This window comes from Acrocarpospora corrugata, assembly GCF_009687845.1.
GTDB lineage: Bacteria > Actinomycetota > Actinomycetes > Streptosporangiales > Streptosporangiaceae > Acrocarpospora > Acrocarpospora corrugata.
Genome location: NZ_BLAD01000091.1, coordinates 1 through 55,788, shown reverse-complemented (window position 1 = coordinate 55,788; position 55,788 = coordinate 1). Strand labels below are relative to the sequence as shown.

Genomic DNA, 55,788 nt, shown 5'->3' with positions numbered 1-55,788 from the left:
GCACCCGACACCACCATCTACGTGATCGCCGGCGGCAAGAAGAAGCCGCTCAGCCTCGACGAGTGGACCCAGCTGGGCCGGCCGGCCACGGTCAACGTGCCGGCGGGCTTCCTCGTCCTGATCCCCAACGTGTGATCCCGATCAGCATCCAGGCGTGACGAAACGCTCGGCCGGTGTTTCCCGGGCGAGCGTTTCGCCGTCAACCGGGTCGTGACAGCACCGGCAGCGGCTCCGGGAGGTCGGCGGTCCGGAAAACCGGGGCAGGACCAAGGTGTCCGTCAAAGCGGAGCAAGCTCGCACCAGCCGGGGCAGGCCTCCATCGCGACACGAAGATCACGACACTAGGGCACCAACCCAAAGTTGCTCATACTGCTCGATGTACTCTGCGTCGCTCAGCCACGCGTCACCATGACCCTCATCCCACAACCTCGCCCACGGCTGAACACCGTCAATAGCTTGCGTCCTCAGGAAGTCATGCGTTGCACGAGTGCGTCGGCTCAGCAGCGGCACCAACTGATGACGCTGAGCCTCATCCAGGCCGTACGCGTCAGCGAAGATCCGCAGCCGAATCGCAGCGTCGGTGCGTCGCCACGTCGGATGCGCCGACAGCGGGACGAATCCGTGAAGGGCGTAGGCGACATCCCACAGGCGAGTCCCGGGCCCCGCTCCGTCCCAATCGATGAACACCCAGCCGTGATCACCATCCGCAACCAGATTCCATGGGGCCAGATCGTGATGAGCGATGATGTCGGCTCCGTTCGCTGGGATGAACACCCGCCAGCAAGCTTCTGCCGGAGGAACGAAGCCCTGCACCGCGTCATGGAAATCTCGGATCAGACGCGCGACGCGCTCAAGCTGATGAACAGGATCCAGTAGGGCGAAATGATCCGGCCATACGACCGTGCCAGGCGCGAAGGTCAGCACCTCACGCCCTTGATCGTCGATACCGAGAGGGCGAGGAGCACCTGCAAATCCCACTCCATGCAAATGGGTAAGCAAGGCGTGCACGGCCGGCGTCCAAGGCCCGGCGGGGCGACGCACCGTATCTCCCACTCGGACAACGCCGGTACTGATATTTCATCCTCCGAAGAGAGGCTCTTCGTCAGGCTGCATGTCGTTTATTGTCCAGCAGTAGACGCCCTCGCTCCCGCCACACTCGGGTTGTCGGCCGTCAAACAAGACACTGTCTGGGCGAGTGACTACCGGCGGCCGAACGACCCCGGATCGCCGTAGAGTCGATTATCTGCTGCGCAGGCATCGGGCAGGGTTAGCCGCGAACGGTCTCGCTCCCTGGGCACCAGGGACACCACGATTGCCTCTCCCGCGTTTGGCGCCTGTTCCCAGGTCCTTCATCGCGAGAACCTGCTGGGTGTAGGAGGGTCGAGTGCGGCATGTAAATTCTCGCCACCTCGCCGCCGGGCTCCAGGTACATGACCCCGAAAGCGCTGGCAAGCCGATGACAAACGACGGAGGAGTTATCGCAGTCGCTCGCTCCCGTCCCCGAACTGCGCAGAAGTGGTTCAAGGTGAGTGACCAACTGAGTGACAACGGGAGCGAACACCCGGGAACATCGCCGAACCGTGAGGCACCTAAGTGCCCAGCTCAACCGCCCCGCAGTGCGTACGTCGTGCTCCTCGCAAGTGGCTTCGCATCGAAGGGGTCTGTGGTTCAAATCCCCATAGCTCCACCTACGTCAGAAGCCGTCCTCATGCGAGGGCGGCTTCTTTCGTATCCCGCTATGCCCGAATTTTGGGTGAGGATTGGGGGTGTTGCTGTAGCCGGCCAGGCGCGAGATGTTCTCGATCGGGACGCCCTTGTCCGACAGGAGCGATCCGGGCGGTTTTCCCCTAAGGCTTCAGGAGTCTGCGGGCCTTCGGTCGTCATCCGGGCTCAGCGCACGGAGTCTCTTGGCGATCTCGGTCACATCGTCGAGTTCGCCGGTGGTGACGGCGATGACCAGTTCCTCGGCGGCGTCCGTGTCGGTACCGGTAAGGACCTCGCCGTTCAACTCAAGGAAGACGACGGCGCAAGTCCAGCCAAGTCGTTTGCTGCCGTCGACCAGGGGGTGGCCGATGATCAGACTCTGCATCAGGGCTGCGGCTTTGGTCCACAGGTCGGGGTAGGCGTCCTCGCCGTACACACTGGTCTGCGGACGCAGGACAGCCGCGTGCAGCAGACCGCCATCGCGCAGGCCGATCGTGGGCAGGATCTCCTCGGCGATCGCCAGGACATCGGTCGTGGTCAGATGGACGGTCATTGGGAGAGGCGGTGCAGCAGTTCCGCGTCGCGCTGGGCGACCTTGCGGGCGATGGCGCGCACCGCACTGGTCTGGCGGCGGGCCAGGTGCTCCTCGATCGCGATCACGATCTCGGTGTTCAGGCTGTTGCCGTCCTCGTCAGCCACGGTTCGCAGCCGGGTGTGGACCTCGTCGGGCAGGCGGAGTCGAAGTTCCATACAGCGATGGTACCTCTAGGCGGTACCATGATGCGGTGCCAATAGCCGACCGGCGAGCCACCAGCTTCAGCGGGACTCTGGTCGGCGGTTCCGGGTTTCGTTAAGCGCCCATCAGCTCCACGGACAGATGCGAGCGTGGATCATGGTGGACGGCAGCAACCCGCAGCAGAAGACGCCATGGCCCGGAGCCCAACCCGTTCGGCGAAGCCGTCGCCCAAAGTGAGTGACCACCTGAGTGACGACAGAGGCGTACGCGCGGGGATGCCGCCGAACTATGTGGGACCAAAAGGCCAGCTCAGCTACCTACTGAGCGCTTGAGCAAGTGGCTTCGCATCGAAGGGGTCTGGGGGTTCAAATCCCCATAGCTCCACCCAGGGCCGTTCTTGAGATGGCTCGACTGAAGTTGATGGGATCCCGTCTGATCTTGTTGATCGGGCGGGATCTTGTCGTTTCAGGGGATTCCGAGCCCGGTTCTGTGGGGTTTGGGCCTGCTGGGTGTGGGTCGCGGAAGGCTCAGGCGGTGTCAGCCCACTTGGAGCCCAGGGAAAACGGACCGCTGGGCATGGCGAAGCCGGCGGCTGGCGGGATGCTGCGACACGGTGGCGTGGTTTGGCGGTGTCGGTCTGGTCTGGCTGGGCGGCTGCTCAGCAGTGACAGGGATGGCTGGATCGCCGACGAGTTTGCGGTCCGGTTGTGCTGGCCCCGCCGTTGCCCCAGGCAGTGGTCGTTGGCGACGGTGACAATGAGGGCGACCGCCGTCGTCCTCAGCCACCTGGACAAATTCCATCAGGATCTCGTGAACGTTCCACTCATTCGGCGCGCGGAATTGTCGGTCGGCGTGGCTAGTCTCTGCTCGTCCTTGTCGTCATGACAGATGGGAAGACTGTGGGATTACCTAGTAGGGCTGGGCGTCGGATCGGAGGGCTGGCGGCCATTGCGGTTCTGGCGTCCGGTGTTTCCGTTCCCGCCGCGCAAGCCGCACCCCAGCGATCCTTTTTCGGTACGGCTTCCGCCCCACTCACATCGGTTGGCAATCCGGTGCAGAAACTCACCCTCTCATTCGAGCGAACCACTGCGACGAAGTGCCCGTTGACCTTCAAGGTCTACGGGACCTTCGGAGGACTCCCTCCGGGCCTGCAACTCATCCAATACCGCATCGTCGGCACCGAGCAATGGAAGAACCTCAAATCTCCGACCAAGCACAACGGCAGCTTCACCGCCCTGCTCGCGACGCTCGACTGGGAATGGGACTTCGAGACACCGACATCAGGTCAGACGTCGGTCCAAATCGAGCTCAGACAGCCCGACGGTCTCACGTCCAATACGCTCTACTACTTCGAGTGCGGCATGGCCGACGCAGCCGACACCTTCGGCGAGACCTCCGAGCCCATCGTCCGGACGCTCAGCGGCGGTCCGCTGGCCGAACTGGTCGCCGACGCCAACCTCGACGCGGTTCAGGCCCGGTCGGGTGCGGAGGCCGCCCTGGTCAGCAGGTACGGATTCCACCTGGACTTCGACGCGGGCCCGGTCACCTACGAGGAGGTGTTCGCGACGCTTCCGGCCGGGTTCGCGGTGGACGTGTGGGCGATCACCGGCGCCGCGCTGAAGTCCGTCCTCGCCCACCCGAATGCGCAGGGCTGGGTGCTCACGCCGTCGTCCTCGCTCCGCTACACATTGGAAGGCGGCGCTGTCACCGAGATGGTGTTGAACGGCGTTCCGGTGACCGACGACCAGGTCATCAGAATCGCGGCCAACTACATTCTGGTGGGCGGCTATGAAGGTTTCCCCCGATGGCCCGGAGCCACCAGCGTCTATCGCGGTGGCCCAGACGACAGAGGGGCCCTGGCCACCTATCTGGTGAAGAACTCGCCGGTCAGCGCACCAGCCGGCGACCGGGTCACCGTCCGATGAGTATTACGTAAACGAGCTGATTACCGGGTGGAATCCGCTCCGCCCGGCAATCAGTGAACCTGAGCCCGGTTGGATAATCGGGTGCAGATCACAGGCGCAGCCCGGGACGAGCGTTTCGGCGGCGCGCACGATTGCCGCTACCTCTGTCACGTTTGGTCTCTGTCATAAGCATTTGACCGCGGAAGGATTACTCATAAACGGATTAAGGGGCCGCGTAGTTCCCGGATCGCGCGCAGGATGAGAGGACCCATCGCGGCGGGTACGGTGGCACACAATGGCAATGGCTGAAAGTGTTTCGGCAGGTCCCGGCTATTGCTGGGGATATCATTGCAAATGGTGCATGTCCTCGATGGGATGGGTGCAGATCGGCGGGGCACAGGTTGACCGCCGTAATGTTTGCCGGTGACACCAAGGAAGGCGAGGCCATCTGTGCTCCACACCTGGGTGGAGACCGCTGGAGGACCGTTAATCGCCTCCCAAAATCTGAGCTGGATCGATGGGCGGGGTGGCCCCGCAGAGACGTGGGGTGACTCGAAGGGGTCTGGGGTTCAATCACCATAGCTCCACCCCAAGTCAGAAGCCCTCATGTGAGAGCGGCTTCTTTCGTGTCCGTTAGTGCCCGAATTTGGGTGCGGGTTGGGTGCGATATTGGTCAGCGCCGCATCCGAACGGCCGGTTTGGAGATCGTCAGAGAGGTCGGGTCAGCACAGCTACCCGGCCTTTTTGATCTTCTGAGTGTCTACGGCTTGGAGATGTCGGCCCGCCTTCTTGAGGACCTCCCGGAAGGCGCGGCGGACGGTGTGGGAGTGCCTGGTGGGAGCCGTTGCGCACGACCAGAGGCTGTACGGGTGATTCAGCCTTGAGCGACGACGACACGGACGAGCAGTTCGGGATCGTCGGTGTTGATGTCCTTCTCGAACCCTGTTGGATTCTGGATGACGCGATCTCGGTCGTACACCACTACCACTAGGGCGGCCACGTTCGCCTGGCCCCGATAGCCGAACATGTCGTCGACGATCTGGCTTCGGATCTGCTTGGCGCCCAGCGTCGGCCGAGTCATCTTCGCCTCGACTGCTATCTGTTCCCGGCGCAGGACGAAGTCGATGCGATACGAGCCGCCCGCTCTGCGCGGAGTCGTCTCTTCCGGTTCGACGTCGTCGAAGTGCAGTCGCAGGACGGCGTGCAGTATTCGTTGAAGATCATATTCGTCTGTGACGACGAATCCCGGCCGGTGTCGTTGCTCGAGGGCGAGCAGGGCGAGGGACTCGGGGAGCCGGCGGAAGAGGCCGGTCAACTGGGTGACATTCTGTTGGAGCCCGGGGCTCAATCCGAATCGTCCGCTGGCCTCTTGTAGCAGGCGGCGCTGCTCGAACAGGGGCTCCTCGTAGCTCTGCTTCAGTGAGTGCTGCCAGCGGCCGTGGCTCTTGAAGAACTTGGGAACGGAGTGGTACAACACCCACGGTTGCCTGGGATGAGCTATGAACTGCTTGATCCTTGGGCTCACGGTTGGGTGTTTGGCGTCGTACTGCTCGACGAACCGGGCGCGGAGATCGTCTGGCAGAACGGCGAGCGCGGTGCCGTACCAAGCTGGATAGCGGCTTTGCAATTGACGCACCGCCGGTTCGGCACGTGACTCGTCGTCGTCCTGAGCGATTCGACCGAGTTCGGCCAGATCTTCTACTTCTCGGAGCAATGCCGCGATCTGCGTGGCTTCTCCCGCGCGATGCATGGCCAAATCCTAGGACGCACAGTCATCCGGGATTTGTGCTCGGATGAGTTCGCGGTCGTCGGGATCAGGTTGTGGCCTCGCTACCGTCGTCCGGCATCGTGAGGTAGCTGTTGAATATCGTGTTCGAGTAAGCAACCGCTAGCTCCACCAGGGTCGTTCTTGAGATGGCTCGACCGACTTTGTCGTTTCAGGGGATTCCGAGGCTGGTTCTGTCGAGTTCGGGCCTGGTGCCGTCGAGGCCCTGCTTGTTGCGCTGATCAGGGCGGGCACGTACCACGTGCTCACTGCCTCCGCAGATAGCGCCAGCCCAGTACTCCGTACCAGATCATGATCGGCAGGTAGAGGGCGTACCCGAGCTGCTCCGATGCCTCCGGCGGTTCGGTGGCCCCGGTCGTCCACGGCAGCGCGACCGCGGCCAGGCCGCAGAGCGCCGCGATGGCGCCGGCTCCGCGAAGCCCGCTGGGCATGGGGACGCCCACTGCGGTGGTCGTTGTGGCGGCGACCCAGAGCAACCCTGCCAGGTTGACCGTCCACTTGGCGGTGAGTAACACCGCCGTGGCCACTGTGGCGGTGGCCGGTGTGGCCGGTTCGGTGCTCAGACGGGTCAGTGCCAGGTTCCCGGCGTCGTGAAGCAGTCCCGCCAGCCCGGCGGCGGCCAGCAGCCCACCGGCGAGCACTACCAGGTGCGGCCTGGGCGCGACGTTCGGGCGCGCGGCCATGACCAGCCCGGCCGCGGTCAATGCCAGCCAGCCCGGCACGTCGAAGGCCAGTTCGGTCAGGTGCAGCCCAGCCTGCTCGCCCACCGCGGCGAGCGCGGCGTCGGGGTCGGCCGGATTCAGGGTCAGCCCCGATGGCACCACGATGGCCGTACCGGCAATCATGGCCACCAGCGAGATCAGCAGCAGGACACCGGTAAGCCGGGCGCCGGGGTTCGGATCAGTCATGGATGGTGACGGTAGAACCCTGACACAGGGAGAAGGTCAACACGCAGGGAGTCGTCATGTGGCGGATTGGTCAGCTGGCGCGTATGGCCGGGGTCTCCCAACGCACCCTGCGCCACTACGACAAGATCGGGCTGCTCGTGCCCGCCGCGGTGGATCGGGTTACCGGTTATCGCTGGTACGGCGTGGCCGAGTTGTCCCGGCTGGAGCGCGTCCGGGGACTGCGACGCCTCGGCCTGCCGCTGCGCCGGATCACCGATCTGCTTGACGCACCCGAGGCGCAGCTGCGGCAGGCCTTGGCCGAGAACGTGACGAGTCTCCACCGCGACATATCCGCATTGGCCGCGACCGCGGCTCAGGCGGAGGACCACCTCATGACGCCCATGTCGATACTGCCTCAGCAGACCACGGTGGAGCCGCGCCGCCTGCGTGTCGACCACGCGTCCGAGCTGGCCGCCATCTGCGCGGCGGTATCGCCGTCGACCTTGCTGACCTGGCTCGGCGGAATTCCGATAGGCGGCTTCGCCGCAGCGGTGACCACCGATCGGGGCGGGGAGCAGCTCATTCTGCCTGCCCGCGCCGTTGTGCGCGCCGTCATCCCTTCCTCGATCGGTGTCGTACGCGCCGGTGAGGAGCTGTTCGGCTGGCTGCACCGCCATGGGCTGACCGTCGCCGGCCCCACTCTGGAAGATCACCTCATGGACGTCGGCGGTGCCCACGCGACCGTTCTGGAGGTGCCGGTGGACCGAAGCCACCCTGTCGACCTGGTTTGAAATGACTGGGCGGGTGACGGTTGCCAGCGTGCCCGACTAGATCGTACGCCGTTGTCGGTGGGGAGATCGTGCAGCCGGTCTCGGCGGCGTGCACGATGCTCCCCGCGAGTACCGGCTTATCCGACTCGCTGGCCGCTATCTCGATGATGATCACGGTAACCTCGGCGCCCCGCTCCACCAAAGGTCAGGTCGAGCGTGGCGAAACAGTCCGGTCAGGTGAGGGTGTGGAAGAAGGCTCGGAGGTCGGTGGTCAGGAGGTTTGGGGTTTCCAGGGCCGCGAAATGGCCCCCGCGGTCGAACTCCGTCCAGTGCGTGATGTTGTGGGTTTGGTCGGCCAGGGGGCGGATTGAGAAGTCGGTGGGGAAGACGGCGACGGCGGTGGGGACTTGGCCGCGGCTCTTGGGGGCCCACATGGCGGCGTCGTTGAAGCGCTCATAGTAAGTGTGGGCTGAGGAGCCTGCGGTGGCCGTGAACCAGTAGATGCTCACGTCGGTGAGCATGCGGTCGCGGTCTACGGCGCTTCGGGGAGCTCGGTGGCCGGGTCGGTCCACTCCTTGAACTTCTCGGTGATCCAGGCGAGCTGGCCGGCGGGGCTGTCGTGCAGGGCGGCGGCGATGGTCTGGGGACGGGTGCCCTGCAGTTGGAGGTAGGCGCCCTGCTGGTCCTGCCACTTCTTCATGCCGGCCAGGCGGACGTGATCGGTCTCGGTGAGGGTGCTCATCACGGCGGGGTCGCCGGTGGGGAAGGTGAGCAGGGCGTTGACGTGAACGCCGATGACGTTCTCGGGGGCGAGCCTGCCCATCAAGGGGGCTATGAAGGCGCCGACGTCGCCGCCTTGCACGCCGTAGCGCTGGTAGCCGAGGCGGGACATCAGTTCGGTGAGGGCTGCGGCCGTGCGGCCGTCGGTCCAGCCGGTGGTGGGGAGCGGGCCGGAGAAGCCGTAGCCGGGTAGAGACGGGATCACCAGGTGGAAGGCGTCGCCGGCCTGGCCGCCGTGTGCCGCTGGGTCGGTGAGCGGGCCGATCACGTCCAGGAACTCGACGATCGATCCGGGCCAGCCGTGGATGAGCATCAGGGGTGTGGCGCCGGGTTCGGGTGAGCGTACGTGCATGAAGTGCACGCGGGCGCCGTCGATGGTGGTGAACTGGGGGTACGCGTTGAGGGCGGCTTCCTGGGCGCGCCAGTCGAAGCTTTCGGCCCAGTAGTCGGTGAGTTCGCGCAGGTAGCCGGTCGGTACGCCGCGTTCCCAGCCGGTTCCGGGGAGTTCGGGGGCGAAGCGGGTGTTGCGGAGCCGGTGGCGCAGGTCGTCGAGCGCCTCCTGGGCGATCTCAATGCGGTATGGGGTGATCTGGTTGGACATGTCGCTGGTGGTCATGTCCTGGACGTTAGGCACAATTGGTGTCAGGTTCTGGCACCAATTGTCACCATAATGTGGCTCATGTTGAATACCTCGGCTCGGCTGCTCCGGTTGCTTTCGCTTCTTCAGTCGCGTACCGACTGGACGGGGGCTGAGCTCGCGGAACGTCTGGAGGTGGGGTTGCGGACGCTGCGGCGGGATATCGACCGCCTTCGTGAGCTGGGGTACCCGGTCGATGCCACGTCGGGGGTGGCGGGTGGCTATCGGCTGGGGGTCGGTGCCGCGTTGCCGCCGTTGCTGCTCGACGATGAGGAAGCCGTGGCGGTGACGATCAGTCTGCGTACCGCCGCTACCGGGAACGTGGCCGGGCTGGGGGAGGCGGCGATGCGGGCGCTGGCCAAGCTTCAGCAGGTGCTGCCCGCGCGGCTCCGCCATCGCGTGACCGCCTTCCAGGCGGCGGCCGTGCCGCTCGCGAACGCGGCTCGGGAGGCGGTGGACGCGGATCTGCTGGCCGCGCTCGCCGCCGCCTGCCGGGACCAGCGCCGGATCGAACTGCGCTACCGGCGAGGGGAGGTGGTGTCGGCGCGGGAGGTGGAGCCGTACCGGCTGGTGCACACGCCGCGCCGGTGGTATCTGCTGGCCTGGGATCTTGGCAGGCAGGGTTGGCGGACGTTCCGGATCGACCGGATCGTGCCACCGCTCGGGCGGATCGGGGCCCGGTTCACCCCGCGTCCGCTGCCCAGGGAGGACTCCGCCGCGTACGTCTCCGAGTCCATCAGTTCCGCGCCCTACACCTATCAGGCCCGCGTTCTGTTCCATGCTCCGGTGGAGGAGGTCGCGCCGCGTACTTCGCCGGCGGCCGGACGGCTGGAAGCGGTGGACGCGCACAGTTGCGTATTCCACGCGGGCTCGAATTCGCTGCGGGAGTTCGCCGTCCACGTCGCGGCGAAGGGCTTCGATTTCGACGTACTCGACCCGCCGGAACTGGTTCCTGTGCTGCGTGAACTTTCCGATCGCCTGCGGCGCGCCGTCGAGCGTGGCCAGGGCGACTCCACGGGGGGCTGAAGGTCGACGGGCCTCCCCACGTCGCATTTCCGCCGCTGACCTGTGTCTCCGCGCCATTGAACCGCGTACGACCGGGAATGGAACCACCACCGGACCTGCGCCGGGAACAAGCTTGGGGGGAAACGATGAAGGGGTACGACGTCCAGGGACCGGCACTGGAACTCGGGGCGCTGGTGGGAGAGGACGGCGCCGCCGATCCCGCGGAGCAGATCAGGATCGCCCTGGGCATGCTGAACCGGCACGGACTGGTGGCCGGGGCCACCGGAACGGGGAAGACCAAGACCCTCCAGCTCATGGCGGAGCAGCTCGCGGCCCAGGGCGTTCCGGTCTTCCTCGCCGACATCAAGGGCGACCTGTCGGGGCTCGCCTCTCCGGGCACGCCATCCGAGCGCGCCGTCGGGCGTGCCGCCGAGGTGGGGCAGGCATGGCATCCCTTGGCCTGTCCCGCGGAGTTCCTGTCCCTGGGCGGTCTGGGGTCCGGTGTGCCGATACGCACCACCATGACCGCCTTCGGGCCGACCCTGCTCGCCAAGGTCCTCGGGCTCAATGAGACGCAGGAGTCCTCGCTTGGGCTGATCTTCTACTTCGCCGACAAGAACGGGCTGCCCCTGCTGGACTTCAAGGACCTCATCGCGGTCATCCGTTACCTGACCACCACTCCGGATGCGCTGCGCGGGATCGGCGGGCTTTCGGCGGCGACGGCGGGAGTCATCCTCCGCGCCCTGACCAACTTCGAGGCGCAGGGGGCGGAGGCGTTCTTCGGCGAGCCGGAGTTCGACGTGTGCGACCTGCTCCGGGTGACGCCGGACGGCCGGGGGATGGTCTCCGTCCTTGAGCTGCCCGCCGTGCAGGACCGGCCGCAGCTCTTCTCCACCTTCCTGATGTGGCTGCTCGCCGAGCTCTTCGAGGTGCTGCCCGAGGTGGGCGATGTCGACAAGCCGAAGCTGGTGTTCGTCTTCGACGAGGCGCATCTGCTGTTCGACGGCGCGTCCAAGGCGTTCCTGAAGTCGATCACCCAAACCGTGCGGCTGATCCGGTCGAAGGGTGTGGGCGTGTTCTTCGTCACCCAGACGCCGAACGACGTGCCCGCCGACGTGCTGGCCCAACTCGGTGCGCGCGTGCAGCACGCCCAGCGCGCCTTCACCCCCCAGGACGCCAAGGCGCTCAAGGCCACCGTGTCGACCTTCCCCGAGTCCTCCTATGACCTGGAGCGACTGCTCACCGAACTCGGCATCGGCGAGGCCGTGGTCACGGTCCTGTCGGAGACGGGCGCGCCGACCCCGGTGGCCTGGACGCGCCTGCGCGCCCCGCAGACGCTCATGGCGCCGTCGAGCCCGGAGGTGATCCAGGGCATCATCGCCGCCTCCCCGCTGCAGCGGAAGTACGGCACGGCGGTCGACCGCCAGTCGGCCTATGAAATCCTGGCGGCCAGGCTGGCCGCGCAGCCCGAAGCCCCGCGCGAGGCGGATCGGCCCAGGGAACAACCGGAGCAGTCCGTGCTGGAGGGCGTGCTGGAGTCCAAGGAGTTCCGCTCCATGGTGCGGTCGGCGGCCTCCACCCTCGGCCGGGAGATCACCAGATCCATCTTCGGCACCGCCCGCCGCGGGCGCCGCTGAGCAGAGCTGGCGGCGTGTACGACAGGCGGCCGACTTCCGTCGTAGTCTGAATCTCGCACGTGATGGACAGGAGACTGAGGTGGCCGAGGCGACGCCGGCCGAGACGATGGTGGCCGAGCTGATGGCCGAACTGGCCGAGCTCGAGGATCCGAAGACACGCGAGGTGAACGAGAAACACGGTGACGATCACGGTGTGAACCTCAGCAAGCTGCGCGCGGTCGCGAAGCGGCTGAAGACGCAGCAGGAACTCGCGTGCCGGCTCTGGGAGACGGATGACACCGCGGCGAGACTGCTGGCGCTCCTGATCTGCCGCCCGAAGGCGTTCGAGCGTGACGAGTTGGACGTCATGTTGCGCGAGGCGCGCACCCCCAAGGTGCACGACTGGCTCGTGAACTATGTGGTGAAGAAGAACCCGCGCTCCGAAGAGCTGCGCCTGGCCTGGTCCGCCGATCCGGATCCAGTGGTCGCGAGTGCCGGCTGGGCGTTGACCACCGAACGCGTGGCGAAGAAGCCCGGGGGCCTCGACCTTGCAGGACTGCTCGACGTCATCGAGGCGGAGATGAAAGACGCCCCGGATCGCCTGCAGTGGGCGATGAACCACTGCCTGGCGCAGATCGGGATTGAGCACGCCGAGCACCGCGCCCGTGCGATCGACATCGGTGAGCGCCTGGAGGTGCTCAAGGACTATCCAACTTCCCCGGGCTGTACGTCTCCGTTCGCGCCCATCTGGATCACCGCGATGGTGCGCTGACAGGTCGGCGCACCAAATCGCCCATCAGCTCCACGGACAGGATGCGAGCGCAGATCATGGCGATCGGCGTGCCATGTCAGGCCGGTGGTGCCAGGCGTTTTCACGCCCGCGCTGGGGCACGTCATTCGCCTGCGGCGTCCTCGGCCTCCCAGCGCAGGAGGTCGCCCGGCTGGCACTTGAGTACCTCGCAGAGTGCGGCGAGGGTCGCGAAGCGGACCGCCTTGGCGCGGCCATTCTTGAGTACTGCCAGGTTGGCGGGCGTGATCCCTACCTGGTCCGCGAGGTCGCCCACGGACATCTTCCGCCTGGCCAGCATCACGTCGATGTCGACGATGATCGGCATCAGATCATCTCGTCCAACTCGGCCTGCATCTGCGCCGCTTCGACGTCGCGCGCGACGGCCTGGGCGAGCAGCATCCGCAGCACGAGCACGATGAGCGCGACCCCCAGGATGGCCAGGCCGACCCCGCCCATGATGACGGTGACGCCCGGGTCGTCCCGCTGGCCCGGCGCATTGAGGGCAGTGACCGCGAACCACAGGAGGGCAGCCGCCACGATCGCGCCGATCACGGCGTCCACGTACCGGAAGGCGGCGTGGGAGAACACGGTTCCGCGTCGCACCATCGTCACCAGCCGCCATACGCTGACCAGGGCGACCTGGGCCGACACCATGCCCAGGATCGTGATCACGCGCAGCGCGGTCAGCGGGAGCGACCCGTCCTCCGGGTCGCTCCCGCTGACCAACACCCACAGCGTCAATGCCTGTACGAACACGGTGCCGGCGAGCACCACCACGAGCACGGCGCGAAGCGCACGCACTGTCAGTTTTCCCATGACCCATCCTTCTATCGGATTGCGATGAGAATCTATCGAATCTCGATAGGTGAGGCAAGGGTTGGCGGCGGGTTCGCACCGTGGTGGGGCCCCTTCCCATGGCATGACGTTCGCGCGAACCGTCTGGATCTTGTCGAAGTCGGCCTCGCTTGAGCACAAATCGGACGCCACCCGACCACGCCGAAGCCCTGCGGCAGACGGGCCTTTGGAAGTGCACCGACAAGGGACAGCCGGGTGGGGCAAATAGGTGGCGGCCTCGGCGCCTGGTTGGACAGTCGCGCCGGGGCGTTTTGCCCCACTCTGGCCACGGCCCTCAAACACGGCGGTGGAGGTCGGCGACGTGGCGGCCGACTCGCGCGAGTCGAAGAGCACGGCGTCGCCGAGGCCGGGCATCGCGACGATCCGATCACGCTCGGCAGTGTTCTGAAAGACAGACGTCTCGGAGTTTCAGCGAATTTTCAGCGCGTTTTCAGTGCCCCATTTGAACCTTCCGGGTGTCGAAATCCTCCACCGGAAGGGCCCTATGAAACTCACCCGCTTAATCTCCGTCTCGCTCAGCATGGCGGCGCTCGGCTTCACGGGAGTCGTGCAACCACGGCCGTAGTCGCCGCGCCCGCCTACGCCGCCTCCACGGCAGGCGGTCAGATCACCAACTCCGAGGTATTGGGTGGACAGGGGATACACCTACCTGAACAGCTCCGATACGGGCACCTGGCGGACAGGCCCCACCGGGAGCGAAACGTATCGCCGCGACTGTTCCGGGCTCATCTCGATGGTCTGGCACTTACCCCAGGGTTACTACGACACCAGCATCTACGAAAGCTGGATCACGAACCACGACAGCCGCCTCACCCGCCTGGGCAGCTTCAACGACCTGCGGCCAGGGGACGCCATCCTCCGGCAGAACTTCAGGGGCCTGTCGGACCACACCGAGCTTTTCGCCTTCTGGAAGAACCCCTCCAACCACGCCGACGGCGCCTACTTCTACTCGTTCAACAGCACAGGCGAAACCGTACGCAACCCGTACCAAATCACCAACTCTCCCTTTCCAGAACCTGGGCTTCCGTTCCCTGAGTGACATCACCGGCAACTTCGAGCACGCCATCGGTTACAACAACGTCGTCGACGACTCCGGCTCGAGTGGTTTCGATCGGCAGGGCCCGTCCAGTGCGCTGGACGGCTCCGGGGCGCTGCAGGTGTTCGCTCGTGGCACCGATGGTTCGTTGAGCACTGGTACTGGTCCCGGCGGCGGCATCGCCTGACCCGGCCATCACCACCGACAGGCCGCCCGACTCCGACCGGGCGGCCTGTCCAGCCATCCAGATCCGCAAAAGGACAAGAAATGATTCTGCTCTCTGATCCCGCGATCAGCCGAATGCCGATCGACGAGTGCGGCGAGGCGCTGTTCGATCTCCGCACCGTACAGGCCCTGCGCCTCGATTCGCGCATGGCCGACCCGGAAGGCTTCTATGCCCGCCTTCGCCTCGGCGTCGTAGATCGCCTGGTCACCGCGCAGACCCTGCTGCCAGCCGAACTGCGCTTTCTGATCATCGAAGGCTTTCGACCGGTGGAACGGCAAGTGCGGTATTTCGACGCCCACGTCGACCAGCTCCGGATCGCCCACCCGGACCAGGATGAAGCCTGGTACCACCGGCAGGCCAGCCGCTACATCTCACCGCCCGAGGTCGCCCCGCATGTGGCCGGCGCCGCCGTCGACCTGACCTTGTGCGACCCGGACGGGCACGAACTGTGGCTCGGTACGGAGGTCAACGACACCGACACCGAGGCCTGCCACACCGCCAGCACGGCGATCTCCGCGCAGGCCCGAGAACACCGCCGCATTCTCGGTGAGGCGCTGACCACGGTCGGGTTGATCAACTACCGAACCGAGTGGTGGCACTGGTCCTACGGCGACCGCTACTGGGCCTGCGTCACCGGGGCGTCGGCCGCGCGCTACGGACCGGCGACGTCGCACCATCTCTGATCAGAACCCGCGACAGTCCGGTCCGAAGATCAGTGGATGCGGCGGCTGGGGATGAGGCTCCGGGCTGGTACTGGGCCAAGCGGGCGATGGCCGGGTCGCGGACGGGGCGGATCTCGGAGCGGTAAGGGGTGAGGTCAACGCCCTAGTAGGGATCTGGACACCGAGATACTCGCTCAGGAGCCGCTGCAGGATCGCCCCCGAGGTGTTGCCGAAGGCGGTGAAAGCAGGTCGTGTTCAGGCACGACGCACAGGATGGACCAGCCGCCGGGCGACGCGCCGGACACGGCCAGGACGGTCGTATTGCCGAACGGGTACCGCAGCAGCCCAGGCCCAGCGGCGGGACGTGCGAGACCTGCTGCATCAGCGCGGTCGACAGGACGCGTGTGCCAGAAGGGGACATACCGCCGGCGAGGTGGGTACGTCCGAAGGCGAGCAGGTCGGCGACCGGAGTTCCCTCGTGACCTCACGATGGCCGGTATCCCACTGGTAACCGCGGCCCCTGATAACGTCCGCAAACCGGTCGGGCGTACGAGCTCCGGCCCCGGTGCAAAGGGCGGTTCGTCATGAACATCGTGGTTTGTGGCGCGGGCGGCCAGGCCGTCGCCGAGGCGTACCACCGGATCGCCGACCACGGCGACCTGGCCGGCCGGATCACGGACGCGGACTTCGCGATCACGCTGCTCGATCGCGCCGGCGCAGGGGAGGCGTGATGGCAGAGGTCCACGACAGCCCGAACCCCTGGGTCGCCGAGCACATCCGCCGTTTCGAGAAGACCGGCGGCCGACCGCGGCCGGGCGTGAACGACCTGCTGCTGACGACCCGAGGCCGGAAAACCGGCGAATTGCGCCGCACCGCACTCGTCTACGGACGCGATGGCGACCGCTATGTCCTGGTGGCCTCCAACCGCGGTGCGGACCGCCACCCGGCCTGGTACCTCAACCTGCTCGCCAACCCGCATGTCACCGTGCAGGTTGGTACGGAGATCTTCACCGCGCGAGCACGTCCCGCCACCGCGTCAGAGCGTCCACCCCTGTGGCGCCTGATGGTGTCGGCCATGTCGGAGTACGCGGGCTATCAGGACCAAACCACCCGTGAGATCCCAATGGTTCTCCTGGAACGCGCTCAAGACCTGGGCGACGGCGCTCCGGGCTGATTCGCCCTCACTGAGGCGATGACCGCAACCCCAACCGAAACTACGGAAGCCAGGCAACGATCCGGGCGTCGTCAGATCGGTGTCTTAGCGATCTTCATCGTTCGTCTGCGGTTGCAGCAGTCCGGCCACGACGCCATCAGCATGGCCATCATCCAGCTCCGCTGCTCAGGCACGCGGCCACCGGTCGATCTTCGTTTGTCGTCACCGGAACTTGAACACGGGGTCGGAGAAGCCGCCGGTCGAGGTCCAGACGAGCGTGCTCTGGACCTCTGTGGACTTGCGGACGAAGGTGGCCTTCCTGCCGTCATCGGTGATATTGGCGCGCTTCCAGCCGTCGAAGTTCTTGGTGAGATGGTGATCCCACCCGAGTAGGTCCCCCTGCGCCACCGCGGCGATGGACTCCGTTGGCGGCTCACCGTCCGCGCAGTACCGGCCGAAGTTCGCGATCGCCGTGACCGTCCCGCCCCTGGCCTGGAGCTGGATTCTCTGGCAGGCGTCGGTTTTCGTACGGTAGATCAGGCGGGGCTTCGTCCATTCCCCGGCCGTCGGGTTGTAGTGCTGCTCGAAGAGCCCTTCACCACGCCGGTAGTGCATCGCCACCCGGCGACCGTCAGCGAGCGATACTTCTCCCTCGAACCAACTGGGATCCGCCCCCTCGACATCGCTTTTACGCGGTTCGTCGCTGCCCTGCGGTGACGGGTTCGGCGTGGGCGCGCTACTTTGCGCGGGCGGGGTGACGGTCTCCCGCGCGACCGGTGGTTCCTGGCCGCATGCTGCCACGGTCGCGAGCAGCGTCACGCAGGCCAGCATGCGTGTCCCCGCTGCGCGCATTGCATCTCCCTGTGGTCCTGCAAAGCGGCTTCCCCGGCTCAGGCTAGCAATCTCCTCATGCGAGCGAACGTTACGGAAGGCCGCGAAGTCTAAGGACGGCCTCGACCAGCAAACCCCCTGGGGGTCGCGGCTGTCGGCCCGACAGGAAGATCGACCGCTTGAGGGCATGGCACAAGCATCCCGTGGCTTCGCTGATAAAGATGCCGCCGGGGTGGTGCGGACAAGGCGCCATACGGTCAGTCCCACGGGTCGGAGAGATCGTGCAGCCGCAGCCCCCGGACGAACGTCTCGGCGGCACGCACGATCTTCCCCGCGAGTGATCACACCACGGGCGAGTACCAGCTGACCTGCAAGGTCATCGGCTTGCTCGGGCGATGACCTCCTCGGTCGTCAGCGGCGACCTGGGGTGATGAGTCAGACACAGCGGTGTACGCACCTTCGCGAACCCCGCGCCCTCAGGTGCGACGTAGAACTGCCCGCTGCGAAGCGAACCGATGTCATCGGCACTGCCGCCTTTGACGCGGGCCATCGCCTTGGCGGCCTCGATCTGCACATCCGCATTGAGCAGGCCGTAGAACTGGGTCGCGGCGTTGCCCGGGATCCGGTTGTGCAGGCCCTTGGGCGCCTGGGTCGCGAACACCAGCCCGAGCCCGTACTTCCGGGCCTGGGAAGCCAGCGCGAGTGTGCTTTGCGTACACGCGGTCATGGCACCAGAGGGGGCGAAGGTCTGCGCTTCGTCCATGACGAAGAGCCCACCGAGGGGCCGGTCACCGGCGGGGTTCTTCTTGATCCAGGCGAACAGCGCCATCTGCAACTGGTTCACGAAGGACTGCCGATCGGAGTCACTCGGTAGCCCCACGAAACTGATGACCGAAACCCGGGCCCGCTTCCCTGCGGCCGGAGTGAGAAGTTGCCCTGGGTCGACCGGCTCACCCTCCCCACCGAACAGCGGATCGGTCACGGTAGCAGCCCGGAGCACCTGGGCGAGCCCATCCGCGATCTTCGCCGCTCCACTGATCTGACTGATGTCCTCGGGGAAGTCCGCGAGCAGATTGATCAGCCCGTCGAGGCCGCCACTCTTGTACTTCCCGAAGTGGACAACCGCCTCCGTGAGCACCGCCCGAGCGACCTGGGCCTTGCTGGTGCCGCCTTCCACTTTCGCCCGCGGGGCGAGCGCCGCCATGGCGGCGTGGACGGCTTCGTGGAACTCGTCGACGTCGTCCCGGACGCTGGAGAAGTCGGGCAACGGCTGAAAGGCCAGCGGTCGGCCCTTCTCCCTGCGCGGTGTCCAGACCACGACATCGGTGTCCGCGATGTAACGAGCCGCCCGACCCCCATCGCCGGGGCCCCAGGCGGAAGGCTCCTCCGGCCAGGCGTCACCGAGACGGGCGAGGTCGTTGTTCGGATCGAGCACGATCGAGGAGACGCACTGAAGGGCGCACTCTTCGATGATTCGCCTGATCAGAACGGTTTTCCCCGAGCCGGATCCCGCGAAGATCGCAATGTGTTTACGGAGCGCCTCTAACTCGACGGAGACCGGAAGCCCGCGATCGTACGAGCGCCCCACGGTCAGCGAAGGTATTCCGACCGGCCGGCTTTCCGGAGAGCGAACCGAGGGACCGGCCGCGAGAGTCGGCAGGGGCTTCTCAGGGGCCTGAGGCTCCTGCGGAGTAGTTGGATCCTGCCTATCACTAAAGGCGTCCTTGAGGAACTGAAGATTGGCGGTGGGTTTCCTGCTGGCGATCCACTGGTCGAGGTGCGGGAGGTTTTCCGCGAAGAGATCCCGTAAGGCGCACAGCACCTTGAGATTCTCCTCGTCGGCCGCGATCACCCGGCCACCCCTGGCGTGGAAGCCGGCAACCGCTTCCTGGGTGACCGGCCCGGAGTTCCACGGGATGTTCCGGACGATGATCAACCGACGTTTGGGGCTCTCTTCGGCGAGACCGGCTTTGAGCACCGCCTTGCGGAGCCGCGTCAGCGCCGCGAGATGGTGCGTGGCGGCGATGCCGCGGAACGCCCAGTGGATTTCGTCTTCGGTCGCCTCGTTCAGGATTTGCTTGAGACCCGCGTGAAGAGAGGTCTTCTGGCCCATTGGCGGGTCGACCCGGTAACGCGCGGATGTCCCGCTCTGCTCGACGATCCAGGCCCGGAGGCCCGCCGAAATCAGGCCAGGAAGAACCGCGTCCTCTAGTACGGCATCCAACGCTCCACTGACGTCGGCCGAATCCGCCAGGATCGCAAACTTGGTGTCGATCGCCTGAAGCTCTTCCTCGCGGGCGTCAGGCTTCATGACTATATCGATCACGCTTGAGGAGGCGTCGAGGCTGTCCAATTCAGTGATCTTGCCCGCTAGCAGGCACTTCTGGATGTGCCTGGACAGACATCCCAGGACCTCGCGCGGAGTGTAGAAGGGAGCCCGAGCGAAGGCTTCCGGCTTGATCGGCCACGTTGGATATGGCCGGTCGAAACCAATGTTCTTGAAGTGCTCCGCGAGTCGCATGGTGACGAGTTCCGCTCCAACCTCGGGAGTCGGAATGCGCCGAAGGTATGTGGCCTTCTGGAACCGGTCCCTGAAGCTCTTGACAGCCAACTCCTGAATGAGAGTCCACGTCTCTGGCAAGCAGGAGAGAATCGTCAGGGTTCGGCTGGTCACCTCACGGAGGTTGGTCAGCCCATGAGCGAACTGAAGAACTGCCGAGGTCGCCGAACTGTTGGGGCGGCCCTCGACGTAGAGGCTGCTCTGCGTAATGAACGCGTCGAGCTGGTCGAAGGCCATGACACTCGGGCCAGTCAACGCCAGCAGCCGCGAGATGTCACGCACGATCTCCTGCGGTGATTTGTGGACCTTCCGGAAGCCCCAACTCAACCGGTCTCTTTCGCCATCCTCGATTGAGCAGATGTAGGACTCACCGAGGTCCACGAGGGCATCGTGACTGGCCCCCAGAAGCACCAGAGCCCGAGCGACGTCCTGCGCATCTCTTCCAACCCGGCGATCGATTCTGTACAGGGCCTCGATGAACAGATCGAGATCTTCGCGGGTGACCAGCTGGTTGCCGATGATCGCCTGCTGGCTCTTTCGTGGGAGCTGCATCCGGCCCGTCAGATTGCGAAGGAACCGCTTGAGTTGGTTCTCCTCATCCGTGCCCACCCGAGCCAGCCCGTCCTGGATGGACACGACGGCGCTTTCCCAGAAGTTGCGGGCGTCGAGAATGCCCATGAGGAAGAAGTAACCATCGCGTTGGATGGCCTGCTCACGCACCCAGCTCATCAGGTGCGTCTTTCCGCTTCCGGCGCCACCCTCAAGGACCACCCCGATCGGGCTGGTCACGGGAGAGTCAGTGGCCGCGTCGAGTCCCGAGCGGAGAGCGTAGGAAGCCGCCGGGTGTATCCCGGGGACGTGGAACGGAACCGGCTGCCAGACATCCTCACTGGCATTGACGGTCGAGAAGGTCTTGAGACTTTCCAGCGCATACCATTCGGTAACCATCGTCACACTCCGACGCGGAACTGATGGTTTGGCGTGCTGCCAATGATGATCGCGGCGGCGTGATCTTCGGGCTTCAGGTCACCCGAGATCGATACGGGCACGATGTCCACCCGTCCTGCCAGCATCATGGTGCGCAGAACGTCGTCCTGGAGATCCCGGTCGATGTCCGTCAAAAGAGCTCGCAGCTTGGTCATCGAGACCCACTGACCGACCCCAGGCGTGATCTTTGCGTAAGCTTCGCGAATCCGGCCTTCTACTTCCTCGGGCGACACCGTCGTGACCGGCGCCTGAACGGGTTCCTCGACGACTGGGACCGTCGCTTTGGGCGCCACGAGGGATCGCAGGTACAGAAGAGCCAGAGCCTTGCCCGTGCGGGAGGTCACCGGGACTCCCTTGCGTACTTCCTCGATCGCGCGATCTTCACCAGCCGATGTGATCGTGTACCAAAGAGCTCGCCTGGCTTTGGTTTCCGACTCAATCAACTTGGAGTCGACGAGACCCTCGCGGTTCTTGGCGTCGAGATCCAAGCCCCACTCGTCTCTCAGTTCCGCGTGGGCCAACGTGGTTCCGAGCTCCCTCAGTACGAGCAGAGCTGCGGCCTGCCGATACGTAAGTTTTTCTTCAGACATCAGCCTGCTCCTTCGCTCATTCCGAGGCGTCGGCCTCGGAGGAATCCTTCGATGTGGCGCAATACCGCCCGTAGATCGCCCATCACCTGCTGGTTGGTGAATCGCAACACCGTGAATCCGTCACGTTCCAGGTGCCGGTCACGAATCTGGTCGCGCTCCATTTGGGCAAACGTCTCGTGTTCCGGTCCGTCGAGTTCCACGACGCACTTCTCCGGGACCCACATCAGATCCGTACGAACCATTACGAACAACGGGTCCTTGGACTGATACGTCTGATTCCAGGTCCGGCCATGAGCCCACCCGCATTCCGCCAGGGCCGCCTCCATCGCCTGCTCGACCACACTCCCCGGATGCGGCCTTCCGGTGATCGGCGGCACTCCCACCCTCGCGGTGATCGGCGGTGCAGTCATCTCTTCGGCCAGTCTCCTGACCGCTGCGGGCACCTTCAGGTAGCGGGTTTCGACGCGGCGCAGTTCGGGGCTGACGAGCCAGATCCCCATGCCGCTCCGGTGCGCCAGCCACTCACAGCCGGCAACCAGAAGAGTCTCCCCGTGGGAGGTCAATTTCTCCGGCACATAGATGACCAGAGCCGCCGATTCGCGGCCGAATGTGGAGGCGATGACGCGGGCCAGACCAGCCGCCCGCGACTCCGCGGGGAACGATCGTCCTTTGGGGCCGCGCTGCCCGGGAACCAATGGGCCGCGGTGCTGGATGGCTCGGGCGGCGAGGTCGGCCAGGAACGGTCCGAAATGACGGGTGCTCGATGCCAGGCGCATCGCCAGGATTCTCGCCGCCGCCACTCCGCCGCCGCCGGGGCCGGAGAGCTTCTCCCCTTCGGGCAACCAGGCTGGGAAAAGTCCGATGGCCAGTATTTCCAGCTCGCAGAGGATGGATTCCACGAACTCTGAGACCGAATCGCCTTCAGTCGCCGCGTAGGTGATGACGGCGGGGCCGGTCTCCGGTAAGGGGTCCAACAACAATTCCATCACATTGGCGTCAATGGGGGAATCGACTCCGGCAAGGCGGAGCACCCTCCCGACCGGGAGATCGCCCCATGACAATGCCACACCGGCTCCCTCTGGACACCCCTCTGAAAACGCGACTTTGCGAAGGGTATAGGGTACGCGAGGTGACGCGTAGGAAATCGGTGATATCTCCTATTTCGGGGTTGCAAAACCACCCAAACGGCCATCCTGACAATTATTCACATCGCCGTTTATGTCGCGGATCGCCGCCGCAACCTTCGGCCGGGCAGTGGGTGCGGATGGCCCGCACCCCTGTACAAAGCAGCTCATCGCCACCTCCGTCGGCACGTGATCGCCCATCGCGACCAGCAGGGAGCCGATCAGGAGCCGGAGGGCAAGGCGAACGGATCTTCAGGCAGGAAACAGCCGTAATCCTGCTATGGCATCGGATCGTTGAGCACGATCTGCTGGAGTTCGCCCGCCGGGGATAGGCCGTCCGGGCGGTCCAGGACACGTTGGCCCGGAGGTGACCCACCGCGGCCGAGCGGCATCTCGGGCGCATCAGCCGCCAGTCGCCCGAGACGGTCCAGCAGGATGTTGACCGCGTCATACACATCTGCGACGCTTTTGGCCGCAGTCTCCTCGCTGAGATCAGGGTGGAGATCACGAAATGCCGCACGCGCCGCCGCCATGAAACGCTCCGGATCCACGATCACAACGTCCCGGCGCGTCCGGACGCTGATCGTCATGCCCGCTCTGGGAAGCGTCTGCTCGTCCACTGTCTGAAAGTAGACCGCCCCACGCCGACCTCCTTCGTGAGCGCATCGACGGTGCTACCGGGCATTGAGTCCGTGTGCTCGTGGCGGAGCCGTGAAACATGCTGGCTCGGGCAGAGCGATATCGGGCACGCGTTCTGGCGCCTTCCGCGCCGACCGGCAGGTCCGGCGAGAGCGGAAGAGATACGGCCTGGACGATGTGCGTATCCCGAAAGCCGACTGCCCGAGCAGCATCAGCGTCGGGGCTAAAGAGTGCCGTTCTCGATGGCGGCCTTCAACCCGGCCTGGGTGGCCTGGTGGGAGGAGACGCCATTGGTCACCGTGAAGTCGATGAGCAGGATGCTCGCCTCGAATGTGAGGTGCTCGGTCACCCGGATCGCGCCGTTCCCCAGGTCGGTGAAGACGATTTTCTGCTGGGTGACGACGTTCGGGAGCGTCCAGGAGTCGGTTTCGTAGAAGAACTGGTCGCGGTGGATCCGCTGCTGCGCGTGAGTTTTGCTGCTGAGGGGGATCCCGGCCACGAGCGGGATGTCCTCGATCGCGGTGAAGTTGATGTAGCGGACGTCGTTCTCGGTCCAGTCGGCGTGGGTGACCACGCGCTTCAGGAACGAGTGCATCCCGATGTGGTTGTTGACGTTCGAGTACGCGTCGAAGACGTGCGCGATCGGAGCGTTGATGTCGATGGAGATATCCCGGGTGACCTGGCTGCGGCCGGCCCAGGGGAGGGGTGCGGTCAGGGTTTCGTAGAAGCGGTACGTGTCCCACGCCAGCTGCCAGGATGCCGCAAGCTGGGCGTCCGTCTCGGCGCGGGCGGGGCTGGATAATCCGGTCAGGAGCAGCGCTGCCGCCACGACCGGAGCGGTGATGAATCGCAGGAACTTCTTCACAGGCACCTCAAAGACGAGGGTTGTACAGGTTTGAACCTTCTACCGCATGTAGGAGTACTTGTGGAAGTGGTCTCCCCAATGCGATCCGAAGTGGCGTTCGACAAGAGAAGCCCCTGTGCCACAGGGTGGGCCTCATGACAAGTGTTTCCGCTGATTACACGCACGTGCGCAAGAGACTGGCCGCCGCCGAGGGCTTGGACCTGCCCGACGTCCGCTTCAAGTGGTACGACCTGTTTCGGGAGGACGCCGAGATCCCCGACTCGGTCCAGAAGGAGGCGCGGGAGTTCGTCCGCACGGAGATCGCCACGATCACACCGACTGGTGAGCTGGGCTTCGTCATTCTGCACCGGGTCGGAGACGCGTACCTGCTCCTGGTCTGTACGTGGCGAAACAACAACGAATTATGGGAGACCGTCTACTTGAAGGACATGGACGGATTCGTTCTCGTCCAGTTCGACGAGACGGCGAAGGCCACTTACTGTGTCTGGGAGATGGGCGCCGTCCTGCACGAACAGCAGGCCTGGATTCGCTACCTATTCTCAGCGCGCGACGACGAAGCGAAGAACGACTACCTCGCCGACCGCCATCCAGGCGCCCTCGTATAGCGCATAGCCGATCTTGTACGCGCCGCCCAACCACCCCGAAGCCTGCTGTCAGCACGCCCAACACGACCACGGGAGTCGCGGTGAGCGCTTTCACGCGCATGGGTCAGGCCATCCCCACCCTCAGCCGAGGTGTGCTGCTGGCGACCCGCAGGGTCCGGGAGAGCTTGAAATCAGCCCAGACCCGCGTATTGGCGTGGGCGCAGGGCCTGAGTGCGAAGCGCGGACAGGACCGCCTGCTGGCCCACAGGCGTCAGCTGCCAGCTGGCCCGCCAGTCGCAGGACATCCGCAGATCCAGCGCGTCCAACCGGCGCTGCAGCTCCCCGAGCGGCGTCGTGAGGTCCGCGGCGGAAACCTGCCCGCCGGCCGACGACCGCCAGCCCTCGCCGTTGACCACCTCGGCGACTCGATCGCGCAGCTCCGCGTAGGGCAGCGGGTCACCGTCCGCGAGCAGCATCAGCGCGGCCTCCCGGATGGAGATCTCGAAGTCGTGCTCGCCCTGGGCGGGGGTGAGCAGGGCCGCCGTCGCGGCCGTCCACATCGCCTCAGGGTCGTCGGCGAGCTGCCGGCCCGAGACGGTAAGCACCAGTTTGCGGCCGTTGCGGCGGAGCACCCGCAGGTCCTCGCTCGCGATCTCACGCAGCATCGTCAGCGTGGGCACGTCCGCTTCGCCACGGATCGACCCGGCGGTGACCGTGTCCCAGCCGAACAGCTCGGCCGATTCGATCACCAGCGCCCGGGAGAGATTGAACTTCTGGGTCAGCGGCACGCCGCTGCTCCCGGCCGCCCAGTCCAGCAGCCACCACAGCGACGCCAGATGCGGTTCCGCCGGGGCCGGAATGGGGGCGTACAGCCGGACTTCGAAGGGCTGGGCGAGTTCGCGGCGGGCTTTGCCGCGGCCGAGGACCCAGCGGTTGAGGCGTTCGCCGTGGACGCGGTGGAGCCAGCAGTCGCCGCCGAGCTCGGTCCGGGGCTCGGTGAGCCAGCGCGTGGTGAGCTCCACCCGGCCCCGGGTCAGACCGCGCATGACGGTCGTGGCGGGCGTCTCCGGTTCGTACGGCATGGCCAGTTCGCCGGACACGATCGCCAGCTCCAGGGCGGCGGCACAGGCGACGTGGGCGCCCAGCTCCTCCGGCCCCATGATGGAGCTCCAGCTCAGCTCGGGCACGTCCGGGGGCAGCACCCCGGTGGCCTCCAGGGCCTGCTGGTAGGCGGCGGCGCCGGCCTCCTCGCCGTCTCTGGCGTAGGTGCGCAGGATGTGGGTGGTCGTCTCGGAGGCGCAGAGGGCGCCGTAGCGCTCCATCCCGCCCAGCTCGAACAGACGGCCGAGCGCGTGCGCGATCGCCAGGTGATCTCCGGTGACCTTGATCGGCAAGGCGTACCAGAGGAATTCGCACACGTCGAGCTGGCTGATGGTCTCCAGGGCCTCGCCGCCTGTGAGCCATTCCACGGCGATTCTGGCCGAGTCGGCGACGTCCGGCTCGGCGCGCTCCAGTTCGGCGAGGAGCGCCGCCACATCAGGTGCGGGCATGACCCGCAGTCTGCCGTATGGGACCCACCGTTGACGACGACCGAGAGACACTCGGGACCACCCCCCTAGTGACTCACGATACGGACACCGGTGCCAGAGGTTAGATCCAGCCCGACTTAAACAGCATTCGGTCATACCAGTCCTGGTACGGAATGACCTCAGCCGACAGCACGGGATGGAGCCACCAGAAGTTGACCAGCGCGAGCAGGGCAAACGCTCCCACGGCCACCGCGCCGTACATGCGGCGGTTTCCGGGGTCGGTCATCGGGCCGATGATCAGTCCAGCGGTCACCACGATGGCGAGGATCATGAATGGGACCATCGGGATGGCGTAGAACAGGAACATCGTCCGGTTGTCGACCAGCGCGAAGTAGAACCAGGGCAGCCAGCCCGCCGCGTAGCCGAGCAGGATCGCGCCGGCTCGCCAGTCGCGGGTGGCCACGTACCAGGCGATCATCGCGACCAGGGCGATCAGGCCGGCGAACCAGATGATCGGCGTGCCGGTGCCGAGCACCGCCCAGGAACAACTGTCCGCGCCGCAGCCCTTGGGCGATTCATAGAAAAATGCGACAGGTCGCAGCAACATCGGCCACTGCCAGGGCTCCGACTGGTACGGATGCGTGGCTTCCAGGCCAGTGTGGAAGGAAAGAATCTGCTTCTGGTAGTCCACCCAGGAGCGGAACGAGTCGAAGATGAAGTACGCGGGGCCGCTCGAAGTCGCCTGCGCCCAGTTGCGGCCGTAGCCGCGGTCGGTGGCGAACCAGCCGGCGAACGAGACCACGTAGACCAGCAGCGGGACGAGCGCCACCCAGCTGAAGGCGAGCGGCAGGTCGCGGCGGGCGGTGCCGAGCAGCGGCTGGCGCAGGCCGACGGCGCGGCGGGCGCCGAGGTCCCAGAGCACGGTCATGATGCCGAAGGCGGCGATGAAGAACACGGCCGTCCACTTGGTGGCCAGACCGGCGCCGAGGCAGAGCCCGGCCGCGAGCCGCCAGGGGCGGAGGCCGAGGAAGGGGCCGGTGTCACCGATTCCGGTGGATTCGTACCAGTCGGCCAGGCGTTGCCGGGTTCGGTCGCGGTCGACCACCAGGCAGGCGAATCCGGCGATGAGCCAGAACATCAGGAAGATGTCCAGCAGCGCCGTACGGGACAGGACGAAGTGCAGGCCGTCCAGGGCGAGCAGGAAGCCGGCCAGGCAGCCGAGCAGGGTGGAGCGGGTGATGCGGCGGGCGACCCGGGCCAGGATGAGGATCGACAGGGTGCCGATCACGGCGGCCATGAACCGCCAGCCGAACGGGGTCAGGCCGAACATCCACTCGCCGAGGCCGATCATCCATTTGCCGAGCGGCGGATGGACCACGTAGGAGGCGCACTGGTCGACTTGTTCGCAGACCTTGAAGATGTTCGTGTCGCCGCGAAGCATGGCCTGGTTGGCCGCGTCACCCTCGATGAACTGGCGTTCGACGCCGTAGGTGATGGTGGACCAGGAGTCCTTCGCGTAGTACGTCTCGTCGAAGACGATCGCCTTGGGGGTGCCCAGTCGGTCGAAGCGGAGGAACGCCCCGAAGATCATCACGATGATCGGGCCGAGCCACCCCCACAGGACGCTCCCGGGCATCGGCGGGACCAGCCGATCGCGCAGGGATGGCGTCGCGTTCTGGGGGTCCGGCTCGGGCTGCTCGTACGCCTGATTGGCGAAGTCGGTCACGGCCACTCGCCCACACTACTGGCGACAGGACGCCACGAACATGACGTACGCGCCGATTCGGTGCCGTTCGACCTCAGGCGAACGTGGGCGCTGAAGATTACATACTGGTGGGGTGAGTGAATTCGGCAAGCTGGTGCTGGCGGGCGCTCCGATCGGACAGGTCGGCGACGCGTCGCCCCGGCTGCGGTCGGCGCTCGAAACCGCGGATGTGATCGCTGCCGAGGACACCCGGCGGCTGAAGCGGCTGGTCTCCGATCTCGGGGCGACCGTGACCGGGCGGGTGGTTTCGTACTACGACGCCAACGAGATCGCGCGGGCGAAGGAACTTCTCGATCTGCTGCTCGCCGGGCAGACCGTGCTGATCATTACGGACGCCGGCATGCCCGGCGTCTCCGATCCCGGCTACCGGCTGACCAAGCTGGCCGTCGACGCCGGCGTGCCGGTCACCGCGCTGGCCGGGCCGTCCGCCGTGACGACCGCGCTGGCCATCTCCGGGCTGCCCAGCGATCGTTTCTGCTTCGAGGGCTTTCCGCCGCGCAAGTCCGGGGACCGGGCCCGGCTCCTGGAGCGCCTCGCCACCGAAGAGCGCACGATGGTCTTCTTCGAAGCGCCGCACCGGATCCAGGCGTGCCTTGCGGCCATGTCCGGAGCGTTCGGTTCCGACCGCCAGGCGGCCGTCTGCCGGGAACTCACCAAAACCTACGAAGAGGTACGGCGTGGCGGGCTTGGTGAACTCGCCGAATGGGCGGCGGGGGATGTTCGCGGCGAGATAACCATCGTGGTGGCCGGATATGTCGCGGATCAGCGTGAGCCGGTGATCGAGGACCTTCTCGGTGAGGTCGCCCGGCTGGAGGCGTCCGGGGTCGCCCGCAAGGAGGCCATCGTCGATGTGGCGAAGAAGGCGGGGATTCCGAAGCGTGACCTCTACAACGCCGTACACGCCGCGAAGTCCTGAAGGGCCGGGTCAGGCGGCTTCTGTGACTTCTGGCTTTGCGGTGGGGCGGAAGCCGCGGCGGAGGGTGATGGCGGCGGCGACGCAGGCCAGCGGGACCGCGGGGATCAGGTAGCGGTAGTCGAATTCGGCGGTGGCGGCGGGGGCCAGGATCAGGCCGACCGAGGCCAGCCAGGGGAGCAGGACCGGGCCGCCGAGTTTGCGCCAGCGGAGAGCGACGCCGTACAGGCCGATCAGGAGCAGGATGCCGAGGGCCAGGCCGGGGATGCGCACGATCTTCTGATAGGTGATCATGATGTCCGACCAGGGGCCGGTGTTGACCGTGGCGGCGGGGCCGTTCTCGTAGGTTTCCGCGTCGGTGTGGGTCTGGCCGCGGAACGAGGTCCAGGCCGGGAGCCTGGTGGTGATGTTGTTGCCGAACTGGTACTGCAGGAAGGTCCTGTCGTCAGGGAACGGCTGGCGGTCCCAGCGGAAGGCGCGGATGAAGTCCTTGGCGACGACGGCCAGGTAGTCGCCGGGCTGGCTGAGGATGGCGCGGGTCGCGAAGGCTCCGGTGTTCTGGTTCATTTCGGCGTCGAACTTCATGCCCGCGCCGAACACGTGGATCTGGTTGTCGTTGTCCCACCAGAGGTAGGCCTGCGCGGACGGGCCGCGCTCTTCGGGCTTCTTCGGGATGCAGAGCAGCGCGAGCTTGAGTTCGGCGCGCGGGTCGAGGCCCATCTCGTGACAGTCCGAGAACGACGCGGTGCGCATGTAGAGGATCACGCCGTCGCTGCTGGTCATCGCGAACTGACCGTTGACCGCTTTGAACCAGCCCATGTATCCGACGACGGGAATCGCGCAAGCCATCACCAATGCCAGGATCGTCTTCCAGCTGGTCCGCTTGACCAGCAGGTAGACCGCGACCAGGGCCAGGATCGGCAGCCCGATGCTGCGGGTGAGCGCGGTCAGCGCGAGCAGGCCGCCCACGGCCGCGCCGACTTTCCACGACATTTCGCGATGCCACAGCACCAGCGTGATGACCCCGACCACGAGCAGCACGAACATCGCGTCCGACATGATCATCTGCTCGATCTGGATCTGGTACGCGTCGAACAGCACCGGCAGCGCAGCCAGCGTCGCCCCCCAGCCGGGCAGGCCGAAGCGCTTGGTTAAAAGCGCATATATCAGCACAGCCGTGGCGAGCCCCATCAGATGCTGGGTGAACACCACGAAGGCCAGGCTGTGCAGCGGTTTGAGTAAGAGCAGCCAGAATCCGTACCCATCCGGACGGATCGGGTGGGGGCGTGGGTGCAGTGCGACCGAAATGTAGTCGTAGGAGTCGTTGAACCACATCGCCGGGCCGAAGCCCAGCATCGTGATGAGCCGCAGCAGCGCGCCCAGGCCGACGGCCACCGCGAACCAGCGGTGCCGGCGCAGGAAAGCTGCCAAACGCCCCCATCGTCCGATGCTGGGGGCGCTCAGCGTTGTCGGTTCCGCGACCGCGACCATGCTTACAGAATGCCAGTCGTTTCACGGACTTGACTCGGGCACCTGTGGGTAGCGGGCATGATTGGTTGATCTGATCGGGAGCTTGAAGGGTTGCGACGTGGAACTCACGGTGGTCATGCCCTGCCTCAACGAGGCGGAGACCGTTGAAACATGTGTGCGCAAGGCGCTGGAGTGCATGCGCGAACATGGCATCGACGGCGAAGTGGTGATCGCCGACAACGGCAGCACCGACGGTTCGCAGCAGCTGGCCAGGGATGCGGGCGCCCGGGTGGTGCACATTGACGAGAAGGGGTACGGCAACGCCCTGATCGGTGGCATCCGCGCCGCGCGCGGCAAGTACGTCATCATGGGCGACGCCGACGACTCCTATGACTTCACCGGCCTGCTGCCGTTCGTGGAGGAGTTGCGGGCGGGTGGCGAGCTGGTGATGGGCAACCGCTTCAAGGGCGGGATCGCCCCCGGCGCCATGCCGCCGCTCCACCGTTACCTGGGCAATCCGGTCCTCTCCTTCGTCGGGCGGCTGTTCTTCCCGAGCGCGATCGGGGACTTCCACTGCGGTCTGCGTGGGTTCCGGCGGGACTCGATCCTGCGGCTGGGCCTGCAGACCGGGGGCATGGAGTTCGCCTCCGAGATGGTGGTGAAGGCGACCCTGCAGGGCCTGGACGTGCGCGAGGTGCCGACCACGCTGTCGCCCGACGGCCGCACCCGCCCGCCGCACCTGCGCTCCTGGCGGGACGGCTGGCGCCACCTGCGCTTCCTGCTCCTGTACAGCCCGCGCTGGCTGTTCTTCATCCCCGGCCTGGCGCTGATGACGCTCGGCCTGGTCGCGGGCACCGCGCTGACCTTCGGGCCGGTCTACATCGGCAAGCTCGCGTTCGACATCGACACGCTGGTTGGCGCGTCGGCGATGGTCGTGATCGGATTCCAGGCGGCGTTGTTCGCGCTGTTCACCAAGGTGTACGCGGCGGAGGAAGGCTTCCTGCCGGAGGACCGGCGGGTGAAGAAGCTGGTCGATATCGTGACTTTGGAGAAGGGCCTGGTCGCGGGCGGGCTGCTGGCGCTGGGCGGTTTGGTGGGGTTGATCGCCTCGCTGGCGCACTGGGGGGGTCGCGGGTTCGGTGAGCTGATCCCCGCCGAGGTGCTGCGTATGGTCGTGCCGTCGGCGACCGCGTTCATCATGAGCTTCCAGACCATCTTCGCTGCGCTGTTCATCAGCATCCTGGGCATTCGCCGGTCGAAGGAGACCTCGATCGACATCGCCGCGTCGGCGGCCGAGGAGGCGGCGGAGGCCGTCACCCGCGCGAGCACCCGGGGTTAGCCGCACGAACCTTGGCGTGGGATGCGCGGCGTCTGCCGCTGCGATGGGCGATCGATCGCAGCGCTGGAGGGCCGAGGCGCGACCACTCCGAGATTGTCGGACCGCTTCGGTACGTTGGTTCCATGGCGGAATTCGTGCTGGTGGCAGGGGCGTGGTTGGGAGCTTGGGCGTGGGACGAGGTGGTGCCGGAGCTGCGTGCGGCTGGCCACGGCGCCCATCCGCTGACGCTGTCCGGCCTCGCTGAGAAGCAGGGTGTCCCGGCCGGGCAGCAGACTCACGTCCGGGACATCGTTGATGAGATCGAGCGCCTCGATCTGCGGGACGTCATTCTGGTCGGGCACAGCTACTCGGGCATTCCGGTCGGTCAGGCCGCTGAGCGGATCGGCGATCGGCTGGCTCGCGTGGTCTTCGTCGACTCCAACGTTCCGGCCGACGGTGAGTCTTTCGTATCCGCCTGGCCGGACGGCCGGGCGATGGTGGAGGGCTCGATCGCCGAGAATCAGGGCTTCTGGGCACCGCTGACGGCGGCGGACTACGACGGGCAGGGCCTCACCGGCGAGCAGATCGCCCGGATCGTCGGTGGTTCCACTCCGCACCCTGGCGCTTCGCTGACCGAGCCGGCCGTGCTGAGCCGTCCGCTCGGCGAGCTCCCGGCGACCTACATCAAATGCCTCCTCGACGGCGACACTCCGAATGAGGATGTGGTCAAGTTGCTGACCAGCGAACACTGGCGACTGGTCGAGATGAACACCGGCCACTGGCCGATGTTCTCCCAGCCACACGAACTGGCACGGATCCTGCTCGCCGCCACGTGATCGGCTGGGCTGACGAGGCGAGAGCGGGCGAAACGAAGGCCGCCAGCACGAAGGGCGCGCACGAGTGCGTGCCTCGCGGAGACGTCCGGTGCAGGTGTACCTCACGCTGACGCCCGGTGGTTCGGCATGTGCGCCCTTCCGCTACGCCGCCGACCGGTTGGGTGCGCGCCCATCCGCTGCGCCGCCGACCGGTTGGGTGCGTGTGCGGGGTAATTCGTTCGAGCGGGCCGTCAAGGGGCTCTAGGCTGGACGCATGTCTCAGCACATCTTGACCGCCGTCGCGTGGCCGTATGCCAACGGGCCACGGCACATCGGGCACGTTTCCGGGTTCGGCGTGCCGTCCGACGTCTTCAGCCGCTACCAGCGGATGGCGGGCAACAAGGTGCTGATGGTCTCGGGGACGGACGAGCACGGCACGCCGATTCAAGTCCAGGCCGACAAGGAAGGTCTGTCCGCGCGCGCGCTCGCCGATCGGTACAACCGGATCATCGCTGAGGATCTGACCGCGCTGGGGCTGTCGTACGACCTGTTCACCCGGACGACCACGCGTAACCACTTCTCGGTGGCGCAGGAGATCTTTCTCGGGCTGTACAACAACGGGTATGTCTTCCCGAAGACGACGATGGGGGCGGTCTCCCCGTCTACCGGGCGTACGCTGCCTGACCGCTATATCGAGGGCACCTGCCCTATCTGTGGGTACGACGGCGCGCGTGGCGACCAGTGCGACAACTGTGGCAATCAGCTCGACCCGATTGACCTGATCAATCCCAAGTCGCGGATCAACGGTGAGACGCCCAAGTTCATCGAGACCGAGCATTTCATGCTCGATCTGCCCGCGTTCGCGGAGGTGCTGGGCACCTACCTGCAGAGCAAGCAGGGCGAATGGCGTCCGAACGTGCTCAAGTTCGCGCTCAACCTGCTCGGCGACCTGCAGCCGCGGGCGATCACCCGGGACCTGGACTGGGGTGTGCCGATCCCGCTCGACGGCTGGCGTGACCGCAGCGACAAGCGGCTCTATGTCTGGTTCGACGCGGTCATCGGCTATCTCAGCGCCTCGATCGAGTGGGCCCGCCGCTCCGGCGACCCGGACGCGTGGCGCGCCTGGTGGCAGAACCCGGACGCGCGCGGCTACTACTTCATGGGCAAGGACAACATCGTCTTCCACGCCGAGATCTGGCCGGCGCTGCTGCTCGGCTACAACGGCGAAGGCGCGCGCGGCGGGACGCCGGGGTCGCTTGGGCGGCTGGACGTGCCCTCCGAGGTGGTTTCCAGCGAGTTCCTGACGATGGAGGGGAGGAAGTTCTCCTCGTCCAGGTCTGTGGTCATCTATGTCCGCGACTTCCTGGAGCGGTACTCGGCGGACGCGCTGCGCTACTACATCGCGGTCGCGGGTCCGGAAAATCAGGACACCGACTTCACCTGGTCGGAGTTCGTCAACCGCAACAACGGTGAACTCGTCGCGGCCTGGGGCAACCTGGTCAACCGGTCGATCTCCATGGCGGCCAAGAACTTCGGCGAGATCCCGGCCGCCGTCGACCTCACCGACGCCGACCGCGCCCTGCTCGACCGCTCGCGTACGGCTTTCGCCGCCGTTGGCGCCGAACTCGCCCGGTCCAGGTTCAAGAACGCGGTCAACGAGGCCTTCGACGTGGTCCGCGACGCCAACCGCTACCTGGCCGAGCAGGAACCCTGGAAGATCAAGGACGACCCGACCCGCCAGGGTTCGATCCTGCACGTGGCACTGCAGGTGGTCGACGACGCCAAGACCCTGCTCACGCCCTTCCTCCCCAACTCGTCGAACAAGATCTTCGAGATGCTGGGCGGCGAGGGCGTCTGGTCTGGAATGCCGCAGATCAGCGAGGTCAGCGAGGACGGCGGCCCGCAGTACCCGATCATCACCGGCGCCTACGACGGCGCCGCGACCTGGGCCCACCAGCCGATCCGTTCCGGAACGCGCCTGGCCCCGCCGACTCCGCTGTTCACCAAGCTGGACCCGAAGATCGTTGACGAGGAACTCGCCCGCCTCGCCGACAAGACGCCCACCGAATAGTCGCGTTGATCGGCTTGGATCGCCGAGGTCAGTGAGCTCGCATCGACCCGGCGCAGGTTCGTGGACCCGTTCCGTCTTCATTCGCAGCACGAGGAGCGGCGGGGGTTGCTCGGCTGATGCGCTGGGATGGTGACCCAGGTTGGGGCGATAAGTTGAGGGCATGTCGCGTGAGATGCCCTCCCTGCCGCAGCCGCTAGGGGCTGACGTGTTCGATTCCCACTGCCATCTCGACATCATGGTCGGTGATCGGCAGGCGTCTTCGGGTGATCCGGTGGCGTTGGCAGCGCAGGCGGCGGGGGCCTCCGTGGCGGCGATTGTGGAGCAGGCGCGTTCGGTGGGGGTCACTCGGTTGGTGACGATCGGGTATGACTTGCGGTCGTCGCGGTGGAATGCCGAAGTCGCTCGGGATCATGCGGATGTGTATGCGGGCGTGGCGATTCATCCGAATGAAGCGCATGCGGCTACGCCTGAGGTGCTTGCGGAGATTGAGGAGCTTGCTCGGCAGCCGCGGGTGCGGGCCGTGGGGGAGACCGGGCTCGACTACTACCGGGACTGGGCGTCGCACCAGGATCAGCAGGTGAGTTTTCGGGCGCATATCGAGATCGCCAAGCGGACCGGGAAGGCGCTGGTGATCCACGATCGGGATGCGCACGATGACGTGCTGGCGGTGCTCGCTGAGGAGGGGGCGCCGGAGGTCGTGGTGTTCCACAGCTATTCGGGTGACGCCGAAATGGCCAAGAAGTGCGTGGAGGCGGGATATTTCCTGTCGTTTTCTGGGCCGGTGACGTACAAGAACGCTGGTTATCTGCGGGAAGCGGCGGCGGTGGCGCCCGTGGAGCTCATGCTGGTCGAGACGGATGCGCCGTATTTGCCGCCGGTGCCGCATCGGGGGAAGCCGAACGCGCCCTACCTGATCCCGTTGACTCTGCGCTGCCTGGCCGAGGTCAAGGGCGTCGATGCGGATGATCTGGCCGGCGCGGTGAGCCGCAACGGGGAGCAGGTTTTCGGCGCCTGGTAGAGCCAGATCGGCAAAACGCCTGCTAATGCATGGGGTTTGCGGCATATTGGGGATATTCTCCTGAGCCAACTGCGACCAATGTCACGGCGGGGATTCAGTGATGAGGTTGAGGCAGGAGTGACGACGGCGCTAGCGTCGTGAGCCGGTCAACCTCCGGAAGGACGCATCCATGTATTCACCGACATTGGAGCAACCCTCCGGAGGCGACCCCAGCGAACCGACCGGCCCGCCTCCCCCTGACGGACCGCACCCGGGCGAGTCGGCGGGGCCGCATGCCGCCGCTGGCGCGCACAGCGGTGAGCCTTTGTCGGGTGCGCCGGGTCCTGCTGGTCGAGCGCGTGCGGACGGGACGATTTCCGCCGATGAGGTTTCGACTGGAGCCTGGGTCGCGACGCCTTTCGCTGATCGAGCGTATGCGGGTGAGTCTTCATCCGGGGCTTGGGGTGGACCGCCTCCTGTTGATCGCATGGACGAGCCTGCCGGTCGTCGGCGCAGGCGTGCTCGCGACAGTTCGTTGGACGGTGTTCATGAAGGTGGCGCGGAAGAGATCGGGGGCGAGGTCTGGGCTGAATCGGGGGAAGGTCGGCGGAGTGGGCCGCGGCCGGGATCGCGGCGGGCGCGGCGGAGTGCTGGTGGAGCGCCGCCGTCGCTGGAGGACGTCGATGAGTTGATTGCTGATCAGCTGGGGCAGGGCGGCGGTCAGGTTCGTGAGTATCCGGTGCCCGTTTGGCGGGCTTGGCTGCTGTCGCCCTGGGCCGGGTCGGTTTATGCCGCGCTTGCCGGGGTCACGCTTGGCATGATCGTCGGCGGGGGGCTCGCCAAGCAGATCACGCTCGATGTCGACGGTGATCTGGTGACATTCCGCAGTTTCGCCGGAACAGTGCACGGGGTGCTCGACTCCGCTGACATCAGTTACGACGCTGAGGACCACGTCCGCCCCGCCCCGACCGAGACCGTGGCCGACGGCGCCACCATCGTGGTACGGCACGCGCGCCCGCTCACCCTGATCATGGACGGCAAACGCAGCACCCACATGATCACTGCGCTCAATGTTGGCGACGCCCTCGAGGATCTCAAACTCGACCCCGCCCGCCTCCGCCTGTCCGCCAACCGCATGCGCCAGATCCCGGTCTCCGGCTTCAAGTTGAGCGTCAAAACCGAACGCAAGGTCTACATCGTCGCCGGCAAGATCCGCGTCAGCACCATCACCACCGGTCGTACTGTCGGGGAAGTCCTCAAACAGGCCAACATCGCCCTCCCCAAAGGCGACACCGTCCGTCCTGCCCTCACCAGCTTCCCCAAAGACGGCTCGATCATCCGAGTAGGCCCGTCCCTCCCGCCCCGAACCATCCCCATCGCCCCCAACGTCGCCGCCCTCAACTGGGCCGGCCTCGCCGACTGCGAATCCCACGGCAACCCGAAGGCGTACAACGCGGGCGGCCCCTACTACGGCATGTACCAGTTCAGCCTCCCCATGTGGCTGGCCGTGGGCGGCACCAAAACCCCCATCGACTGGCCCGCCGAGGAACAGACCTACCGCGCCCAACTCCTCTTCCAACGAGTCCAGGGCCGCTGGCAGGGCCAATGGCCCCACTGCGGCGCCCGCCTCGGCGCCTGACCGACGACGGCTGCGGCACCCATCCTCAGCCCACTGCGCGGCCCAGGTCGGTGGCTCCCTTGAGTGTGGTTTTGAGCAAGGTGGCAGGGCCGACCGCGCGGGTGGCAACGGCGCCGCCGCCCTTGCGGTCGGGGATGCCGATGATGAGGCCGCGGCCGGCGGACAGTCCGTTGGGGCTGCCGTAGCCGGCCAGGGACCAGCCGAAGTGCTGGTATGGCTGTGATTCCAAGAAGTCCAGGGTGTCGCCGCTCTCGCCGCCACGAACTGTGGAGAAACGAACCTGCCCGGATTCGGGAACGCCCTGGACTGACGCGTATGGTTCCCCGATCGCGATGATCGGAGTCCCGCCAGGATTCAGGAAGGCCATGGACCAGCCGATGGCCGCGCCTTTGACGACGGGGATCGTGGGGAAGCGGAGTTCGCCTACGCCCATGCGGAGTGTCCGGCTGGCTTTGAGTTCGCCGGAGCCTTTGCGCTCGAACAGCTGGATCGCGCCCGCGTCGCGGATGTCGCCCTGGTCGGCCAGCGGCAGGCTCGCCGCCAGATAACCCGAGTTCCCCCACTCCGCGTACGCCAAAGACCAGCCGAAACGATTGCCGGACTTCTCCACGACTTCCTTCGTGGCCTGGTTCAGATCCCACTTGTGGCTGTCGTACGGCCCGTCGTCCATGACATCGAACACGACAGCCACCATGCCCGAGTCGAGCTTCCCCTCGGCCACCTGAATTCCGGTGCCGTCATTGTTCTCGTACGGAGCGCCGACGGCCAGATCAGGCTTGCCGGGGTCGCCGCCGAGGTTGCCGATCGCGATCGCCCACCCCCACATGTCGCCGACCTCGCCGTTGCCGATGACGCCGTCATCCTCCTGCGTCAGGCGTTTGGCGGACCGAATCGTCCCGTCCAGGTCGAAGACGTGCACGGCACCCGCGTCGGCGGGTTCGTCAGCGTGCGGCTCCCCGACAGCGACGACCGCGCCCCCGCCACTCAGATCCGCGGAGGCGAGCGACCACCCGAAGTGCGCTTCCGCCTGCTTGTCCGCATCCAACGCCAGCACGTCCGCCGCACCGGAGGCCGTCCCGAAGAACACATACGCGGCACCGGAGTCATCATCACCCGCGTAAGGAGCTCCGACGATGACATCAAGGCATTTGTCGTCGTTGACGTGCGCGGTCCGTACGGCCCAGCCGAAGCCCTCGCCGGGTTCCGGGTTGGGGCTGCGCAGTTCGACGGTGCCGCCGAGGCCGGGAAGCCCTTCCGTGTCCTTGTCGGAGCTGCCGCCCAGGAGCACCTGGACCCCGCCCGCGCCGGGAATGTCGCCCAGATCGGCGAAGGGGTCCCCGGCGACGGCGTCGTTGAGGCCGTCGCCGTTGAAGTCGGCCGGGCCCGCGGTGGCGCAGTCGGCGCGCGCGGTAGCCGTACCGGACGCGGGGGTGGAGAGGACGGCGGCCAGCAGGGTGGCGAGGGCCGCGGTGAGGACGGCGGAGCGGTTCACAGCTGGGCCTCCACGTCGTCGGTGAGGGACAGCTTCACGGGGGTACGGCCCGAGGGCAGGTCGAAGACGAGGAGACCGTCCACTTTCGCGCCGGGTTTCAGGGCGGTGGGGAGGGTGGTCGAGGACTCGTGCGGCGGGTATTCGTCGCCTTTGTCGTCGATGAGGGTGGGGGCTGCGCCGTTGAACGCGGCCAGGTCGCCGCCGGTGTTCAGCATCGTCCAGCGCACCAGGCAGAATCCGCCCTTGGCTGCGGTTGCGCCCTCATGGGTTTTCACGTCGCAGCGGGGTTGCTGGGGGATGAGGAGCGCCAGATCGTACCCGCCGAGCGCGATCTGGCGGCCGACGTCCTCGCCGATCCGGGGTGGCGCGGATACGGTGGCTTTCGCCACGGGCTTGGGCTTTTCGTCGGATCCGGCGGTGAGCAGCACGACCAGGGTCACCGTCAGCGCGGCCGCCACGGCACCGGCGGCGAGCAGCCACCGCATCACCGAGGTGCGCTCCCGCTTACTTCCCTCGGTGGGCGAATCCTCCGCGAACCGGATCCCCCCATGGGGGTCGGTGTCGGACGCGGCGGAACGCCACGCTTGCTCTACAGCTGTCACCGGGCCACCCACAGGGGGAGACCCGCCGTGGGGCGGCCACCCCGAGGAACTCGGCGAAGAAGCGGGAACCGCCGACGCGCCAGCACTCGCCGGGGGCACCTGGGGAGTCCAAGCGGAAGCTTGAGGGCTCCGGCCCGGAGCAAAACCTTCTGGAATAGTCCGAGGCGTTCCCGCCGGAGTGCTTCGCCCTGGGGCGAACCCTTCTGGCGTGGTCGAAGCCGCGGCGGATCCCCCCGAATCGGGCGCACCGAACGGAGGCCCGTCTGAGCCGGGAACGGAACCCCTCGAACCTGGAGCAGCACCCCCTGAGGCGGCGGAATCTCCAGGCCCGTGGGAAGAACTGCCCGGAGAATCTCCAGGGCCGGAAGGGTTCCTCGGACCGGGGGCAGTTCCAGGCGTCTCAGGTGTCGATTGCGGGGTTTCGACGGTCGTGGGTGCTGGGATTGGGGAGAGGGCGGTTCGGGCGAGGATCTGGGTGACGTCCGGTTCGTCGGCGACGTTGGGGGGAGCTTCCCAGGATTCGCTGAGCAGTTCGGTGGCGACCAGGGTGCTCTGCGAGCTGGGTGGCATGGAACTCATCGAGGCAGGGGCCGGAATCGAGCCGCCCACCAGTGCGATCAGCAGATCCTGCGCCGTCGGACGCAGGAAGGGGTCGGGATCTGTCGCCCTTCGGGCCAGTTCGTTCAGGGGGGCCGGTAACGCCCCGAGATCCGGCCGGCCGGCCAGCACCCGGGCCGCGAGTGTGACCGCGTCCCCGCGCCCGTACGGATGCCGGCCAGTCGCCGCATAAGACACCAGACATCCCCAGGCGAAGATGTCCGTCCAAGGGCTGATCTCCTGGCCGCGAACCTGCTCAGGAGCCCACCAACCGGGACTTCCCAGTAACTCGCCCGACTGCGTGAAGCTGTGCGTCGTGTCCAGCGCCCGCGCGATCCCGAAGTCGATCACCCGTGGCCCGGACATGGACAGGATCACGTTCGCCGGTTTGAGGTCGCGATGCACCAGCCCCGCCACATGGATCGCGGCCAGCGCGGCGGCGACGCCGAGGGCCACGCCGTGCAGCGGCCCCGGGTCGAGCGCGCCGTACTGGCTGATCTGCCGGGACAGCGGGATCCCGGCGATGTACTCGGTCACCATGTACGGCTGCCCGTGCTCGGTGTTCCCGTTGTCCAGCACCTGGGCCGTACAGAAGGACGCCACCCGGCGGGCGTTCTCCACCTCGCCGTGGAATCGGGCGGCGAAATCATCGTCCATGGTGAATTGCGCCTTCACCACTTTGACGGCCACCAGCCGGCCGGTGGGCGCGACGGCCAGGTAGACCGTGCCCATGCCGCCTTCGCCCAGCCTGCCCAGTAGCCGATACGGCCCGATCGCGGCAGGGTCGTGCGGGGTGAGCGGCTCGGCGCCGGTCGGTTCCATCGGGGGATCTCCTACCACCTGGGATTGCGCGCCCACGTTATCCACCGTTGCCTCCCTTCGTACATGGGATGTTCGACGCCGAGTTCAGCTTGGATGTACTTCACCCGAGGGCAACAGGTAATTCGGCACGCTCACATGCCGGAGACTGGAGGCATGAGTTTGCTTGGGCCCGTCGAAGTGCGCACGCTGGCGGAGAAATTGAACATCCGTCCGACGAAGAGGCTCGGGCAGAATTTCGTGATCGACGGCGGCACGGTCCGCAAGATCGTCCGGGTGGCGGGGGTCACGCCGGAGGACGTGGTGATCGAGATCGGTCCGGGTCTGGGGTCGCTGACGCTGGCGCTGCTGGCCGAAGTCGCCCGGGTGGTGGCGGTGGAGATCGATCCGGTGCTGGCGGCGCAGCTTCCCGTGACGGTCGCGGAGAGGGCTCCGGAGCACGCCGACCGCCTGTCGGTGCTGGCCGCCGACGCGCTCCGGATCGGTCCTGAGGATCTGCCCGTCCTGCCGACCGCGTTGGTGGCGAACCTGCCGTACAACGTGTCGGTCCCGGTGGTGCTGCACATGCTGGAGTGCCTGCCGTCCCTTCGGAGCGGGCTTGTCATGGTTCAGGCGGAAGTCGCGGATCGGCTGGCCGCGCCGCCCGGCTCCAAGATCTACGGTGTGCCGTCGGTGAAGGCGGCCTGGTATGCGGAGGTTCGCCGGGCCGGGCCGGTCGGCCGGAACGTGTTCTGGCCCGCTCCGAACGTGGACTCCGGCCTGGTCTCGCTGGTCCGCCGCGACCCGCCGGCCACCTCCGCGACCCGCGAGCAGGTCTTCGCCGTCGTGGACGCCGCTTTCGCGCAGCGCCGCAAAACCCTCCGCGCCGCCCTGGCCTCCTGGGCCGGTACGGCGTCCGCCGCCGAAACAGCCCTCACCAAAGCGGGGATCAACCCCTCGGAACGCGGCGAACAGCTGAGCGTGCTCGATTTCGCCAGAATCGCGGAGCACGGCCCTAGCCGGTGACGGTCGCCCCGAACTCCAGCGCGTCCCCATCCGGAACGATCAGCTTCCGCACTTCGCCGACGGGCGAGACCACGGCCACCGCCCCGGTCGTCCTCCGATCCGGCACTCCCACCAGCGCGTACCCGTCCCCGGTCCGCGCCAGACTCCACCCGAAATGATCGTAGGACTGCCCGTTGGCCAGCCGGATCTGCCGGCTGAACCGGGTCGGATCCAGCGGAATCGCCTGTACGGCTCCGCTTTCCGGGCGCCGGGTCTCACTCTGCCCCGGAATCCCGACCAGGACGTCCGTCCCCACGAACGCGAGCGCATAGCCGAACATGTCGCCCGCTTCCGCGATGTCGCCGATTCCGACCGTGCCCTCGTGCAGGCTCCTGATCAGGCGTGGGTCCCCGGAGGTCGACTCGAAGAGCAGGGCCAGGCCGGAGTTTGGCACGCCCTGGACGTCCGCGTTGGGGGCTCCGATGGCGAGGTAGCCCTTCCCGGCATGCGTACCGAACGCGAGTGAATGCCCGAAATGGTCGCCGGTGCGTGACTCGGTGCCCGCCGCCACCAGCGACAGATCCCAGCGCACTCCCCGATAGGTCCACGGCTTGGTCGCCACGTCGTACACGAGCGCGACCGCCCCCGTGTCGATCTGCCCGACTTCTTCCCGATCCTCGAATGGCACGCCGACCGCCAGATCGACCTCTCCCGCGTTCCCGCCGAGCCGGGCGAACGCGAGCGCCCACCCGAACATGTCCCCCGTCTGCGCATGCCCCGGCACGCCCGGCGAGTTCTGCGTGATCCGCTGCGCCTCTCGCGGCTTGCGCCCGTCGAACCTGAACACGTACGCGGCCCCGGAATCGGCGACCTCGTCCGCGTCCTCATGCGGCGCGCCCACCGCCACCGTCCCCGACGCGATCGCCAGCGACCACCCGAAATGCGCGTTCGTCCGCGGCGAAGGAACCTTCAACTCCAGCCGCGACCCCGCCATCGCCTGCCCACCCCAGAACACATAGGCAACCCCCGCCCCCGGCACCGAACCCCCATCGGAAACCCCCGAAGCGAACGGATTGGAAATCACCACATCCAGACACCCATCCCCATCCAGATGCCCCGCCTTGGCCGCCCACCCCGCTTGCCCACCCCCTTGCAGCAACGGCATCACCCGCGCACTCAACATCGGCCCGAGCAACAAGTAGGCCCGCCCCTCCAACTCACCCCCCGGCGAAACCGGATCGGTAACCAGGGCGTCATTGACCCCATCCCCATCAAAATCCGCCGTCCCCGCACCCCCGCAGACATCAACAGGCGGCGACCCAGCCCCCACCAACCCCACCACCAAACCCCCAACCACCAACAAAGCCGCCACCCTCCGCAGCCGCCACCCAAATGACGACCGCCGGATGGGAAGGACCCGCGTCAGTGTTGGCGAGACACTTCCGGATCTCTGCTCCCCCGAAGAGCGTGATCCTCGCAGGGGAGCCCTCGTGGAGTTCGGACCGTGGGTGGGCGAACGCAGCCATCCGGTCAGAGCTGTCCCGAGTGTTGCGTGGGCTTTCACAGTCGGACCTCTGTTTCGGGGCCGCCGGACACCAAAGATCCCGTCAGGGAGGTGGGGGTGTTGCCCTCGGGGAGGGTGTATTCGGCGGTGAGGGTGAGGTGGTCGCCGGGGGCGAGTTGGTCGGGTGGGGGTGGGGTGGTGGTGGTGTGGGTGTTGCCTTGGTTGTCGGTTAGGCGGGGGTAGGGGGTGAGTTGGGTGGTGGCGCCGCCCATGTTGATGAGGAGCCAGGTCACCGAGCAGGCCGTTCCGTCGGGGGCGGGGCGGCAGCGAGGGGGTTGAACGATCAGGTGGATGTCGCGGATGACGAGGCGGCGGCCGATGTCGTTGGGGCGGGCGTTGGAGCCGGTGGGGTCGGCCGGTGTGCTGTCGCGGAAGCCGAGGTAGAGGCCGGCGCCCAGGACCAGGAGGCCGGCTAACACCGCGTACGGCCATTTGCGGTGTTTGCGGGTGGGCGCGGGGGGTCGCAGGTCCTCCGGCGGGTCCCACGTCAGCGACGCGGTGCTGGCCGGGTCCCAGGCCAGGACTTCGGTGCTGGGGTCCTCGCGTCCGCCCACGAGGGCGAGGAGGAGCTCCTGGGCGGAGGGGCGGTGGCGGGGCTCCTTGTGCAGGGCGCGCCGGACGAGGTGGTCGAGGGGGGCGGGCAGGCCGTCCAGGTCGGGCTCGGATTCCAGGACGCGGTGGGCCAGGACCATGGGGTCGCCCTCGCCGAACGGGTGGCGGGCGTTGCCGGCGAAGGCGACCAGGCAGCCCCAGGTGAAGATGTCGACGGCGGGGGTGACGAGGCGGCCCTGTAACTGTTCTGGCGCCCACCAGCCGGGGGAGCCGACGACTTCGCCGGTCTCGGTGTGCCCGTGCGTGGCGTCGACCGCCCGCGCGATGCCGAAGTCGATCACTCGCGGCCCGGACATGGACAGGATCACGTTGGCCGGTTTGAGGTCGCGATGAACCAGCCCGGCGGCGTGGATGGCGGTCAGCGCGGCGGCCACGCCGAAGGCGACGCCGTGCAGGCTGCCCGAGTCCAGCGCGCCGGAGGTCGCGATCTGCCGGTCCAGCGGGGTGCCCTGGATGAACTCGGTGACCATGTACGGCCGCCCGTCCTCCGTCGTGCCCTGATCCAGGACCAGCGCCGTACAGAAGGAGGCGACCCGCTGCGCGTGCTCCACCTCGGTCTTGAAGCGCAGGCCGAATTCCTCGTCCACCGCGTACTGCCGCTTGACGACCTTCACCGCGACCTGGCGTTCCCCGTCCAGGCCCAGGTAGACCGTGCCCATGCCGCCCGTGCCGAGGCGTCCAACCAGCTGGTACGGCCCGATTCGCGCCGGATCACCGTCGGAAAGCGGCGCGCTGATAGCCGAGTTGACGTCGATGTGCACTCCCCGTGAACCGCGCGTTGCCGCAACCGTACCGTTCCGTGTACGGCTTTCGCCCCAATTTGTGGTGATCGTTTGTCAGGCATTGAGGCAGGTCAGGTTAGGCTCGGGTGCCGTGACGTCATCTGTGACCGTACGAGTCCCGGCCAAGGTCAATCTGCAGCTGTCGGTGGGCCCGCTCCGGGACGACGGCTATCACGATCTGGTGAATGTGTTCCACGCGGTGTCGCTCTTCGACGAGGTCACCGCCTCCGAGGCCGAGACGCTGACCGTCCGGGTGGAGGGCGACTTGGCCGACCAGGTGCCGGTGGACGGCGACAACCTGGCGATCCGGGCCGCCCGCGCGCTCGCCTCCCGGGCCGGCCGGGCGTACGGCGCGGAGCTGGTCATCCGCAAGTCGATCCCGGTGGCTGGCGGCATGGCCGGGGGAAGCGCCGACGCCGCCGCCGCCCTGGTGGCGTGCGACCGGCTCTGGGGGCTCGGCCTGTCCCTGGAAGATCTGTCGGACATCGCCGCCGATCTGGGGAGCGACGTGCCGTTCGCCCTGCTCGGCGGGACCGCGGTCGGCGTCGGGCGCGGCGAGGTGCTGACGCCGCTGCCGGTGTCGGGGACCTTCCACTGGGTGTTCGCGCTGGCCGACGGCGGCCTGTCCACGCCCACCGTCTACAGCGAGTGCGACCGCCTCAGGGAAGCCGCGGGAGAGCGCGCCGCCTGGCCCGCGCTGAGCGAGCCACTGGCCGCGGCCCTGCGCGACGGCGACCCCCAGGGGCTGGGAAAGGCCCTGGCCAACGACCTGCAGCAGGCCGCGATCATGCTCCGCCGCAGCCTGCTGCGCACCCTGGACGAGGGCCGCGAGCAGGGCGCGCTCGGCGCGCTGGTCTCTGGTTCCGGGCCGACCTGCGCGTTCCTCGCCGAGTCCGCGGAGCACGCCCTGGACCTGTCGGTGGCGCTGCGCAGCGTCTGCCGCGCGACGGTCAGCGCGTACGGACCGGTCCCCGGAGCCGTGCTGGTCTAGATATCCTTACCAGGCGATGAACCTGGTCAATCTTGAATCCGTCTCCCACGCCTATGGTCCCAAGCCCCTGCTCGCCGGTGTTTCGCTCGGTGTCGAGGAAGGCGACCGCATCGGCGTCGTCGGCCGCAACGGCGGTGGCAAGACCACGCTGATCTCAATCATCGCGGGGGAGCTGAAGCCGGACAGCGGGCGGGTCACCCACACCCGCAACCTGCGCGTCGGCGTGCTCTCCCAGCGGGACGACTTCGCCGCCGACGCGACCGTCCAGGAGCTCGTGCTGGGCGGCAAGGTCGAGCACGAGTGGGCGAGTGACGCCGCGATCCGGGAGATCCTGGCCAACCTGCTCGGCGACATCGAGCTGTCCTCTCGGGCGGGCGCCCTGTCCGGCGGCGAGCGGCGCCGGACCGCGCTGGCCCGGCTGCTGATCGGCGACGACGACCTGATCGTGCTCGACGAGCCCACCAACCATCTGGACATCGAGGCCATCGCCTGGCTGGCCGGGCATCTGGCGGCCCGCAAGTCGGCGCTGATCGTGGTCACCCACGACCGCTGGTTCCTGGACGCGGTGTCGACCAGGACCTGGGAGGTCGTGGACGGCTCGGTCGAACGGTATGACGGTGGCTACGCCGCGTATGTGCTGGCCAAGGCCGAGCGCTCCCGGGTCGCGCAGGCGGCCGAGGACCGGCGGCAGAACCTGATGCGCAAGGAGATCGCCTGGCTGCGGCGCGGCCCGCCCGCCCGGACCTCCAAGCCCAAATTCCGGATCAACGCCGCGGAAGCCCTGATCGCCGACGTGCCGCCGCCGCGCGAGACCGTCGAACTGCTCAAGTTCGCCTCCGCGCGGCTGGGCCGCACGGTCTACGACCTCGAAGACGTCACGCTGCACGCGGGCGGCCCGGACGCGGGACCGCTGGTCCTGGACCACTGCACCTGGCAGTTCGGCCCCGGCGACCGGGTCGGGCTGATCGGCGTCAACGGCTCCGGCAAGTCCACCGTGCTGCGCCTGCTCTCCGGCTCGGTCCGCCCGGACTCCGGCCGCCTGGTCGAGGGGCGTACGGTCAAACTCGCCCACCTCTCCCAGGAGCTGGCCGAACTCGACCCGAACCGGCGCGTGCTGGAGACGGTGGAGGAGGTCCGCAAGTACATCACCGTCGGCAAGAAGGAATGGTCGGCCTCCCAGCTGCTGGAACGCCTCGGCTTCAAGGGCGACGCCCAGTGGAAGGTGATCGGCGACCTGTCCGGCGGCGAACGGCGCCGGCTCCAGCTGCTCCGCCTGATCATGGACGAGCCGAACGTGCTGCTGCTGGACGAGCCCACCAACGACCTCGACATCGAGACCCTGACCGAGCTGGAGGACCTGCTCGACGGCTGGCCGGGCACGCTGGTGGTGGTCAGCCACGACCGCTACTTCTTGGAGCGGGTCTCCGACCGCATGGTGGCCCTGCTCGGCAACGGCAAGCTGTCGATGCTCCCTGGCGGCGTGGACGAGTACCTGGAGCGCCGCGCGGCCGGGAACGCGCTCTCGGCCCGCGCGGCCACCGCGCCGGCCCCCACGCTCGTGGTGGAGGCCCCGATCACGGTCGGGCTGTCCGCCAAGGAGCAGCGGGAGCTCCAGAAGGAGCTGTCCCGGCTGGAACGGCAGCTGGACAAACTGGCCGAACGCGAAGGCAAGGTGCACGCCCAGATGGCGGAGGCCGCCAGCGACTTCGAACGGCTCGGCAAACTCGACGCCGAACTCCGCGAGATCGCGGCCCTCAAGGAATCCGCTGAAATCGACTGGATGGACGTGGCCGACCGTCTCGGCGAATAGCCCTAAATAGGGTGGCATAAAAATATAGAAAGGGCTCGGCCGTAAATGGCCGAGCCCTTCATTTCTCGTTCAGGCGAACCGGGGCACCTCCGGTTCATCCCTGGGTGCTACTAAACGATCTTGCCCGACCAGAGGTTCTTGGCCGCGCTGTAGACGCCGTAGGTCTCACCGTCGAAGTACGGGGAAACGCTGGTGTCGTAACGGTTGTTGCCGTCGGTGTCGGAGACGCCGATGGTCACACCGTTCAGGTAGCCGAGACGACGGGCGCTCTTGTAGTTCAGCAGCCAGGACGAACCGATCGCGCCCTCACCGGTGAAGCTGGACTTGATACCGATGAGCTCCTCAGCCTTGATGGCCGAGGCGGAAGCGGCGAAGGTCTTGCCGTACGCCCACTTCAGGGTCTTGCCGGAGAAGGCGTAGTTGCCGTCCGGGTGCGACCCGCTCGGGTAACCGAACACGAAGACCGGCTTGCCGACCTTCTGGTTGTAGGCCAGACCCTGCCCACCGACGTTGTCACCGAGGCGACCGACGTCCTTGAGCGCGACGGTCAGGACCTTGCCGACGACCTTGTAGTCCAGGTCGTAGTTGGCCCAGAAGGAGCGCAGGAAGTAGCGGTAGCCGCCACCCTGCTTGGGCAGGGTGTAGCCGAGCTTCTTCTTGTCCGAGCTCAGGTAGAACTGACCCTCGAAGTTGGTGCCGGGGAGGGCGTTCCGCCACTGGGTCTGGGCGGTGGGCCCAGTCAGTTCCTGGGTGGTGTAGCCAGTACCCGGCGCCGACGGGTTGTTGATCTCGTCGGTGTCCGTGTACTTGTTGAACTCGTGCCACGCGTCCCAGGTGATGCCCTCGACCTTGGTGGTCTCGGGGGTGCCCACCGGCTTGACCTGGTGGTAGTCGACGACCTCTTCGACCTTCAGCCAAGACCAGCCAGTGGTCTTGTCCGCCGCGAGCTTGGCCTTCTCCTTCTCGGCCTCAGCCTTGGTCTTGTAAGGCTTGCTCTCGTAGTCCTTGTCGAAGACGGGCGAAGCGCTGGGGACGACACCGTTGTACACGGTGACGAACGCGTAGTCGCGGTCGCCGTCCTCGTACACGTCGAAGTCGTAGTGCGTGAAGCCCTGCTTGCCGACGTAGATGCCCCACGGAGTCTTGCCCTGGTAGTAACCGGGGATGAAGACCCACTTCGAGAGGGTGGCGGCGTTGCTTTCGGTGTCGTACACGCAGTGGCCGGCCGTGGCGACCAGGTTGCGGTACTGCGACTGGAGCGAGGTGCCGGTGCACCAGTGCGGGCTACCGTCGGAGCCGATGAAGAACACCTTGCCGGAGGTCTTGGGCAGGTTGACGTTCTTCGACTTGCTGGTGCTCTTCTTCTCGTCGCCGATCGCGGGGATCACGCCGGGCTTGCTGTCCGCGGCGGGACCACCGGTCGAGACGTGCTTGGCGACGATCTTGGTCTCCACGTCGTAAGGCGTGGCACCGATCAGGTTGGCCTTGCCCTCACCATACCAGAACGCGGCGACCTGCTGCGCGGCCAGGTTGGTGTTGGCCAGGATGACCGACGGAACCTCGTCGGCCGCCTGAGCGGGGGAGGAGACAAGAGCGGAGGCCAGCAGGCCCGCGCTGATGCCGCCCACAACGAATGTGCGCTTCATTTGAGTTACCCCAGGTCTGTCGTGGGACGTCACTTGCGCCCCATGCGTCAGTAAAGGAACAGATAAAAGCTATAAGACGATCTAGGGTTGCGAAAGTTGAACAGCTTGTTACCTGCGCCGGGGGGTTCCCGCGCTACATCACGTACCTGTGGGAAACCTGGGAATGGGAGGGTCGTTTCCCCTGCTGGCAGGGGCTTCCCTAAATGATCATGCTGGATCGACCCAGCCGGGGTGTGTGACGTAAATCACACACCCCAAATGAAACCGTTAGGCGCTATCGTCCCGTCTTACTCGGGTTTCGCCTGCCAGTTGGCGGGCAGTGAGCCCCTACGCTCCGCTGTCGGAATCGTCAAAAGGGACAAGTAGCGTGCGCAGCAGGCCCGAAAGGGCCTGCTGTTCATGCTGGCCGAGGGCGGCCAGGAGCTCCTGCTCGCGGCGGAGCAGGCCGGCGAAGGCCGCGTCGACGCGTTCGAGCCCGGCTGGGGTGAGCCGGACGAGCACGCCGCGGCGATCCTCGGGGTCGGGGTTGCGGGTCACCAGTCCGGTCGCGGCCAGCCGGTCGATCCGGTTGGTCATGGTGCCCGAGGTGACCAGGGTGGCGCGCAGCAGCGCGCCAGGACTCAGCTCGTACGGCTCGCCGGACCGGCGCAGCGCCGTGAGCACGTCGAACTCCCAGGATTCGAGCGCGTGCTCGGCGAAACTGGCCCGCCGCGCGCGCTCCAGGTGCCGGCTCAGCCGGGACACCCGGCTCAGCACCTGGAGCGGGCTGACGTCCAGATCGGGACGCTCCTGCTTCCACGCCGCGACGAGCCGGTCAACTTCATCCTCGGCCTGCTTCATGGGAACTCAGTCTATCTCTCTTGACGTCGAGACATCTATCACGATATCAAGTATCTTGATGTCGAGATAAATGGAGGTTTCCGGCATGTGGGATCCCATCCTGTACGGCCGCTACGCCGGTGAGCGAGCCCGCCCCTTCTTCGAGCTGGTCGGCCGGATCGGCGCCGAGCACCCGGCCCGGGTCGTCGACCTGGGCTGCGGCACCGGCGAGCTCACCGTGCAGCTGGCCCGCCGCTGGCCGGACGCGGACCTGCACGGCGTGGACTCCTCCCCGGAGATGATCGCCAAAGCCCCGGCGGGAGCCCGTTTCGAGGTGCTGGACGCCCGGGACTGGAAGCCCGCTGAACCGGTTGATGTGATCGTCTCCAACGCGCTGCTCCAGTGGCTGCCAGAACACCGCGAACTGATCACCCGCTGGATGGCCGAGGACCTGGCCCCCGGCGGCTGGCTGGCCTTCCAGGTCCCCGGGAACTTCGACTTCCCCAGCCATGTGGTCATCCGCGACCTCTGCGTCAGCGCGACCTGGCGGGACGACCTCGGTGACCTGGTCAGATACGCCCCCGTGGGGGATCCTGTGGAATACCTCGACCTGCTCGCCGAGCACGCGGTGGACACCTGGGAGACGACGTACGTGCACGTGCTCCAGGGCGAGGACGCCGTGCTCAACTGGGTCAGGGCGACCGCGCTCCGGCCGATGCTCGGGCGGCTGACCCCGGACCGCCAGGCCGAATTCCTGGCGGACGCCGCCCGGCTGCTCGGTGAGGCGTATCCGCGCCGGGCTTTCGGCACCCCGTTCCCGTTCCGGCGGATTTTCGTCGTCGCGCGCAAGGAGTCGTAAATGATTGTCGGATTTCATCACGTCCAGCTGGCCGCGCCGGCCGGGAGCGAGCCGGAGCTGCGGGCGTTCTATGTCGGCGTGCTGGGTATGACGGAAGTGGAGAAGCCACCTGAGCTGGCCAAACGGGGTGGGGCCTGGTTCCGGGCGCAGTGCGTCGAACTGCATCTCGGGATCGAGGCGGATTTCCGGCCGGCGCGTAAGGCGCATCCCGCGCTGCTGGTCAGTGACCTGGACGCGGTGCTGGCGCGGCTGCCGGAGGCCGTACCGGATGATTTGCTGCCCGGGTATCGGCGATGCCATGTGCACGACCCAGTTGGGAACAGAATCGAGCTCTTGCAGGTGCCTTGAGCGATTTGTTCACCTTCAGGTGGCATCATGGCCGCAAATACGCGGCCATCCGTTCACTGCGAGGTGCTAGTGGCGATCGAGATCGAAGACAAGTTCGACGTTCCGGCCGAATTCGAGATCCCGGATCTCAGCGGCGTGAAAGGTGTCGCCGAAGCCGTCGGGCCCCGGACCTACTCGCTGGTCGCCCTCTATTTCGACACGCCCGACCTGCGGCTGGCGGCGCGTGGCATCACGCTGCGGCGGCGGCGCGGCGGGGCCGACGCCGGGTGGCATCTGAAGCTGCCCAAGTCCAAGGGCGTCCGGCAGGAGATCACCCGCCCGCTGACCCGGAGCACCAAGATCGTCCCCGCCGAGCTGGCCGAGCTGGTGCTGGTCTACACCCGCGGCGCTGAACTCGTCCCGGTCGCCCAGCTGGACACCAAGCGCGGGGTCACCCGGCTCATGGACGAGTCAGGAGAGGTCCTGCTCGAAGTCGCCGACGACCAGGTCAAGGGCACGGTGCTGGGCGACTCGCCGACCATGACGCGGTGGCGCGAGGTCGAGGCCGAACTGGTCAAGGGCGACGAGGAGCTGCTGCGCCGGACCGGCAAGCGGCTGCGCAAGGCCGGCGCGGTCACGGCGGAATCCGCGAGCAAGCTCGGGCGGCTGCTCGGCGACGCCGTACCCGCCCCGCAGGCAGGACCGGAGCCGGGCACGGCCGGCGCGGTCATCGTGGACTACTACCGCCGCCAGATCGACGCGCTGATCGCGCACGACGGGCCGGTCCGCCGGGCCGAGGACGACGCCGTCCACCAGGCCAGGGTGGCGTGCCGCCGGATGAGAAGCGCGCTCAAGGCGTTCAAGTCCCTGGTCGAGGGCACCGAGGAAGTCCAGGAGGAGCTGCGCTGGCTGGGCGAGGTGCTCGGCGAGGTCCGCGATCTGGAGGTGATCAGGGCCAGGTTCGCCGGGCACCTGGACACCCTGGAGGAGGCCCAGATCGTCGGTCCGGTCCGGGCCCGCCTCAGCACCGACCTGGAAGCCAAGGAACAGGCCGGATACGAGCGCATCCGCGAGGCCCTGAGCGGCGACCGCTACTTCGCGCTGCTGGACGCCCTGGACGCGCCGCTCACCCTGACCAAGAAGGCGGCCAAACCGGCCGGGGAGACCTTGGAGAAGATCGTCGACAAGGAGTGGCGGCGGGTCGAGGGCCGGTACGCCACCGCCCAGGCCATCGAGGACCGCGCCGCCCGCGAGATCTCCATGCACGACGTGCGCAAAGCCGCCAAACGGGCTCGGTACACGGCCGAAGTGGTCGGCCTGACCGAGGCCGCCAAACGCGCTGAATCGGTTCAGGAAGTGCTCGGCAAACACCAGGACGGCGTGGTCGCCCAGCAGACCCTCGCCGCCGAGGCCGACCGCGCCCGCCAGGCCGGTGAGGACACCTTCACCTACGGGGTGCTCGCCGGGATCGAGCACGCCGAGGCCGACCGCGCCGAACGCAAGTTCCCCGGCGTGTGGGCCAAGGTCAGTCAGGTCACGTAACGTTCCACGCTGACCAGCCGGTCGCCGTCGCGGTGGATCACCGCGAAGGCGCCCTTGCGCAGGTGGGTGTCGCCGCAGCGGTGCTCGCAGAGCCCGTCCAGCAGGCCGGGGACGACTTTGCCGTGCGTGCACACCACCGCGGGTTCGTCCAGCTTGCGGACCAGGCGGAGGGTTTCGCGTGGCTCGAAGTGGGTTTCGGTGAGCAGCTTCTCCTTGCGCAGCGGGAGGCCGCTGCTGGTGGCGTACGGCTTGAGGGTCTGGGTGCACCGTTTGCTGGGGGAGGTGACCAGGGCGGCGGGGGCGTAGCCGGCCAGGACGGTGGCCAGGGTTTCGGCCTGGGCGGCGCCGGCGTGGTCGAGGGGGCGGCGGTCGTCGTCGCCTTTCCAGTCCTGGCGGGAACCGGCCTGGGCGTGCCGTACCAGGATCACCGGGGTGGTGCGGAGGGGGGCGGCGGTGAGGGCCCGGAGCAGGCCCGCGTCCCATTCGTAGGTGAGGCGGCGGCGGGCCGCGTCCAGATTGAGCCAGGCGACCTGGTCGACCTCCTCGACGGCTTCCAGGTCTTCCAGGCCGCCGATGCCGACCGCCTGGGCGGTCCAGTAGTCGACCCGTTTCAGCCGGCCGTCCTTCAGGTAGTGCACCGGCGGAAGGGCGCGGCCGAGGAGGATCCGCAGGCCGGTCTCCTCGGCGACCTCCCGGAGGGCCGCGGCGATCACGTGCTCCCCGGGTTTCAGCTTGCCCTTGGGGAAGGACCAGTCGTCGTAGCGGGGGCGGTGGACCACCGCGACCTCCGGGTCACGCTCGTCGCCACGCCAGATCACGGCGCCGGCGGCGCGTACCAGATCGGTCATTTGCCGTCGTCCACCGTTCGCCACCGCCGGGTGCCGATGAGATGGTGCTGCAGATCCTCGCCTCGGTGCCGCTGCCAGTGTCCGTCCGCGTTGAGCCACCATGAGTCCGTCCCATCGGAGAAGGCCCGATCGAGCAGGTCCGCGATGTACGAGCGATGCTGCGCTCCGGTCACCTTGACCAGGGCTTCCACCCGGCGGTCCAGGTTCCGGCGCATCAGGTCGGCGCTGCCGATCCAGTACTCCGGACGCCTGCCCAGGCCGAACTCGAAGACCCGGGAGTGCTCCAGGAAGCGGCCGAGCACACTTCTGACCCGGATGTTCTCCGACAAACCTGGAACGCCCGGCCGGAGCGTGCAGATGCCGCGCACGAAGAGGTCGATCCTGACCCCCGCCTGCGAGGCGCGATAGAGCGCGTCGATGATCGGTTCGTCGACCAGCGAGTTGGTCTTGATCCGGATCCTGGCCGGGCGGCCGGCGTTCTGGTGCGCGATCTCCCGGTCGATCCGGCCGAGCAGGCCCTGGCGCATCGAGTGCGGCGCGACCAGGAGGCGGCGGTAGGCCGAGTGGTTGGAGTAGCCGGTCAGGTGGATGAACAGGTCGGTGACGTCCTCGCCCATCAGCGGATCGGCGGTCAGCAGACCGAAGTCCTCATACATCCGGGCGGTCTTCGGGTTGTAGTTGCCGGTCCCGATGTGGCAGTAGCGGCGCAGCTCGCCGCTGGGCTCCTGGCGGACGACCAGGGCCAGCTTGCAGTGCGTCTTCAGGCCGAGCACGCCGTAGACGACGTGGCAGCCGGCGCGTTCGAGCTTGCGCGCCCACGAGATGTTGGCGTGCTCGTCGAACCTGGCCTTGATCTCGACCACGACCACGACCTGCTTGCCGGCTTCCGCGGCGTCGATCAGGGCGTCCACGATGGGCGAGTCGCCGCTGGTCCGGTAGAGCGTCTGCTTGATCGCGAGCACGTCCGGGTCGGCGGCGGCCTGCTCGATGAAGCGCTGCACGCTGGTGGAGAAGGAGTCGTACGGGTGGTGCAGCAGGATGTCGCGTTCCCTGAGCAGCGCGAAGATGTCATCGTCTGCGTGTACGGCTTCCGCCGGCACGAACGGCCGGTAGTAGAGCTCGCCCCGGTTGTTCTGGGCCGGGCCGATGTCGGCGATGGTGTGCAGGCCGGAGAGGTCCAGCGGGCCGGGCAGCCGGTAGATCTCGTGTTCGGCGACGCCGAGCTCCTCGACCAGCAGCTCCAGGACCTCATCGGTGATGGTGTCCTCGACCTCCAGCCGGACCGGCGGGCCGAACCGGCGGCGCAGCAGCTCACGTTCGAGGGCCTGCATCAGGTTCTCGGTGACGTCCTCGTCGACGTCCAGGTCCTCGTTCCTGGTGACCCGGAAGACGTGGTGCTGGACGACCTCCATGCCCTTGAAGAGCTGGCCGAGGTGGGCGGCGATGACGTCTTCCAACGGGACGAAACGGTCCCGGGAGGCGGTGACGAAGCGGGGCAGCTGGCTCGGGACCTTGACGCGGGCGAAGACGGTGTTCCCGGTCGCCGGGTTTCGGACCGTGACCGCAAGATTCAGCGAAAGTCCAGAAATATAGGGAAAAGGGTGGGCGGGGTCGACGGCGAGCGGGGTCAGCACCGGGCGGATCCGCTCTCGGAACAGTTTCCGCATCGCGGTCCGCTCGTCCCGGCCCAGGTCGTCCCAGCGGACGATCTCGATCCCCTCAGCCGCCAGGTCCGGCCCCACCAGTTTGTGGAAGCACGCGTCGTGCCGCCGGGCCAGGCCGTCCGCGATCCCCGCGATCCTGGCCAGTTCCTCCCGCGGCTTCAATCCGCTTTTCGTCCGCAACAGCAGGCCGGTGGCCATCCGCCGTTTCAGTCCCGCCACCCGTACCCGGAAGAACTCATCCAGATTGCTGGCGAAGATCGCCAGAAACCTGACCCGCTCCAGCAGCGGCGTCCTCGGATCCTCGGCCAGTTCGAGCACCCGCTCGTTGAACTGGAGCCAGCTCTCCTCGCGGTTCAAGAAACGATCAAGAGGAAGCGGTCGGTCCTCTGGGTTGTGGTCTTCCTGCTTCGTGGCGATAGAGATTTCGGCGGACATGTCCTAAATATGCCCTACCTTGTTGAACGGAACGTTAACTACCGTCTGAAATCTCGTCGTGAGATGGACGGAGGCCCAAAGGCGACCAACGGGGGCCGGGGCGGCGCCCCGAGGGTGACCAAAGGGCGGGTGGGTGGGACAACCACCCCCC

General features: G+C 66.9%; 48 protein-coding genes. 22 read left to right on the top strand and 26 right to left on the bottom strand.

Annotated features, from left to right (window positions below; all coding sequences use genetic code 11):
* Window positions 1-333 precede the first annotated feature (333 nt).
* The 3 genes from Acor_RS35025 to Acor_RS35015 all read right to left on the bottom strand — a co-directional run bounded on the left by Acor_RS35025 (window position 334) and on the right by Acor_RS35015 (window position 2,454).
* Complete coding sequence (locus tag Acor_RS35025; protein ID WP_218034667.1) at window positions 334-924, bottom strand: phosphotransferase; 591 nt, start codon at window positions 922-924, stop codon at window positions 334-336.
* 931 nt (window positions 925-1,855) lie between these two features.
* Window positions 1,856-2,257 (bottom strand): type II toxin-antitoxin system death-on-curing family toxin, encoded by a 402-nt coding sequence (locus Acor_RS35020; protein WP_155341067.1) that lies wholly within the window; start codon window positions 2,255-2,257, stop codon window positions 1,856-1,858.
* Window positions 2,254-2,454, bottom strand: coding sequence for an Arc family DNA-binding protein (locus Acor_RS35015; RefSeq protein ID WP_155341066.1), 201 nt, complete (start codon window positions 2,452-2,454; stop codon window positions 2,254-2,256). Before Acor_RS35015 ends, Acor_RS35020 begins: the two co-directional genes overlap by 4 nt.
* 1,089 nt (window positions 2,455-3,543) lie before the next feature.
* Between Acor_RS35015 and Acor_RS35010 the strand changes: the two genes are divergently transcribed.
* Window positions 3,544-4,365, top strand: a complete 822-nt coding sequence (locus Acor_RS35010) for a 5'-nucleotidase C-terminal domain-containing protein (RefSeq protein WP_170317234.1) — start codon at window positions 3,544-3,546, stop codon at window positions 4,363-4,365.
* Window positions 4,366-5,218: 853 nt separating this feature from the next.
* Here the strand turns inward: Acor_RS35010 and Acor_RS35005 are convergent.
* Both Acor_RS35005 and Acor_RS35000 read right to left on the bottom strand, forming a co-directional pair.
* Window positions 5,219-6,094, bottom strand: a complete 876-nt coding sequence (locus Acor_RS35005; protein ID WP_155341064.1) for a PD-(D/E)XK nuclease domain-containing protein — start codon at window positions 6,092-6,094, stop codon at window positions 5,219-5,221.
* 281 nt (window positions 6,095-6,375) lie between these two features.
* Window positions 6,376-7,038, bottom strand: coding sequence for a hypothetical protein (locus tag Acor_RS35000; RefSeq protein WP_155341063.1), 663 nt, complete (start codon window positions 7,036-7,038; stop codon window positions 6,376-6,378).
* 56 nt (window positions 7,039-7,094) lie between these two features.
* On the opposite strand from Acor_RS35000, the gene Acor_RS34995 reads away from it, so the two are divergent.
* A complete protein-coding gene (locus Acor_RS34995; RefSeq protein ID WP_155341062.1) occupies window positions 7,095-7,808 on the top strand; it encodes a MerR family transcriptional regulator in 714 nt (237 codons plus the stop codon).
* Window positions 7,809-8,020: 212 nt separating this feature from the next.
* On the opposite strand, the gene Acor_RS45965 is transcribed toward Acor_RS34995, so the two are convergent.
* Together Acor_RS45965 and Acor_RS34990 are read right to left on the bottom strand one after the other, a co-directional pair.
* The gene (locus Acor_RS45965; RefSeq protein ID WP_308805707.1) at window positions 8,021-8,296 is read right to left on the bottom strand and encodes a hypothetical protein; all 276 of its coding nucleotides are present in this window, start codon (window positions 8,294-8,296) and stop codon (window positions 8,021-8,023) included.
* Between the two features lie 23 nt (window positions 8,297-8,319).
* On the bottom strand, window positions 8,320-9,183 hold the full coding sequence (locus tag Acor_RS34990) for an epoxide hydrolase family protein (protein WP_308805706.1): 864 nt from the start codon (window positions 9,181-9,183) through the stop codon (window positions 8,320-8,322).
* Window positions 9,184-9,246: 63 nt separating this feature from the next.
* On the opposite strand from Acor_RS34990, the gene Acor_RS34985 reads away from it, so the two are divergent.
* From Acor_RS34985 to Acor_RS34975, 3 genes are all read left to right on the top strand, one after another.
* Window positions 9,247-10,230, top strand: coding sequence for a helix-turn-helix transcriptional regulator (locus tag Acor_RS34985; protein ID WP_155341061.1), 984 nt, complete (start codon window positions 9,247-9,249; stop codon window positions 10,228-10,230).
* 125 nt (window positions 10,231-10,355) lie between these two features.
* Complete coding sequence (locus Acor_RS34980; protein ID WP_155341060.1) at window positions 10,356-11,846, top strand: helicase HerA-like domain-containing protein; 1,491 nt, start codon at window positions 10,356-10,358, stop codon at window positions 11,844-11,846.
* A 121-nt stretch (window positions 11,847-11,967) separates the two neighbouring features.
* The gene (locus Acor_RS34975; RefSeq protein WP_218034670.1) at window positions 11,968-12,597 is read left to right on the top strand and encodes a DNA alkylation repair protein; all 630 of its coding nucleotides are present in this window, start codon (window positions 11,968-11,970) and stop codon (window positions 12,595-12,597) included.
* 121 nt (window positions 12,598-12,718) lie between these two features.
* On the opposite strand, the gene Acor_RS34970 is transcribed toward Acor_RS34975, so the two are convergent.
* Complete coding sequence (locus tag Acor_RS34970; protein WP_155341059.1) at window positions 12,719-12,940, bottom strand: helix-turn-helix domain-containing protein; 222 nt, start codon at window positions 12,938-12,940, stop codon at window positions 12,719-12,721.
* Window positions 12,940-13,431: a DUF2975 domain-containing protein gene (locus tag Acor_RS34965; protein WP_155341058.1), complete on the bottom strand. Its 492-nt coding sequence runs from the start codon at window positions 13,429-13,431 to the stop codon at window positions 12,940-12,942. The genes Acor_RS34970 and Acor_RS34965 overlap by 1 nt, the downstream gene beginning before the upstream one ends.
* A 667-nt stretch (window positions 13,432-14,098) precedes the next feature.
* Between Acor_RS34965 and Acor_RS34960 the strand changes: the two genes are divergently transcribed.
* From Acor_RS34960 to Acor_RS34945, 4 genes are all read left to right on the top strand, one after another.
* Window positions 14,099-14,509, top strand: a complete 411-nt coding sequence (locus tag Acor_RS34960; RefSeq protein WP_155341057.1) for a hypothetical protein — start codon at window positions 14,099-14,101, stop codon at window positions 14,507-14,509.
* Window positions 14,510-14,773: 264 nt separating this feature from the next.
* A complete protein-coding gene (locus Acor_RS34955) occupies window positions 14,774-15,415 on the top strand; it encodes a M15 family metallopeptidase (protein ID WP_155341056.1) in 642 nt (213 codons plus the stop codon).
* Window positions 15,416-15,978: 563 nt separating this feature from the next.
* Window positions 15,979-16,125, top strand: coding sequence for a hypothetical protein (locus tag Acor_RS34950; RefSeq protein WP_155341055.1), 147 nt, complete (start codon window positions 15,979-15,981; stop codon window positions 16,123-16,125).
* The gene (locus tag Acor_RS34945) at window positions 16,125-16,568 is read left to right on the top strand and encodes a nitroreductase family deazaflavin-dependent oxidoreductase (protein ID WP_155341054.1); all 444 of its coding nucleotides are present in this window, start codon (window positions 16,125-16,127) and stop codon (window positions 16,566-16,568) included. Before Acor_RS34950 ends, Acor_RS34945 begins: the two co-directional genes overlap by 1 nt.
* Window positions 16,569-16,769: 201 nt before the next feature.
* On the opposite strand, the gene Acor_RS42855 is transcribed toward Acor_RS34945, so the two are convergent.
* The 6 genes from Acor_RS42855 to Acor_RS34915 form a co-directional block, all read right to left on the bottom strand.
* A complete protein-coding gene (locus tag Acor_RS42855) occupies window positions 16,770-17,399 on the bottom strand; it encodes a hypothetical protein (RefSeq protein WP_174876238.1) in 630 nt (209 codons plus the stop codon).
* A gap of 355 nt (window positions 17,400-17,754) precedes the next feature.
* Window positions 17,755-20,886, bottom strand: coding sequence for an ATP-binding protein (locus tag Acor_RS34935; RefSeq protein ID WP_155341053.1), 3,132 nt, complete (start codon window positions 20,884-20,886; stop codon window positions 17,755-17,757).
* Window positions 20,887-20,888: 2 nt separating this feature from the next.
* Complete coding sequence (locus Acor_RS34930; RefSeq protein WP_155341052.1) at window positions 20,889-21,515, bottom strand: hypothetical protein; 627 nt, start codon at window positions 21,513-21,515, stop codon at window positions 20,889-20,891.
* Window positions 21,515-22,582: an endonuclease domain-containing protein gene (locus Acor_RS34925; RefSeq protein ID WP_155341051.1), complete on the bottom strand. Its 1,068-nt coding sequence runs from the start codon at window positions 22,580-22,582 to the stop codon at window positions 21,515-21,517. Before Acor_RS34925 ends, Acor_RS34930 begins: the two co-directional genes overlap by 1 nt.
* Window positions 22,583-22,917: 335 nt before the next feature.
* Window positions 22,918-23,259, bottom strand: a complete 342-nt coding sequence (locus tag Acor_RS34920; protein WP_155341050.1) for a hypothetical protein — start codon at window positions 23,257-23,259, stop codon at window positions 22,918-22,920.
* A gap of 242 nt (window positions 23,260-23,501) precedes the next feature.
* A complete protein-coding gene (locus tag Acor_RS34915) occupies window positions 23,502-24,143 on the bottom strand; it encodes a hypothetical protein (RefSeq protein ID WP_155341049.1) in 642 nt (213 codons plus the stop codon).
* Between the two features lie 134 nt (window positions 24,144-24,277).
* On the opposite strand from Acor_RS34915, the gene Acor_RS34910 reads away from it, so the two are divergent.
* Window positions 24,278-24,748, top strand: coding sequence for a hypothetical protein (locus Acor_RS34910; RefSeq protein ID WP_218034665.1), 471 nt, complete (start codon window positions 24,278-24,280; stop codon window positions 24,746-24,748).
* Window positions 24,749-24,918: 170 nt separating this feature from the next.
* Here Acor_RS34910 and Acor_RS34905 read toward each other — a convergent pair whose 3' ends face one another.
* Both Acor_RS34905 and Acor_RS34900 read right to left on the bottom strand, forming a co-directional pair.
* A complete protein-coding gene (locus Acor_RS34905) occupies window positions 24,919-26,277 on the bottom strand; it encodes a hypothetical protein (RefSeq protein WP_155341047.1) in 1,359 nt (452 codons plus the stop codon).
* Window positions 26,278-26,377: 100 nt separating this feature from the next.
* Window positions 26,378-27,988, bottom strand: coding sequence for a dolichyl-phosphate-mannose--protein mannosyltransferase (locus tag Acor_RS34900; protein ID WP_155341046.1), 1,611 nt, complete (start codon window positions 27,986-27,988; stop codon window positions 26,378-26,380).
* Between the two features lie 106 nt (window positions 27,989-28,094).
* Here Acor_RS34900 and rsmI point away from each other — a divergent pair, with 106 nt between their 5' ends.
* Complete coding sequence (gene rsmI, locus Acor_RS34895; RefSeq protein WP_155341045.1) at window positions 28,095-28,937, top strand: 16S rRNA (cytidine(1402)-2'-O)-methyltransferase; 843 nt, start codon at window positions 28,095-28,097, stop codon at window positions 28,935-28,937.
* Between the two features lie 9 nt (window positions 28,938-28,946).
* Here rsmI and Acor_RS34890 read toward each other — a convergent pair whose 3' ends face one another.
* Complete coding sequence (locus Acor_RS34890) at window positions 28,947-30,365, bottom strand: hypothetical protein (RefSeq protein ID WP_246239538.1); 1,419 nt, start codon at window positions 30,363-30,365, stop codon at window positions 28,947-28,949.
* Between the two features lie 157 nt (window positions 30,366-30,522).
* On the opposite strand from Acor_RS34890, the gene Acor_RS34885 reads away from it, so the two are divergent.
* The 5 genes from Acor_RS34885 (at window position 30,523) to Acor_RS34865 (ending at window position 37,244) form a co-directional block, all read left to right on the top strand.
* Entirely contained in the window at window positions 30,523-31,743 is a 1,221-nt protein-coding gene (locus Acor_RS34885) for a glycosyltransferase (protein ID WP_218034664.1), read from the top strand.
* A 122-nt stretch (window positions 31,744-31,865) separates the two neighbouring features.
* Complete coding sequence (locus tag Acor_RS34880; protein ID WP_155341043.1) at window positions 31,866-32,558, top strand: alpha/beta fold hydrolase; 693 nt, start codon at window positions 31,866-31,868, stop codon at window positions 32,556-32,558.
* A 253-nt stretch (window positions 32,559-32,811) separates the two neighbouring features.
* The gene (gene metG / locus Acor_RS34875; protein ID WP_155341042.1) at window positions 32,812-34,608 is read left to right on the top strand and encodes a methionine--tRNA ligase; all 1,797 of its coding nucleotides are present in this window, start codon (window positions 32,812-32,814) and stop codon (window positions 34,606-34,608) included.
* Window positions 34,609-34,768: 160 nt separating this feature from the next.
* On the top strand, window positions 34,769-35,626 hold the full coding sequence (locus Acor_RS34870; RefSeq protein WP_155341041.1) for a TatD family hydrolase: 858 nt from the start codon (window positions 34,769-34,771) through the stop codon (window positions 35,624-35,626).
* Window positions 35,627-36,293: 667 nt separating this feature from the next.
* Entirely contained in the window at window positions 36,294-37,244 is a 951-nt protein-coding gene (locus Acor_RS34865; RefSeq protein ID WP_170317233.1) for a resuscitation-promoting factor, read from the top strand.
* 25 nt (window positions 37,245-37,269) lie between these two features.
* On the opposite strand, the gene Acor_RS34860 is transcribed toward Acor_RS34865, so the two are convergent.
* Both Acor_RS34860 and Acor_RS34855 read right to left on the bottom strand, forming a co-directional pair.
* Complete coding sequence (locus Acor_RS34860) at window positions 37,270-38,736, bottom strand: integrin alpha (protein ID WP_155341039.1); 1,467 nt, start codon at window positions 38,734-38,736, stop codon at window positions 37,270-37,272.
* Entirely contained in the window at window positions 38,733-40,757 is a 2,025-nt protein-coding gene (locus Acor_RS34855; protein ID WP_155341038.1) for a serine/threonine-protein kinase, read from the bottom strand. Before Acor_RS34855 ends, Acor_RS34860 begins: the two co-directional genes overlap by 4 nt.
* Window positions 40,758-40,910: 153 nt before the next feature.
* Between Acor_RS34855 and rsmA the strand changes: the two genes are divergently transcribed.
* Window positions 40,911-41,759, top strand: a complete 849-nt coding sequence (gene rsmA / locus Acor_RS34850) for a 16S rRNA (adenine(1518)-N(6)/adenine(1519)-N(6))-dimethyltransferase RsmA (RefSeq protein WP_155341037.1) — start codon at window positions 40,911-40,913, stop codon at window positions 41,757-41,759.
* Here rsmA and Acor_RS34845 read toward each other — a convergent pair.
* Window positions 41,749-42,732: an FG-GAP repeat protein gene (locus Acor_RS34845; protein WP_170317231.1), complete on the bottom strand. Its 984-nt coding sequence runs from the start codon at window positions 42,730-42,732 to the stop codon at window positions 41,749-41,751. The genes rsmA and Acor_RS34845 overlap by 11 nt on opposite strands.
* 566 nt (window positions 42,733-43,298) lie before the next feature.
* Entirely contained in the window at window positions 43,299-44,675 is a 1,377-nt protein-coding gene (locus Acor_RS45960; protein ID WP_308805705.1) for a serine/threonine-protein kinase, read from the bottom strand.
* A gap of 112 nt (window positions 44,676-44,787) precedes the next feature.
* On the opposite strand from Acor_RS45960, the gene Acor_RS34835 reads away from it, so the two are divergent.
* Window positions 44,788-45,687: a 4-(cytidine 5'-diphospho)-2-C-methyl-D-erythritol kinase gene (locus Acor_RS34835; protein WP_246239536.1), complete on the top strand. Its 900-nt coding sequence runs from the start codon at window positions 44,788-44,790 to the stop codon at window positions 45,685-45,687.
* Window positions 45,688-45,703: 16 nt separating this feature from the next.
* Window positions 45,704-47,497, top strand: coding sequence for an ABC-F family ATP-binding cassette domain-containing protein (locus Acor_RS34830; protein ID WP_155341034.1), 1,794 nt, complete (start codon window positions 45,704-45,706; stop codon window positions 47,495-47,497).
* A 110-nt stretch (window positions 47,498-47,607) separates the two neighbouring features.
* Here Acor_RS34830 and Acor_RS34825 read toward each other — a convergent pair whose 3' ends face one another.
* Window positions 47,608-49,143 carry a trypsin-like serine peptidase gene (locus Acor_RS34825; protein WP_155341033.1) on the bottom strand — a complete coding sequence of 512 codons (1,536 nt, stop codon included), beginning with the start codon at window positions 49,141-49,143 and terminating at the stop codon, window positions 47,608-47,610.
* Window positions 49,144-49,470: 327 nt separating this feature from the next.
* Window positions 49,471-49,983 (bottom strand): MarR family winged helix-turn-helix transcriptional regulator, encoded by a 513-nt coding sequence (locus Acor_RS34820; protein ID WP_155341032.1) that lies wholly within the window; start codon window positions 49,981-49,983, stop codon window positions 49,471-49,473.
* A gap of 85 nt (window positions 49,984-50,068) precedes the next feature.
* Here Acor_RS34820 and Acor_RS34815 point away from each other — a divergent pair, with 85 nt between their 5' ends.
* From Acor_RS34815 to Acor_RS34810, 3 genes are all read left to right on the top strand, one after another.
* Window positions 50,069-50,821, top strand: a complete 753-nt coding sequence (locus Acor_RS34815) for a trans-aconitate 2-methyltransferase (RefSeq protein ID WP_170317230.1) — start codon at window positions 50,069-50,071, stop codon at window positions 50,819-50,821.
* The gene (locus Acor_RS42490; protein WP_170317229.1) at window positions 50,822-51,169 is read left to right on the top strand and encodes a VOC family protein; all 348 of its coding nucleotides are present in this window, start codon (window positions 50,822-50,824) and stop codon (window positions 51,167-51,169) included.
* 69 nt (window positions 51,170-51,238) lie between these two features.
* Window positions 51,239-52,690, top strand: a complete 1,452-nt coding sequence (locus Acor_RS34810) for a CYTH and CHAD domain-containing protein (RefSeq protein WP_155341031.1) — start codon at window positions 51,239-51,241, stop codon at window positions 52,688-52,690.
* On the opposite strand, the gene Acor_RS34805 is transcribed toward Acor_RS34810, so the two are convergent.
* Window positions 52,678-53,538 (bottom strand): NUDIX hydrolase, encoded by an 861-nt coding sequence (locus Acor_RS34805; RefSeq protein ID WP_155341030.1) that lies wholly within the window; start codon window positions 53,536-53,538, stop codon window positions 52,678-52,680. The genes Acor_RS34810 and Acor_RS34805 overlap by 13 nt on opposite strands.
* Window positions 53,535-55,637 carry an RNA degradosome polyphosphate kinase gene (locus Acor_RS34800; protein WP_155341029.1) on the bottom strand — a complete coding sequence of 701 codons (2,103 nt, stop codon included), beginning with the start codon at window positions 55,635-55,637 and terminating at the stop codon, window positions 53,535-53,537. The genes Acor_RS34805 and Acor_RS34800 overlap by 4 nt, the downstream gene beginning before the upstream one ends.
* Between the last annotated feature and the right edge of the window lie 151 nt (window positions 55,638-55,788).

Coding starts and splice junctions, on each gene's coding strand:
- Acor_RS35020 (WP_155341067.1), bottom strand. CDS start 2,257: ATGACCGTCCATCTGACCACGACCGATGTCCTGGCGATCGCCGAGGAG.
- Acor_RS35015 (WP_155341066.1), bottom strand. CDS start 2,454: ATGGAACTTCGACTCCGCCTGCCCGACGAGGTCCACACCCGGCTGCGA.
- Acor_RS35005 (WP_155341064.1), bottom strand. CDS start 6,094: ATGCATCGCGCGGGAGAAGCCACGCAGATCGCGGCATTGCTCCGAGAA.
- Acor_RS35000 (WP_155341063.1), bottom strand. CDS start 7,038: ATGACTGATCCGAACCCCGGCGCCCGGCTTACCGGTGTCCTGCTGCTG.
- Acor_RS34995 (WP_155341062.1), top strand. CDS start 7,095: ATGTGGCGGATTGGTCAGCTGGCGCGTATGGCCGGGGTCTCCCAACGC.
- Acor_RS34990 (WP_308805706.1), bottom strand. CDS start 9,183: ATGACCACCAGCGACATGTCCAACCAGATCACCCCATACCGCATTGAG.
- Acor_RS34985 (WP_155341061.1), top strand. CDS start 9,247: ATGTTGAATACCTCGGCTCGGCTGCTCCGGTTGCTTTCGCTTCTTCAG.
- Acor_RS34980 (WP_155341060.1), top strand. CDS start 10,356: ATGAAGGGGTACGACGTCCAGGGACCGGCACTGGAACTCGGGGCGCTG.
- Acor_RS34975 (WP_218034670.1), top strand. CDS start 11,968: ATGGCCGAACTGGCCGAGCTCGAGGATCCGAAGACACGCGAGGTGAAC.
- Acor_RS34970 (WP_155341059.1), bottom strand. CDS start 12,940: ATGCCGATCATCGTCGACATCGACGTGATGCTGGCCAGGCGGAAGATG.
- Acor_RS34965 (WP_155341058.1), bottom strand. CDS start 13,431: ATGGGAAAACTGACAGTGCGTGCGCTTCGCGCCGTGCTCGTGGTGGTG.
- Acor_RS34955 (WP_155341056.1), top strand. CDS start 14,774: ATGATTCTGCTCTCTGATCCCGCGATCAGCCGAATGCCGATCGACGAG.
- Acor_RS34950 (WP_155341055.1), top strand. CDS start 15,979: ATGAACATCGTGGTTTGTGGCGCGGGCGGCCAGGCCGTCGCCGAGGCG.
- Acor_RS34945 (WP_155341054.1), top strand. CDS start 16,125: ATGGCAGAGGTCCACGACAGCCCGAACCCCTGGGTCGCCGAGCACATC.
- Acor_RS42855 (WP_174876238.1), bottom strand. CDS start 17,399: ATGCGCGCAGCGGGGACACGCATGCTGGCCTGCGTGACGCTGCTCGCG.
- Acor_RS34935 (WP_155341053.1), bottom strand. CDS start 20,886: ATGGTTACCGAATGGTATGCGCTGGAAAGTCTCAAGACCTTCTCGACC.
- Acor_RS34930 (WP_155341052.1), bottom strand. CDS start 21,515: ATGTCTGAAGAAAAACTTACGTATCGGCAGGCCGCAGCTCTGCTCGTA.
- Acor_RS34910 (WP_218034665.1), top strand. CDS start 24,278: ATGACAAGTGTTTCCGCTGATTACACGCACGTGCGCAAGAGACTGGCC.
- Acor_RS34905 (WP_155341047.1), bottom strand. CDS start 26,277: ATGCCCGCACCTGATGTGGCGGCGCTCCTCGCCGAACTGGAGCGCGCC.
- Acor_RS34880 (WP_155341043.1), top strand. CDS start 31,866: ATGGCGGAATTCGTGCTGGTGGCAGGGGCGTGGTTGGGAGCTTGGGCG.
- metG (WP_155341042.1), top strand. CDS start 32,812: ATGTCTCAGCACATCTTGACCGCCGTCGCGTGGCCGTATGCCAACGGG.
- Acor_RS34870 (WP_155341041.1), top strand. CDS start 34,769: ATGTCGCGTGAGATGCCCTCCCTGCCGCAGCCGCTAGGGGCTGACGTG.
- Acor_RS34855 (WP_155341038.1), bottom strand. CDS start 40,757: ATGGAACCGACCGGCGCCGAGCCGCTCACCCCGCACGACCCTGCCGCG.
- rsmA (WP_155341037.1), top strand. CDS start 40,911: ATGAGTTTGCTTGGGCCCGTCGAAGTGCGCACGCTGGCGGAGAAATTG.
- Acor_RS34845 (WP_170317231.1), bottom strand. CDS start 42,732: ATGGCGGGGTCGCGGCTGGAGTTGAAGGTTCCTTCGCCGCGGACGAAC.
- Acor_RS34830 (WP_155341034.1), top strand. CDS start 45,704: ATGAACCTGGTCAATCTTGAATCCGTCTCCCACGCCTATGGTCCCAAG.
- Acor_RS34825 (WP_155341033.1), bottom strand. CDS start 49,143: ATGAAGCGCACATTCGTTGTGGGCGGCATCAGCGCGGGCCTGCTGGCC.
- Acor_RS34820 (WP_155341032.1), bottom strand. CDS start 49,983: ATGAAGCAGGCCGAGGATGAAGTTGACCGGCTCGTCGCGGCGTGGAAG.
- Acor_RS34815 (WP_170317230.1), top strand. CDS start 50,069: ATGTGGGATCCCATCCTGTACGGCCGCTACGCCGGTGAGCGAGCCCGC.
- Acor_RS42490 (WP_170317229.1), top strand. CDS start 50,822: ATGATTGTCGGATTTCATCACGTCCAGCTGGCCGCGCCGGCCGGGAGC.
- Acor_RS34805 (WP_155341030.1), bottom strand. CDS start 53,538: ATGACCGATCTGGTACGCGCCGCCGGCGCCGTGATCTGGCGTGGCGAC.
- Acor_RS34800 (WP_155341029.1), bottom strand. CDS start 55,637: ATGTCCGCCGAAATCTCTATCGCCACGAAGCAGGAAGACCACAACCCA.